Below are 54,899 nucleotides of genomic sequence, written 5' to 3'. Positions count from 1 at the left end.
CGCCGCGCGCACCGTCGCCTGCGGCAACTGCACGACCAGAGCAGCAACCCGGAACTGCGCGCCACGGTCGCCCTGACCCTCGCGGCGCACACCGAGCCTGCCGCGGCTCGCACGCTGCTGGACGAGGCCCTGCGTGACCTGAGCCCGCTGGGTGATCACGTCCTGCTGCCTGAACTGCACGAGCAGCTGTGCACGCTGCACGAGGAACTCGGTGATCCCGCGCGGGCGCTGCACCACCTGCGCGAGACGCTGGCGTACATCCGCCGCACGCACCTCGCCGAACGACGGCAGAACTTCCAGACCTTCGAGATCCTGACCCGCATCCAGTCGCTGCAGGATCAGGCCCGCGCGGAGCGGCAGCGGAACACCGAACTGCAGGCGCACCTGCAGGAACTCCGCGCGCTGAACGCCCGCATCCGCGAACTGAGCCGCACCGACCACCTGACCCGCCTGGCCAACCGCGAGCACCTCTTCACCGAGGGGCAACGCCTCGCGCAGACCGCCACCAGTCACACGCCCCTGAGTGCCGCGCTGATCGACATCGACCATTTCAAGATCGTGAACGACACCTGGGGTCATCAGACGGGGGATCTGGTGCTGCAGCGCGTGGCCCGCATGATCCTCGACGTGGCGCGGCCCGGTGACATCGCGGCGCGCTACGGCGGCGAGGAGTTCGTGCTGCTGCGCGCCGCGCCCGCCGGGGACCTGAGTGCCAGCTGCCACGACCTGCAGCAACTGATCCGCCTGCACCCCTGGGGCAGCGTCGCGCCGGGCATGCAGATCACCCTGAGTATCGGCGTGGCCGAGGCCACCAGCGGCGAGTTCGACCGGCTGCTGGGCGACGCCGACCGCCGCCTGTACGACGCCAAACGCGCCGGACGCAACCGCACGCACGACCACGACTGATACGGATTCCGTCTGATACGTGGCGGGTCTGGCGCTATTCGCCCTGTTCGGATTCTTCCAGGGTGATGCCCAGCAGCCCGTCCACGTTCAGCAGGATGACCTGCTGGCCGTTGCTGCGCACGAGGTCCGACTGTTGCAGGCGGCGCATGACGCGCGACACGGTCTCCCGGCTGGACGAGATGCGGGCCATGATGTCCTGCGTGCTCAGGGGCAGCACCTCGGGGTTGGGCACCCCGGCGCGGACGCGCTGCTGGTACAGGTTCGTGAAGACGTGACTCAGGGCCGCCTCGGTGTTCAGGCCGAAGGCGATCAGTTCGTCGTTCAGGAACGTGACGCGCTGCACGAGCATCGCGCTGAGGTTCCACAGGACGTCCGGGTGGCGGCGCAGGATCTGCTGGAAGTGCGTGCGGTACAGCATCAGGGTCGTGACGTCGCTCAGCGCGCGGACCGTGGCGCTGCGTTCCCCGCCGCCCAGCACGGCGGTCTCGCCGACGACCGCCGGGGCGTACACGTCGCCCATGACGCGTTCGCGGCTGCCCAGGCTGACGCGGGACACCCGGACGACACCGCGCGTGATCAGGTGCAGGGCCTCGCCCTCGGCGTCCTGTTCCAGGATCACCTGCCCGGCCCGGAAGTGCCGTTCGGTGGTCACCTGCGACGCTTCCTGAAGCGCTTCCTGCGGCACATCCTGAAAGAGAGGTAGGCGTTTCAGATCATCCAGCCGCGACATTTCCCGCACATCCTAGCCTGACTCGGCACGCGTGAACAGTCACCGGGCGGGAAGCACCGCAGAACGTGAAGATGAGAAACGCGCCGCAGGTCCGGTTTGCGGCGGGGCGTTCCGCTGTAGCATGCGCCGCGTGACCGCCCCGAGTGCCGCCCCGACCGCCGCCCCTGCCCTGGAAGGCCGTGACCTGAAGCAGGCGTTCGGACCGCAGACCGTGCTGCGCGGCGTGAGCCTGACCGTGCAGCGGGGCGAGGTGGTGGCCGTGACCGGCCCGTCCGGCAGCGGCAAGAGCACCCTGCTGCACCTGCTGGGCGGCCTGGACGCCCCGCAGGAGGGCGAGGTGCACTGGGCCGGCGAGCGGGTGGACACCCTGGGCACGCAGGACCGCGCGCGGCGCCGCGCCGGGCAGCTGGGGCTGGTGTTCCAGCATCACTACCTGCTGGAGGACCTGACGGTGCTGGAGAACGTGCTGATCCCGTCGCGCCTGTCGGGCCGGGGCGATCCGGGGAGGGCGCGCGAACTGCTGGCGCGGGTGGGCCTGTCGGGCCGCGAGGACGCGTACCCGGCGGTCCTGAGTGGCGGCGAGCGGCAACGGGTGGCGGTCGCGCGGGCGCTCGCGGCGCACCCGGCGGCGGTGCTGGCGGATGAACCGACCGGCAGCCTGGACCGCGCGAACGCGCAGGCCGTAGCGGAGCTGCTCGTGAACCTCGCGCGGGAGGAGGGGGCGGGCGTACTGCTCGTCACGCACGACGACCGCCTGACCCGTCACGCGGACCGCACGCTGCACCTGCTCGACGGGCAGTTCACCGGCAACGCGCCGGACTTCGACTGATCCGGATTCCGTTTGAGAACGTGAGCGGGTGGGCGTGGAGCCCTGGGGCGTGCCGGTCGCGCCGGGGCGGCACTGGATTCCGGTGTGGCGCCGTCATGTGGAGGACTGCTCTGTTCATGCGCCCTGAAGCTGCGCGTTGCCCTGGACGTCACGTGGCGGGGCGGACGTATAGTGCTTCACGTTGAGGCGGGAAGGCCGGAAGCGCTTCCACGCCGGGAGGACAACCATGAAACTAGGCATGATCGGACTGGGCAAGATGGGCGGCAACATGGTTCTTCGCCTCACCCAGGGTGGCATCGAGGTCACCGGCTACGACCGCAGCGAGGAATCCGTCGCGCAGATCGAACGTCAGGGCGCCCGTGGTGCTCGCAGCATGGACGACCTGATCGCCTCGCTGGGCGAGCCCGGCACGCGCGCCGTGTGGGTCATGGTGCCTGCCGGGAAGATCACCCAGAGCGTCATCGACGACCTCGCCTCGCGCCTCGCGCCCGGCGACATCGTCATCGACGGTGGGAACAGCAACTACAAGGACAGCATCCGCCGCGCCGAGGACCTCGCCGAAAAAGGCATTCACTTCGTGGACGTCGGCACGTCCGGCGGCGTGTGGGGCCTCAAGGAAGGCTACGCCATGATGATCGGCGGCGCCGAGGAGGCCGTCGAGCGCCTGCGGCCCGCCTTCGAGGCGCTCGCGCCCGCCGCGGACCGCGGCTGGGGCCGCATGGGCCCGGCGGGCAGCGGGCACTACGTGAAGATGGTCCACAACGGCATCGAGTACGGCATGATGCAGGCCTACGCCGAGGGCTTCGAGCTGATGAAGGCGCACCAGGACTTCAACCTCGACATGGCGCAGATCGCCGAACTGTGGCGGCACGGCAGCGTCGTGCGTTCCTGGCTGCTCGACCTGACCGCCGAGGCGCTGCAGAACAAGGCCGAGTTCGAGAAGCTCTCGGATTACGTGGCGGACAGTGGCGAGGGCCGCTGGACGATCATCGACTCCATCGAGCTGGGCGTGCCGACCCCCGTGATCACCCTGGCGACGCAGATGCGCTTCCGCAGCCAGCAGGAGGTCAGCTACGCCGGGCAGATGCTCTCGGCGATGCGCCGCGCGTTCGGCGGGCACGCCGTGAAGACCATCGAGTCCCCCCGCCAGGAGGGCCTGGTGCCCGAGGTGGCGCCCGGCGATCACCCCAAGGTGGCCGCGCCGGAGAACATCGGCCAGACCGCCAGCACAGGCGAGGGCAGCGCCGCCGAGCAACTGGGCGAGACCGGCCAGCAGCGCGTGAAGGGTGACGCATGACCCGCAGCACCAAAAAGGACAGTGCCAAGAAAGATCCGGCGAAGAAACCTGCCGCAAAGAAACCGGCAGCCAAGAAGGCCGCCAGCGCCGCCCCCGCGAAGGCAACCCGCGCCCGTGGCGTGAAGGCCAGCGAGGTACAGGAGAACGTGGACCGCAAGGTCGCCGCGCAGGCGGTCGGGGTGGCCGACGCCGCCCCGAAGGCGAAGAAAGCCGCCCCCAAGAAGAGCGCCCCCAGAAGCAGCGCGGGCGCCCCCGGCGAGGACGGCAGCAATCCCTTCCGCGCGCTGATGCGCCGCAACCGCGCGCCGGAACCCGCGACGCTGGTGATCTTCGGCGCGACCGGCGACCTGTCGCGCCGCAAGCTGCTGCCCGCCGTGTTCGGCCTGTGGCAGGACGGCCTGCTGGGCAGTGCGTTCAACATCGTCGGAGTGGGCCGTCAGGAGATGACGGACGAGCAGTTCAAGGACTACGCCATCCAGGCGCTGAAGGACAGCAAGGAAACCGACGCGATCCAGCCGGGCAGCCTGGAGAAGTTCCGGGAACTGCTGTACTACGAGTTCGGGGATTTCGCCGGGGACGAGGTGTACGCCAAGCTGGGCCGTGAACTCGACCGGGCCGAGGAGGCGCACGGTGGACGTAAGAACGCCCTGTTCTACCTCTCGACCCCCCCGAGCCTGTTCGAGCCGATCAGCAACGGTCTGGGCCGCCTGGGCCTGGCCGACGAGTCAGAGGGCTGGCGCCGCCTGGTGATCGAGAAACCCTTCGGGCGGGACCTCGCCTCCGCGCGGGCGCTGAACGACGCGATTCATCACGTGTGGAACGAGTCGCAGGTGTACCGCATCGATCACTACCTGGGCAAGGAGACGGTGCAGAACCTCATGGCGATCCGCTTCGGGAACGCCATCTTCGAGCCGCTGTGGAACCGCGGGTACGTGGATCACGTGCAGATCACGGCCGCCGAGGACCTGGGCCTGGAGGGCCGCGCCGGGTACTACGAGGAGGCGGGCGTGGTGCGCGACATGCTGCAGAACCACCTGATGCAGCTGTTCGCCCTGACCGCCATGGAACCCCCGGCGGCGTTCGACGCGGACGCCATCCGCGACGAGAAGGTGAAGGTGCTGCGCGCCGTGAAGGAGATCCCCAGCGGGCGCGTGCAGGAGGTCGCCGTGCGCGGCCAGTACGGCGCGGGCACCCTCTACGGCGAGAAGGTCCCCGGCTACCGCGACGAGCCCGGCGTGCGCGAGGGCAGCGTGACGCCCACGTACGTGGCACTGAAGCTGGAGGTGGACAACTGGCGCTGGCAGGGCGTGCCGTTCTTCCTGCGCACCGGGAAACGACTGCCGAAGAAGGTCACGGAGATCGCCGTGGTGTTCAAGCGCCCCCCGCTGGGCATCTTCCCCGGCGGCCTGGAACGCAACGTGCTGGCGTTCCGCATCCAGCCGGACGAGGGCGTCAGCCTGAAGTTCAGCTCCAAGACGCCGGGGCAGGAGATGGTGCTGCGCGAGGTCGTCATGGACTTCCGGTACGACGCGTTCGGCGCGCAGCTCGAGAGCCCGTACTCGCGCCTGCTGCTCGACGCGATGGTGGGCGACGCGACCCTCTTCCCGCGCGAGGACGAGGTGGACCTCGCGTGGCAGATCGTCAGCGGGATCCTCAGCGAGTGGGACGCCGACCCGGCCCGCAAGCCGCGCAGGGGCGAGGGGCCGGACTTCCCGAATTACACGTCCGGCACCTGGGGTCCCGACGCGGCCGACGACCTGATGGGCGAGGACCGCCGCTGGCGGCGCCTGTGAACCGGGAGGTGAGTGCGTGACGTACGCGACGGACCTGAAACCGCTGGGGCCGGTGGACACCACCGTCCGCAAGGCCCAGGCGACGCTGGACGAACTGTGGGTGCAGACGAACGTGGAGACGCGCGCCTACACCGGGAACATGATCGCCCTGACCGTGAAGAAGCACCTGGGCCGCGTGCAGGAGGCCCTCGCGGGCCTGGAGGGCCGCTACGCGGGACGGCAGATCATCGGCGTGATGGACGGCACCGACGACCTGACCGTGCACGCCGCGCTCGTCCCGCAGACGGGCGGGCTGTACGTGGAACGCCTGACACTGGAGGCCAGCCCCGAGCAGTTGCAGGGCGCGATCCTGCCGCTGATCCGCCCGGCGACCGTGAACCACGTCTGGTGGGGCGCGGACAGCCGACCCGAGGGCACGCTGCTGGCGGAACTGACCGAGATCGCCGATCAGGTGATCGTGGACAGCCTGACGCTGGACGTCCCGCCGTCGCGGCACTACGCGCTGGCGGACCTGGGCTGGAGCCGCTCGGCGAGCTGGCGTGAGGCGCTGGCGCAGCTGTTCGACTCGCCGGACGCGGCCCGGCAGCTGCCGCGCGTGACGCACCTGACCGTCCGGCACGCCGGGAAGAAGGACCTCCCGGCGCGGCTGTTCGCGGGCTTCATCGCGAGCACGCTGGGCTGGACGGACCTGAGCACCGTGGAGTTCAAGATGGGCCGCTGTGGCCGCGAGAACGGCGACCTGTGCGGCGTCGAACTGCGCGGCGAGGGCGTGACCTTCAGCCTGAAGGCCGAGGGCGGCGACATCGCCCTGGCCGCCTGCCACTGGGACGGCACGCAGCGCGTCAGCGAGGTGCCCGTGCCCAGCATGACGCTGGCGCAGGGACTGGCGCGCGTGATGGCCCGCCCCGAACGCGGCGAGGTCTTCGAACGCGCCTGGACCCTGGCAAAACAGACGCTGTAACCGCCCAGCAGGAGGGGCCGCGCCGCTGGTCTGGTGCGGCCTCTCCCCTTTCCAGTTCGGGCGGCGCGGCATACTGCGCGGCGATGAGCGCCTCGCCCCATGACATGCTTCACGACCTCGCCCTGAGCCTCGGGGCGGACGCGGTCGGGTGGGCTCCGGCGCGGGTGCCGCGCGCGGCGGTGGACGAGTACGCGGGGTGGCTGGCGGCGGGACGGCACGCGGGCATGGGTTACCTGGAGCGGCAACTGCCGGTGCGGGCTGATCCTTCTCAGCGCCTGGAGGGCGTGCAGAGCGTGCTGGTGCTGGGCGTGTCGCACGCGTTCGCGCCGCCGCCCGTGCCGGAGGGGGGCGTGCGGGTGGGCCGCGTGGCGCGCTACGCGTGGACGCCGGACTACCACGACCAGCTGCAGCCGGTGCTGTCGCGGCTGGAGGCGGAGGCGGCGCGGCTGGGCGTGCGGGCGCGCGGGTACGTGGATCACGGGCCCGTCATGGAGCGGCTGTTCGCGTCTGGGGCGTTCCTGGGCTGGCGCGGGAAGTCCGGGATGATGGTCAGCACGGGGCTGGGTGCGTTCGTGACGCTGGCGGTCCTGCTGACCGACCTCCCGCACCCCGGCGGGGCGGAGGCGCACCCGGACCGCTGTGGGCGCTGCGCGCGCTGCGTGACGGCCTGCCCGACCGCCGCGATCGGTCCGGACCGCGCGATCGACGCGCGGCGCTGCGTGTCGTACCTGACCATCGAGCACCGCGGGCCGGTCCCGCACGAGCTGCGGCCTGGGATGGGCGAGTGGCTGTTCGGCTGTGACGTGTGCAGCGAGGTCTGCCCGTGGACCCTGAAGGCGGGGCCCCTGGCGCAGCTGCTGAAACCCGACCCGGAACTGGCGCACCCGGACCTGTCGCGTTTCTTCGGGGTCAGCGAGCGGGAGTTCGAGCGGCAGTGGGCGGGCACGGCGTTCCTGCGCCCCCGGCGCAAGGGCATGGCCCGCAACGCCCTGACGGTCCTGGGGAACACCCGCGCGCCGCAGGGCTGGCCGCTGATCCTGGCCGGTGCACAGGACCCCGCCTGGGAGGTGCGGGAGGCGGCCGCCTGGGCCCTTGGGCAGTGGGGCGAGACCGGGCATCTGACGCCGCTGCTGGACGACCCGCACGAGACGGTGCGGGCGACTGCCGAACAGGCCCTGGACACCACCTCCACACGTCCCTGACCTTCGGACGGCCTTCATCAACCCGCATGCAGGCAGACGCCTCCGCGCGTCCCGGACGCGGCCCGCTACCATGTGGGCGTGCGTTCCGGTGCCCTCCTGCTTCCCTGCCTGCTGCTGACCCTGTCGGCGCCCCCTTCTGCCGCCCAGTCGGTCGCGACGCCTGTCCTGACGCCCACCGTGACGGCCCGTTACCTCCACGACCGCGCGGCGTTCACGCAGGGCCTGCAGTACCTGGGGAGCGGCACGCTGCTGGAAAGCACCGGCGTCGTCGGTCAGTCCGGCGTGCGGCGCGTGGACCTGAAGACCGGGAAGGTCCTCGCGAAGGTCGCCACCCCCATCGCGGGCGCGTTCGGTGAGGGCGTCACGGCCCTGAACGGCGTGGCGTACCACCTCACCTGGGAGGACGGCGTGGCCGTCACCTTCGACGCCGCGACGCTCAAGGAAACGGGCCGCTACCGCTACAGCGGCGAGGGCTGGGGCCTGACCACCGACGGCAAGGCGCTGATCATGAGCAACGGTTCGCCGACGCTGGTGTGGCGCGACCCGAAGACGTTCCGGGTCAAGCGCAGCGTGCAGGTCACGGACGCCGGACAGCCCGTGAAGAACCTGAACGAACTGGAGTACGTGCAGGGCAGCGTGTACGCCAACGTTTGGCTGACCGACCGCATCGCGCGGATCGACCCGCAGACCGGGAAGGTCACCGCCTGGATCGACGTGTCGGCCCTGACCCGCGAGGCCAGCGCCGCCGCCGCGAAGGCCGGGCACGCCCTGACCTTCGACGACGTGCCCAACGGCATCGCGTTCATTCCCGAGCGCGGCACGCTGCTGCTGACCGGCAAACGCTGGCCGACCCTGTTCGAGGTGAAACTGCCCGGTGTGAAGGCCGAGGACCCCGGCACGACCGGCCGCGCCCGCACACGCCGCTGACCTGAACGCAGGAGGGGGCGGCCACTGATCGGCCGCCCCCCTTACCCTGCCCCGTGTTCAGGGCAGCCGCGCCTGCACCGCCTGCCAGATCGCGTCCGACAGGTCGTCGGCCGGGCGGGTGGCGTCCAGCACCAGGAAGCGCGCGGGGGTCTGCTCCGCGAGGTGCAGGAACCCGGCCCGCACGCGGCGGTGGAAGTCGAGGTCCGCCTGTTCCAGCCGGTCGGGCTGCCCGCGCCGCGCGGCGCGTTCCAGACCCACGACCGGGTCGAGGTCGAGCAGCACCGTCAGGTCCGGCGTGAGGCCGTCCGTGGCGGCCAGCGTGATCTCCCGCAGGAGGTTCACGGGCAGCCCGCGCCCCGCCCCCTGGTACGCGAGGCTGGAATCGGCGTAACGGTCGCACACGACCACCTCGCCCCGGTTCAGCGCCGGGCGGATCTCGTTGGCGACCAGCTGCGCGCGGCTCGCGGAGTACAGCAGGAACTCCGGCAGCGGATCGATGGTCAGCGCGGGGTCGAGCAGCACCTCGCGCACCCGCGTGCCCAGGGGCGTCCCGCCGGGCTCGCGGGTCAGGCAGTGCGGCACGCCGTGGGTGTCCAGACGCGCGTCCAGCCGGGCGAGCTGCGTGCTCTTCCCGGCCCCCTCGGGTCCCTCGAAGCTGACGAACAATCCCGGCGGCGGCGTCACAGGCCGGTGGGGTGATGCAGGAACTGCCACGCCAGCCCGAACTCGTCCTCCAGGCGGGCGGCCAGGGCGCGCACGCCGAACACCTCGGTCTCGTAGTGCCCGGCGTAGATCACGTTCACGCCGTACTCGAAGGCGTCATGGAAGTGCTTGTGCTCGGGCTCGCCGGTCAGCAGGGTGTCCAGGCCCATCGCGGCCGCCTCGGCGATGCTGCCCGCGCCACTCCCGCTCAGGACCCCCAGGCGCCGCACCGTCGGCGAGCGCCCGCCCCCGTGCACGAGGCAGATCTCCCCGGTCAGTTTCTGCACGCGGTCAGCGAAGTCCTGCAGGGACTGCTCGAACGGCAACTCGCCGGCAATGCCGATCTTCCCGCCCGCCCACTCGCCGAACGGCTCGGTGTTCTGCAGCGTCAACGCCTGCGCGATCATCGCGTTGTTCCCCACGACCGGATGCGCGTCCAGCGGGATGTGCGACACGTACAGGTTCAGGTCCGCCATCAGCGCCGTGCGGACCCGTTCACGGTGCGGGCCACTCAGGGCCAGCGGATCACCCCAGAACAGCCCGTGGTGCGTGATCAGCAGGTCCGCGCCGCTGTCCGCCGCGTGCTGGATGGTTTTCAGGCTGCTGTCCACCGCGACCGCCACGCGCCGCACCGTGCCGGTGCCCTCGATCTGCAGGCCGTTCAGGCTGGGGTCCTTGAAGGCCCCCACGTTCAGGTACTCGTTCAACCAGCGGACCAGGGTGTCACGCGGCACCTCGCCGCGCGTGGGAGTCAGGGACACATACGACATGACAGGCATTCTAGGCCCGCGCCCCGACCCGCGCAGGGTGCCGTCACACACGCAGAGACGCGCCGCACAACGCAAAAACCCCGACCCGGTGAGGGTCGGAGTTCTCTTGGTGGCGATGCCCGGACTTGAACCGGGGACCTAACGATTATGAGTCGTTCGCTCTAACCAGCTGAGCTACATCGCCTTGAAAAAGCCCCGCGTGCGTGCGGGGCACCTTCTGGTGGAGCTGAGGGGATTCGAACCCCTGACCTTCTGAATGCCATTCAGACGCGCTCCCAACTGCGCCACAGCCCCTTGCTTGCCTTGCTGCCTCTTTTGAGGCTCAGCTATGCTAGCAGCGACCTTCCGGACTGTCAAGACGCGCTGCGCGGCGTGGTCAGCGCGGTGGTCAGCGGGGCTGAAGCTGCTGCGCGGCCAGCTGCACGTACCCCTCGATCAGGTGGATGATCACGGGGTTGTGGGTGTGGACGCCGTGCGCCTCGCCGACGCCGCCCTCGTCGATGAAGTGGGCCACCAGGGCCGCCTCGCCGTCGCGGGCGAGCAGGAACGCACGCTGGCCGGGCGCGGCGATGGCCGGCAGGTTCGTCAGCGGCGTGCGGTACAGGTCCACGCCGCGCGGGCTGAGGCGTTCCAGGCGGTCGGCGAAGCTGGCCTCACCGGCCATGAACAGGCTGCGGCGGGCGTTCAGGGTGAGGTCCTCGCACAGGCTGCGGATGGCGGCCTCGCCGTACAGGTGGTACACGGCTTCCGGGGCCGGGTCGGGGGCGAGGCGGGACAGGTCGCGGTCCAGCGCGCCCAGACGGTCGTCGAAGGCGCGGCGGGCGCGGGCGAGGTACTCGCGGGCGCTCAGCGGCGCGTACTCCAGGGGGTTCTGTCCGACCTTGGCGGCCAGACCGCGGCCCTCGAGGCGTTCGAGCGTCTCGTAGATCTTCGGACGGGGAATACCGGCCTGCCGGGCCACGCGGGCCGGGACGGCGCGGCCCAGGGCCAGCAGGGCGGTGTAGGCACGGGCCTCGTACTCGGTCAGCCCGAGCGCTTGCAGGTGGATCACGGCGCTCATTACGCCTCAGCATACGGGATGCGCCGCCCGGCCACCCCACCCCCGCCCGGCAGGGACCTGCCCGCGCCCACACGAACGGTCCCACCCGGAGGGAATCCAGGCGGGACGCGGGAGTCCGGATTATATGGACTCCGGTTGAATGGCTGACAAAGCCGTTCAACCCGAGCGGATGCGAGCAGGAGTAAAACGGGTTCCGGACGTGGAGTTGACGGATCGGCGGTGTTCCGATCTATCAACGAAACAAACGGAATCCGTATTACTTGTTCTGCGAGAGGCGTTCGAGGACCAGTCGGCTGACGGTCTTCAGGGTTTCGAACACGCCGACGCCCTTGTCGGACACCGCCTCGAAGATCATGAGTTCCTGCTTGGGGTCCACGACCGCGCGGATCATCTCCAGGGGCAGCGCGTCGGGCAGGTCGCGCTTGTTCACCTGCAGCACGATCGGCACGTCGCGGACGTCGATGCCGTGCTCCTGCAGGTTCTCGCGGAGGTTGCGCATGCTCTCGGCGTTGGCACGCAGGCGGTTCGGGGCGCTGTCGGCGACGAACACGATGCCGTCCACGCCGCGCAGGATCAGTTTGCGGCTGGCGTTGTAGAACACCTGCCCCGGCACGGTGTACAGGTGGAAGCGGGTCTTGAAGCCCTGCACGGTGCCCAGGTCCAGCGGCAGGAAGTCAAAGAACAGGGTGCGTTCGTCCTCGGTCGCCAGGGAGACCATCTCGCCGCGCAGGTGGCCGGGCACCTTGGAAAACACGTGCTTGAGGTTGGTGGTCTTGCCGCTCATGCCGGGGCCGTAGTAGACGATCTTGCAGTTGATTTCGCGCGCCGCGAAGTTGATGGTGCTCATGGAACTCCTCTGGTGGTGAAAACGGACGGTGAGGGAAGGTCGGGGGCCGCGTCAGCCCAGCAGGTCGTCGAGGAGCGACGTCGCGCCCGCGCTGAAGTCCTCGCCCAGCTGCACCGGGGGGATGTCCTTGAGTTCGTCGAGGATCGCGGCGATCTGCGTGATGCTCTTCTTGGCGTACACCTTCACCTTGCCCAGCGGGACGCTCGCGTCGAAGATCAGCGTCAGCAGCGAGTCCGTGCCGACCGATTCCACGTACAGCGTGCCGTTCTCACCCTGGTGGATCTGCTCGCTGAAGGTCCGTTCGCCGAGCATGTTCGCCAGCGCGGCGGTCGCGGCGGCGTTGCTGGCGACCAGCGTCGCGACGCTGTCCAGCGCCGGGGGGCGCGGCGCCCACAGGGCTTCCTTGTGCGACAGGACGAAGCCCTTGCGGTCCACGAGCAGACCGTAGCGCACGCCGGTGGTGTCGAGCAGTTCCTGAATGAGGGCGTCGACGCGTTCGAAGGCGTCCCCGTACAGCGCCAGTGAAGGTTCGATCATATGACGGAAGTATAAAAACACATTTCATACAAGCTCGTCACTGAGACTGACCACCGATCATCCACCGATCATGAAGTGCCGGGGCCGGAGCTGACGGGACGCTCACCAGTCTGCCCGCAGCGTGACGCTACACTCCCCGGCGTGAGTCCCCGTCGTCCCCGCCGCGCCGCCCGCCTCCTGACCAGTCTGCTGGGCGCGGCCCTGCTGGGGGCAGCCGCCGCGCGACCCGTCGCGATCGGCGGGGTGGTCCAGGCGGCCGCCGTGAGTACCGTGACCCTGCCCGGCGCCGAGATGCTCCCGGTGTGGACCCTGCCGCGCCTGGGCGTCACCGTCCGCAACGACCCGGCGGACCTGCGGCTGCAACTGGGCACGCGGGAACTGCGCTTCGCGCCCGTGACCGGCTGGCGCGCGGTGGGCTTCACGCTGAGCGGCCCACTGCCCGTCCCGCAGTTGAGCGGCGGAAGTCTGCTCGTGCCACTGTCGGCGCTGGGGGCGCTGGGCGTCCCGGTGCTGGCCGACACGCCGGCCCTGCTGGACTTCGCGGCGCCGACCAGCGTGCCCACCGCGACCCTGCCGCCCTCGCCGGACCTGACGTCCGCGCCGCAACCCACGCTGCAGCCTGCCCCGCAGCCCACGCCGGGACCCTCTCCCCTGCCCGGCCCGCCGCCCAGCCCGACGTTCGCGGTGAACCTCGACACCGTCCGCGTGAGCCGCACCCTGCACCGCACCGTGGAGGTGCAGCGGGTCGTGCTGGAACTCAGCGGCGCCGCCCAGAGCAGCGTCACCCGACTCCAGAACGGCCTGAACGTCACCCTGAGTGGCGTGTCCGTCACGCCCGGCACGCAGACCCTGGAATCCGGCGACACCCTGACCCTCGCGCAGACCGCGCAGGGCGCCAGCGTGAGTCTCACGACCGGCGGCGGGCGCAGCGAGATCTTCACGCTGAACAACCCCGACCGGGTCGTGATCGACACGACCACGTACCTGGACAGCAGCGTGCCGCCACCCGTGGACCCCGACGCCCTGCCCGACGGCGTGACGTACCGGCAGCTGGGCGGCCTGCACCTGCTGAGCTTCGACCCGGCGCGCTTCCAGCCGCGCGTGGTGAGCGCCCCGACCGGGCAGGCCAGCGGCGTCGCGGACCTCGTCAGGCGCGCCGGGGGCGTGGCGGGCGTGAACGGCGGGTACTTCGACCCCGGAACGCACCTGCCGGTCGATCTGGTGGCCGTGGGCGGCCTGATGACCGCCCCCAGCCTGGAAAAACGCGCCACGCTGGGCTTCACCGCGCAGGGCGACACGATCTTCGGGTACCCCCGCCCCCGCTACGTCCTGAGCGGCGCGGGCTTCAGCGTGACCGTGAACAGCGTCCGCGCCAAGGCCGCGCCGGACCTGCTCACGGCGTTCGTCGGGGACGGCCGCACCCGCGTCGGGGCGGACACCCTGACCACCCTGCTCGTGACCCCCGGCACCTCACAGGTACGTTCCGCACTGACCGGCGTGATCACGCCGCCCGAGGGCACCCTCGCCTTCACGTTCGACCCGGCCCGCTTCCCGCAGCTGCCCCGCGCGGCGAACATCCCGCTGACCGTCACGCTGAACTGGCGTGAGGACGGCTGGGACGCCGCGACCGACGCCCTGAGCGCCGGGCCGCTGCTCGTGCAATCGGGCCGCGTCGCGCTGAACCCCGCCCGTGAGGGCTTCAACACCGCCGCGAGCATCTGGCGCCCCACCCGGCAGGTCGCGTTCGGCACGCTCGCCGGGCAGCCCACCATCGCGTTCCTGGAACACGGCAGCCCCGAGGCCTTCGCCGCCGCGCTCGTGAAGGCCGGCGTGCGTGACGCCGTGCGCCTGGACAGTGGCAGCAGCGCCACCACGTACGTCACGGGCGGGTACGCGAACCTCGGCGGGTACCTGAACACCGTCTGGAGTCGCCCCGTCCCGAACGCCATCGTGCTCGTCCCCCGCGCCGACCTGACCCCCGCCGCGCGCCGCTGATACGGGTTCCGTTTGTTTCGCTGACAACCCGGAACGTCACCGGGTTGTCAGCTTCACGTCCGGAACCCGCCCTGCTCCTACTCGCATCCGCTCGGGTTGAAAGTTTTTGCAAATTCAACCGGAGTCCCTCTCATACGGGATTAAATTGACTTGCTTCCAACGTGATTGCCTTCCGTTGTCCCCTCTCCCCCTGTGGGACTCGGAGAGCTGCGCAGCAGAGAGGGAGGGACTCGCAGAGCTGCGCAGCCGAGGAGCGAAGCGACGGAAGGGTGAGGGGGCCACCGGGCGACTCCGAATGTTTTGGAATCACTGGAATCCCGTATCACTGCACGGTGACGCTGAAGGGGGACACGACCGTACTGTCCTTCTTGCCGTTCTCCTTGAGGTTCACGACCAGCTCCCCGGTCACGACCGTGCCGGCTTCGGGCTTCTGCGTGAACTGGAGTTCCAGGCAGCCCTCGGCCTCGGCGCTGTTGAAGAGCTTGCCGAACATCTCCGTCAGTTCGTCAGGGTCGTTCGTCTGCTGGAAGAACCCCCCGGTGCGGGACGTGATGTCCTGCGACACGGCGAAGTCCACCTCGCCGGTCACGTCCAGACCCACGATGTACACCGGGGTGCCGTTCGCGTTCGCGGTCGCCACGACCTCGTCGACGGTCGCTTTGCTGGCGTTGTCCTCCCCGTCGGTCAGGATCAGGATGCGGGTGTTCGTCTTGCCGGTCGCCTCCAGCAGGTCGCTGACGTCCAGGATCGCGTCGTACAGCGGGGTGTTGCCCCCCACGAAGGTCGCGTGGTTCACGGCGGCCGTCATCAGGCCCTGGTTCCCGGTGAAGTCCTGCCACAGGTACGCGGCGCGCAGGCCCTCGCTGGGCAGGGTGGTCGCGTCGAAGGACAGCACCGCGCCCATGTCCTCCTTGCGCATGCGCTTGGCGAAGGCGTGCCCGGCCTGACGGCGCCGCTCGTCCGGGTCGTTCCAGGACATGCTGCCGGTGGAATCCAGGGCCAGCGCGGCCGTCAGGTCCCCGTTCGTCTTGACGTTCCCGCACACCTTCACGTTCGCCTGCCCGGCGCTGAGGTTCCGGACGGACGCCGAATCGATCTGCGCGGTCCCCGTGACGGTCTCGCCACTGACCGGCGTGAAACTGAACTGGTACGTGCCCTGCGCGACCATCCGCGACCCGTTCACGGTGCCGGACGTCGCGGCGGGCGGCAGGGTCGGACCGGACGGGGTCGAGCCCCCACAGGCAGTCAGGATCGCGGCGGTCAGGATCAGGATCGGTGTACGCATGGTGTGAGCCCCTCCGAGGTTGAAGTGCCCTCACGGTAGGCCCATCAGTCCGACTCGACTCTCACCCGGCGGCACATGAAGACGCCCGGTCACGTTCCCGCAGGGCGTCCTCGTAGAAGAGTTTCGTGTGGTGCATGCGGATCAGCCCGGCATCGTACAGCGCGTCGAACTCGGGTTTCGGCACGAAGCGGACCTCCAGCACCTCGTCGGGCAGGGTGGGCGTGAAAGTGGACTCTGGCAGGGCCTCGGCCAGCCACGCATGTCGCAGGACCGGCTCGCCGTCCGGGAAGTGCCCCAGGTACGCCGCGAGGAACTTCAGGAGGCCCGCGCGGACGCCCGCCTCCTCCCAGGCTTCGCGGACCGCCGTGTCCTGGGGGTTCTCGCCGGGTTCGACGGTCCCGCTGGGGATGTGCCACAGCCCGGCCTTCTGGCGCTGCTCCGGCACGCCCTGTTCCCGCACGAGCAGGATGTCGCCCGCCGCGTTCAGGACGACCACGCCCGCCGCGCGGTGCTCCACGGGGGTGTGCAACTCCGGGCCGAACTGCATCAGCCCTCCCGCCTCACACAGACTCCGATTGAAAGGTTTGCAAAAACTTTCAATCCGAGCAGAGCGAGTGGGAGAAAAACGGGTTCCGGGCGTGGAGTCAATAACCCGGCGTCCTTCCGGGTTGTTGACGAAACAAACGGAATCCGTATCACGCCCAGCCCAGCCGCTCGCGCAGGGCCGTGATCTGAGCCACGTGGTGCCGCCCGTGCCACGCGTACATGGCGAGCAGAGTGTCCACGCTGTACGTGCGGCCCTGCGCCGGGTGCGTCCACGGGCGCGCCCAGTCGTCCCCCTGCGGGTCCAGGGACGCCAGCAGCATCCCCAGCCGCGAGTGCAGCGCGTCCAGCAGGTTCAGGCTCACCTCGGGCACCAGCTCGTGGTCCGCCAGGGTCGCCCAGCGGTCCTCCTCGTACGGCTTGATGACCGGGTTGTCCTCGGTCAGGGCCAGCTTCAGGCGGACGAACGCGTTCATGTGACTTTCCGCCACGTGATGCACGACCTGCCGCACCGTCCAGCCCCCCTCGCGGTACGGGGTGCCCAGTTGCGCCTCCGACAGGCCCTGCACCGCGTCGAACAGGTCCGCGGGCAGCGCGAAGACGTGCCCCAGCGCCTCCACCCGCTCGGTCGGCGTGAGGGTCAGGGGCGTGGGCATCGGCCCGAGCGGGTAGCGCAGGTCCGCCGTCACAGCGCGCCCTCCCCGGCCGCGCGGTCCGCCGCTTCCTGCGGGTCCTCCTTGCGAGTCCAGCGGGTCGCGTCGCGCCGCTCGATCTTCGCCATCATCCGCTCGAAGCCCCGCTCCAGGCTCAGGCCGCGCTCGTTCGCCATGCAGATCGTCACGAACAGCAGGTCCGCGAGTTCCATCTCCAGATCCCCGGCGTCCTCACCCGCCTTGGGCGTCTTCCCGTTCTGATGCGCGATCACGCGGGCGATCTCGCCGGTCTCCTCGGTCAGGCGGGCCAGCATCAACAGCGGCGGGAAGTACCCCTCCTCGAACTGACCGATGAAGGTGTCCACCCGCGCACTCGCTTCCTGAAAGGTGAGGCTCATGCGCGCAGGATAACCGGCCTACCCGCCCCTGCGCCGGGTGGCGGATGCAGCCCCGAGCCCCGGCGACGCACCATGACGGCATGACCCGCACCACGCGCCACCTGCACGCCGGGCCCCCCGTGTGGGACCTGACCCGCCCCGAGGGTCTGGGCGTCACGCCCGACCTGGGGGACGCCAGAGCGCACCTCCCGGCACTGCGGGCGGCCCTGGCGGGCACGCTGGTCGCCGCGGACGGCGCCGACCTGGTGTTCGTCGGGCGCTCGCCCGAACCGCTGCGGGCGTACCTGCTGGGGCTGCTCTCGGGCGTGCCCGCCCTTCAGCGCGTGGCGACGCTGAACGTGTCCCTGCTGCGCGCCACGCTGACCCCGGCGCAGGCGCGCACGCTGCGGCCCCTGCTGGCCGGGGCGGGCCTGCACCCGCGCACCCTGGTCCGCGAGGACCGCCGCGCGGCCCTGGTGGACGTGGTCGCCTCCGGCGGGACGTTCGCGGAACTGCACCGCACCCTGCGCGACTGGGCCGCCGAGGACGGACTGGGCCGCGCGTGCATGACCCGCCGCGTGAGCGCCGTGGGCCTGCTGCGCGCCGCGTACGCCCGCCCCGGCGCGTGGCGCTGGACCGCCCAGCCGGACCTGCACGCCGTGCACACCCGGAGTGTGCTGACCGACCCGGCCCTGTGGCAGTGGCTGGCCGAGGAAGGCGTGAAGGTCGCCCCCCGCTGGCCCACCCAGGACTGGCCGCACCCGCGCGAGCACCTGCCCGAGCGGACCAACGACACGCGCGCCGCACTGGCGCAGAACCGCGCGCTGCTGCTGCTCGGCGAGGAACGGACCGAACGCGACCACCTGACCGCCGCCCTGATCGAAGCGGGCGGCCTGAACAGCGCCGCTGTCCGCACCCTCATCCGGCACTGGCGCACCGGCCCCCGGACGGCACGCCGCGACCGCGCCGCCCACCGCCCCCGACCCAACTGAAAGGCGGGAGAAGCCCCGCAGGCTCCCCCCGACCCTCGACACGTCCGGTCAGCGGATGTACAGGTACGTTTCCTGCACGTCGCGATCCTCGACGGCGTACGGCTGCAGGTACGCGGTGCTCGTGGCGTTCCAGCGGCCGTCGTCGAACGTGCCGCGCAGCACCAGGTCACTGGTGGGCCGCACGCGGGTGAAGATCGCACGGACGCGCTGCAGGCCGCGCGGCGCCCCCACGGTGTACACCTGATTGTCCTGCGCGCGGGGGAACACGGTCGTCCCGGCGGGCACGTACGCGTTGCGCACGATGGTGCTCGCCTCGCCGCCCTGCAGGGCGATCAGCGTGACGTACCCGGCCGAGCGGGTGCTGACCACGAAGCGCACCGATTCGCCCACCGCGTACGTGCTGCCCTCGCCCCGGTCCGGACGGAACGACGTGATCAAATTGCTGCCCGACCCCTGCAGGCCCAAGTTGGGGCGGACGGTGACGGAGCAGGCGCTGAGGCCCAGGGCCAGGGTGCCGAGCAGAATCGCATTGCGCATGCCCTCACCCTATGACGCGAAACTGACCGGCAGCTGAGTGCCGTCCTCACGAAGTGGCGCCCCCCGCCGGGCGTAGGATGCAGCATGCGTCCCACACGCCCGCTGCCGCTGCTCCTGCTGGCCCTGCTCGGCGCGTCGCTCGCGCTGCCCGCCCGGCCCGCCCAGGACGGACCGTACACCACCAACCGCTTCTTCGCGGACCTGAGCGGCGGACAGGTGACGCGCGTCACGCTGAACAGCGCCGGACTGGCGAACGTCACCCTGAGCGACGCGGGCGGCCTGCGCGTCCGCTCGCTGGTCGTCCCGCCGGACGGCGCCACCCTGAAACGCATCCGCGCCGCCAGCGTCCCCCTGACCGTCACCGGCGGCGGCAGCACCCTGGGCTGGCTGGGGCAACTGCTGCCCCTGGTGCTGACCGGCCTGATCCTCGTGGTGCTGTGGCGGTCCATGCGCGGCGCGCAGGGCGGCGCCAACCCCACGAACTTCGGGCGGTCACGGGCGGCGGTGATCAGCGAAGGGCAGATCAAACTCACCTTCGGCGACGTCGCCGGCTGCGACGAGGCCAAAGCCGACCTTCAGGAAGTCGTCGACTTCCTCCGCCACCCCGACCGCTACCACCAGCTCGGCGCCCGCATCCCCCACGGTGTGCTCCTCGTCGGCCCCCCAGGCAGCGGCAAGACCCTCCTCGCCAAAGCCGTCGCTGGCGAGGCCCGCGTACCTTACTTCAGCATCAGCGGCTCAGACTTCGTCGAGATGTTCGTCGGCGTCGGCGCCGCCCGCGTCCGCGACCTCTTCGAACAGGCCCGCAAGAACGCCCCCTGCATCGTCTTCATCGACGAGATCGACGCCGTCGGTAGAAAACGCGGCGTCAACATGCAGGGCGGCAACGACGAACGCGAACAGACTTTAAATCAGCTCCTCGTCGAGATGGACGGCTTCGGCAGCGGGCAGGAGGTCATCATCCTGGCCGCCACCAACCGCCCCGACGTCCTCGACGCCGCGCTGCTACGCCCGGGACGCTTCGACCGGCAGGTCGTCGTGGACGCCCCCGACGTGCGGGGCCGCGAGATGATCCTGCGCATCCACGCGCGCAAGAAACCCCTGGACACCAGCGTGGACCTGAGCGTGATCGCCCGGCGCACCGCCGGGATGGTCGGCGCGGACCTCGAAAACCTGCTGAACGAGGCCGCCCTGCTCGCCGCACGGTCCGGGCGGACACGCATCACGATGCGGGATGTCGATGAAGCGCGGGACCGGGTGCTGATGGGCCCGGAGCGGCGCAGCATGGTCGTCCGCGAAGCCGACCGCAAGGTCACCGCCTACCACGAAGTCGGCCACGCCCTCGCCGCCCAGCTCCTCCCGCACGCCAACCGCGTCGCGAAACTCACCGTCGTCCCACGCGGCCGCGCCGCCGGCTACATGATGCCCGACGCCGACGACCGCCTCCACATCACCCGCCCCGCCCTCGAAGACATGATCGCCGTCGCCCTCGCCGGACGCGCCGCCGAAGACATCATCTTCCACGAAATCACCACCGGCGCACAAAACGACTTCCAGCAGGCCACCACCATCGCCCGCCGCATGGTCACCGAATGGGGCATGAGCGACCACATCGGCAAAATCGCCCACGCCACCGACCAGGGCACCTACCTCGGCGGCGGCCCCCAACTCCTCCCCATGAGCGAACACACCGCCGCCCAGATCGACCACGAAATCAAAACCCTCATCGACGCCGCCTACACCCGCGCCACCACACTCATCGGCGAACACCTGGGCCGCGTCCACGAGATCGTCAGCGTCCTCCTCACCCGCGAAACCCTCACCGGAGAGGAATTCGCCGCGCTCCTCAACGGCGAAACGCTCGAACCGCTGCCACCCGCAGCGCCCAGCACGCCGCCCAGCCTCGCGGGGTGAGGTCGTAACAAGCCTGTTCGGCAGTGACGTCGTTGGGCTGCGCCTGCGGCGGGCCTCCCCACCCCCCAGCCCCCTACCCCAGGGGGGCAGGGGGAGCGGTCGCTGCGCTCGGCAGGTATTTCTCTGGCGTTTCTGATGGGCAACTGGCGGGTTCGGCCACGTATGGGGCTGCATGCCTCCGAACTCGCCGCGTGCGCCCCGCACGCTGCGCGCACGACGGGCTCGTCTGCCACGACAGTTATGGGGCCAGCCAACTTGGTGCGTGCCGGAAGGTTCTACTTTTTTCAGCTTCTGCCAAAGCGGTCTTTTGAAAGTCGATCAGCGGGTCGCTTCAGGTTGCCCTGCCCCTGACCGCAGACCACCACCGGCCGTCGTGCGCGAAGCGCGCGGGCCTGCGAGGGGGGCGGCAGGATGGCGTCGAAGCCGGACCCGTCACCGCCCATCACAATCACGCCGCACGAGTAAAAACTCTTGCCCAGTGCAACGTAAGCCCCCCCTGCCCCTCTGGGGTAGGGGGCTGGGGGGTGGGGAGGCCCGCCGCCAGGCGCCCCACTCCCAACTTCATTTACCCGAAGTACCCGAGCAGATCAATCAGCGTGCGCGCGTAATCGTTGGGTTTCAGCCCGCGTTTGTCGAGTTTCACGCTGGGCGGGAACGTGACGACTTCGGTCTTGTAGGGGAAGGCGCGTAGGCCGTGGGCGTCGTAGTCGAGGCTTTTGTAGGCGAAGGTGATCTGGATCTGGGTCATGGTTTCGCCGATGCTGAGGACGCGGCGGGCGGCGGCAGTGAGGCGGAGTTTGGCGAGGTCGATGAAGTTCTGCACTTCGGGGGTGGGGGGGCCGTATTTTTTGCGGAGGTCGCGTTCGACGCGGCTGATGGCCTGGAGGGTGCGGCTGTCGCTGAGGCGTCCGTAGGTGGCGATGCGGGCTTCCTCGTCGTTCTCGAAATATTCAGGGGACAGGCGGGCGTCGATGGGGAGGTCGATGCTGATGGTGGCGGGCGCTTCGATCTTTTCGCCTTTGAGTTTGGCGACGGCTTCGGCGAGGAGTTCGGTGTACACGTCGATGCTGACGGCCTGGACGTGGCCGTGTTGTTCTTCGCCGAGGATGTTGCCGACGCCGCGGATTTCCATGTCTTTCTCGGCGAGGAGGTGGCCTGAGCCGAGGTCCTGGAGGTCGGCGATGGCCCAGAGGCGCCTCTGGGCGTTCTCGGTCATGCGTGGGGGGTAGAACAGGTACGCGTAGGCGGTCTGGGCGCGGCGGCCGACGCGTCCGCGCAGCTGGTAGAGCTGGGCGAGGCCCAGGCGGTCGCTGCGTTCGATCAGGATGGTGTTCGCTTCGGGGATGTCCAGGCCGGTTTCGACGATGGTGGTGGCGAGCAGCACGTCGAAGGCGCCCTGCTCGAAGCCGAGCATGATTTCTTCGAGTTCTTCCTCGTTCATGCGGCCGTGGGCGACGCCGATGCGGGCTTCGGGGACGAGGTTACGCAGGTACAGGCTGCGCGCGCCGATGCTGGCGATGCGGTCGTGGATGTAGAAGACCTTGCCGCCGCGTTCGATCTCGCTGAGGATCGCGTCGCGGACGGTGATGGGATCGAACGGGGCGAGGACCGTCTGGATGGGTTTGCGGCCCTTGGGTGGGGTCTGGATGGAGCTCATGTCGCGCAGGCCGACCATGCTCATGTAGAGGGTGCGGGGGATGGGTGTGGCGGACAGGGCGAGGGTGTCGACGGCGCGGGCGTCCTCGGGGATGTCGAGTTTGCCGTCCTTGGGGACTTCCGGGAGGCCGCGGAGGGCGCGGAGTTTTTCCTTCTGGCCGACGCCGAAGCGGTGTTCCTCGTCGACGATGATCAGGCCCAGGTCGCGGAATTGCACGTCGCCGCTCAGGAGGCGGTGCGTGCCGATCAGGATGTCCACCTTGCCGGCGGCGGCGTCCGCGAGGATGCTGCGCGCCTGCTGCGGCGTCGTGAAGCGCGACAGGCCCTCCACCCGCACCGGCATGCCCTTGAAGCGTTCCACAAATGTGCTGGTGTGCTGCTCGGCCAGCAGCGTGGTGGGCACGAGGACCGCGACCTGCTTGCCGTGCCCGACGACGCGGTGCGCGGCGCGCAGGGCCACCTCGGTCTTCCCGAAGCCCACGTCGCCCGAGATCAGGCGGTCGGCGGGGTTGGCTTTCTCCAGGTCGCGCATGGTTTCTTTCAGGGCGGTTTTCTGGTCGGCGGTCAGTTCGAAACTGAAGTTCTTCTCGATCTGGTCGTCCCAGTCGGGTTGCGCGGGGAAGGCGTTGCCGGGCGTGACCTGCCGCGCGGCGTACTGCACCAGAAGTTTCGCGGCGACGGCCTCGGCGTTCTTGCGGGCCTTCTCCTTGGCTTTCGCCCAGTCCTTCTTGTCGAAGGAACTTAAGCTGGGTGGGTCGTCGGTGGTGCCGGGGTGGCGGCGCAGGACCGGGAGTTGCTCGATGGGCACGCTCAGGCGCGCGCCGCCGCGGTACGTGAGGTTCAGGTAGTCGCGCGTGACGCCCAGCACCTTGCGGGTCTCCAGGCCCTCGAACTGCCCGATGCCGTGCTCGGGGTGGATCAAGTAGTCCCCGACGTGCAGGCCCAGCGCGTCCGTGACGGGCTTGCCGCTGAGGCGTTTACCCCGCAGGGCGCTGCCGCCCTGGAAGCCGTAGATGAGGTCCTCGGTCAGGACGACGGTCTTATGTTCGGGGATGACGAAGCCGCCCTCCCCTGCCGCGCGCAGGAAGCCCAGGCCACCCTCGGGCACGCGGGGGATCTTCAGCCAGGGGATCTCGTGGGTGTTCAGCAGCTTGTCAGCGAGGTACGCGGCAGTGCGGTCGTGCCGCACGAGGATCATCACGCGGTAGTTCGCCTCGCGCCACTCGTTCACGTCTCGTTCCAGGTCGCTCAGGCGCGCCCGGTAGAACGGGAGGGTGGTCAGGCCGGTATCCAGGTCCGGCAGGTCCAGCGGGGTGCGGCCGAAGCTCGTCACCTCACGCCCGGCCAGTTTCGGCCAGAAGGTGTCGATCAGGACGCCCAGCGCCGAGGCGTAGAACTCCGGCGAGTCCAGGAACACCCGGCCCGGCAGCAGATCCAGGCGGGTGGCGTCCCACTTCACCTCCGTCAGGTAGTCGGCGGTGGGTTCCAGCGTGAAGCTCTGCGCCTTCTCGCCCGTCAGCGCGCCGGGCTTCAGGAAGCGCAGGGTGTCCAGTTCGTCCCCGAAGAACTCCGCGCGGACCCACAGTCCCTCCTCGGCCTCGGCAGGCAGACCCGACCCGGCCGACAGGCGCAGTTCCAGCGTGTCGCCCTGAATCTCGAAACCCGGCTCTTCTCCCCTTTCATAGCCGAGGCGTTCCAGGCGCGAGAGCAGCACCTCACGCGGGTAGCTGGCCCCCACCTTTAGGGTCAGGGCGTGGTCCTCCGGGCGGGACGGGAACAGGTCCAGCGCGGTGTTCACGTCCAGCACCACGTGCTCGTGCCGGGCGTCCCAGTCGCGCAGGCCGGGGTTCACGCTGACCGGCGCGCCCAGCACCCCGGCCGTGGCGTAACTGCCCAGCCGGTCGGGGGTGGTCAGCAGCACGGCCGGGCCGGGGAACGCCGCGAACAGCGCCGCGCGCGCCACCTGCGGGAGCAGCAGCAGGTTTCCGGGCGGGGCGGCGGGCAGCAGTTTCGACAGGTTCGGCGCAGCAACAGTCACCGGAAGAGTTTACGCGCCCCCACGAGACAACACCGAGAGCGAAAAGACTTACCGAAGGGCGGTCAGCGTCCGGTGGTCTTGCAGCCGGTCAGGAGGGTTTTCGTGGTGGTGGTGCTGTTCCCGGTGAAGGTGCTGAGTTCCGCCGTGCCCTGGTGTTCCCACCATTGCAGGCCGCCGCGCGCTCCGGCGGGGCCGCTGAGGCTGGCGTAGCGGGCGCCGCTGGCGCTGATGGCCTGCGCCAGTCCGTGCCGCTGGCCCTTCCAGTCGAGCATGGCGAACATGGGCTGGTCGCCGAACTGCACGTAGTACACCTTGAGGTTCTGCCCGCCGGCGCAGGCGTACTGGTACACGCGGTAGTTGACCTGCACGGGGGGTGTGGCGGCGTGCGCGGTGCCGAGGATCAGGGTGGCGAGGGTCAGGGTCAGTCGGTTCATGGTGTTCACGGTAGCCAGCGGGCATGAACGCTTCACGAGCGTGCGATGACAGGGCCCGGTGTAGGCTCGCCGCATGACCATGATTTCCCGGCGGCCCCCACCTGCCGCGCGTCGTCTCCTGATCGGCCTGGGAGTGGGGTTGGTGGCCGGGCTGCTCACCCCGGCCACCTGGCCGCCGGAGGCACGCCTCCTGCTGGGCTGGGTGGCGTTCACGCTGACGGTCATGGCGCAGTTGTGGCCTCTGATGATGACGGCTGGGCCTGCACGGACGCGGGAGCTGGCGACGCGGGAGGACGACAGCCGGGCGGTGGCGGGCACGTTGACGACGTCGGCGGCGCTGGTGAGTCTGATCGGGGTGATGTTCCTGCTGTCCGACGCGCACGACGCCAGGGGCACTCGCGAGGTGCTGCTGACGCTGCTGGCGGTGGGGACGGTGGCGGGCAGCTGGCTGCTGGTGCAGACCGAGTACGCGCTGCATTACGCGCGGCTGTACTACCGCGACGGGCGCGGCATCCTGTTCCCGCACGGGGACGGGAATCTGGAGGAGCCGACGTACTGGGATTTCGCGTACCTGAGCGTCACGATCGGCATGACGTATCAGGTGAGCGACACGAACCTGAACACCCGCGCGATGCGGCGCCTGCTGCTGGGGCACGCACTGCTGTCATTCGTGTTCGGCACGGTGATCATCGCGGTGACGATCAACGGCGTGGCGGGCCTGATCCAGTAGCCGGGGCGTACAGTCGGTGCATGTGGCCAGTCCTGCTCAGCGGTCTGCTCGTCGCGGCTCCTCTGTCCGTCACCCGGACGCCGGTCCTGCTGGAGGGTGCCCGTTCGGCGGCCACCGTTCCGGCGGAGGGGGGTGGGGTGATCGTGCGGATCGACAGTGAACTGGACGTGCTCCTGTCGGGCGACCGTGGGCAGGTGACGCGGGTGGTGCTGGCGTTCAACACGCAGAGTCCGTCGTATCCGTACGCGCTGCCGGACCTGGGCAGTCGCCTGGGCCGACTGGCGCGCGAGTACGCCACGCGTTGTTTCGGGTTGGCCGCCGGGGACCGGAAGGTGCTGGGCGAGCGGATCTGGCAGGCGCTGAGGAACCCGGACACGGACTTCCCGGAGGTCTGGTCGTACGGTCCGCTGACCGTCGAGCTCTCGGCGCTGGTCGAGGGTGGGTACTCCCGCACGCTGGGGGATTCCGGGGTGGTAGACGTTCCGCCGGACGTGAGTGTGCGCGTGGTTCTGGAACGGCCAGCGGCACCCGGCTGGGTGCCCGGGTGCCGCTGGCCCTGAATCGGGTTTACCCGAGTCGTTCGGTGGCGCGGGCGGCGAGGACGTCCACGAGGTGCGCGCGGTACTCGGCGCTGGCGAAGCGGTCGCCGAGCAGGTCGCCCGCGTCGACCAGTCCGGTGGGGACGGCCTGGGAGCCGTTCACGGCGTCTTCCAGTTTGTTCAGGCGGTGGGCTTTCTCGGCGGCGCCGGTGTACGCGGCGCGGACCCTCCCGTCGGCGTGCCGGACGACGGCGACGCCCACGACGGCGTAGTGGCTGGCAGGGTGGCGGAACTTCTCGTACGCGCTCGCCTGCGTGGTCGCGGGGACGCGGATGTGGGTCAGGAGTTCGCCGGGCTGCACGGCGCTCTCGAACATGCCCTGGAACATGTCGTCGGCGTGGACGGTGCGTTCACCGTCGGGGCCGCGGATGACGAACTCCACGCCCAGCGCCAGGGCGGCGGCGGGGTAGTCGGCGCTGGGGTCGGCGTGCGCCAGACTGCCGCCGATGGTGCCGCGGTTGCGGACCATCGGGTCGCCGACCCAGCCCGCCACCTCAGGGAACAGGGGGAGGTCGCTGCGCAGCACGTCCGCGTGGGTGGTCATCGCGCCCACCACGAACCAGTCGCCGTCACGGGTGATGCCCTTCATCTCCTGGATACCCCAGATGTCCAGCAGGGCCGGCGGTTGCGCCAGACGGAGTTTCATGGCGGGCAGCAGGCTGTGCCCCCCCGCGATCACTTTCAGGTCCGGGTTCCCGGCCAGGGCGGCGATGGCCTGATCGACACTCTCGGCCTTCTGATACTCGAAATTGGCTGGATACATGAATCCCTCCGGGATGGGGTTGATGGTTGAAAGGTGACCGTTGATGGAGAAGGGACGGTCTATCGACCATCAACCTTCACCCATCAACGTTTCAGTCGTCGGCGGCCTGGGGCTGGCTGGCCCGCGCGTCTTTCAGGGCGCGCCAGACCTTCTCGGCGGTGTAGGGCATGTCGAGGTGCGCGATGCCCGCCTCGTGCCACAGGGCGTCCATGACGGCGTTGGCGACGGCGGCGGTGCTGGCGATGGTTCCGGCCTCGCCGATGCCCTTGACGCCCAGGGGGTTGTGGGGGCTGGGGGTGACGGTGTGGCCGTGCTGGATGAACGGCAGGTCGTCCGCGCGGGGCATGGCGTACTCCATGTACGTTCCGGCGAGCAGGTTGCCGTCCTCGTCGTACGCGGCTTCTTCCAGCAGTGCCTGGCCCATGCCCTGGGCGACGCCGCCGTGCACCTGTCCCTCGGCGATCAGGGGGTTGATGAGGGGGCCGCAGTCGTCCACGCTGCCGTAGTCGCGCAGTTTCACGTGCCCGGTGTCCGTGTCGATTTCCACGACGGCGATGTGCGTCCCGAAGGGGTACACGAAGTTCTTCGGGTCGTAGAACGCGGTCGCTTCCAGGCCGGGTTCCAGGTCGGCCGGGTAGTTGTGCGCGAGGTGGGCCATCAGGGCGATGTCGAAGAAGGTCTTGCTCTTGTCGGGAGCGCCCTTGATGCGGAAGGTGCCGCCCTCGTGCTCGATGTCGTCCTCGCTGGCTTCCAGCAGGTGCGCGGCGATCTTCTTCATCTTCGTGGTGATCTTTTGCAGGGCCATCTTCAGGGCGCTGCCGCCCACCGCGGCCGAGCGGCTGCCGTAGGTGCCCCAGCCGTAGGGCATGCGGCCGGTGTCCCCGTGGATGAGTTCGATGTCCTCGATGGGAATCTGGAGTTCGTCGGCGGCGATCTGCGGGAACGCCGTCTCGTGGCCCTGCCCGTGGCTGTGGCTGCCGGTGTACAGTTCGACCTTCCCGGTGGGGTGCACGCGCACGAGGCTGGATTCCCACTGTCCGGCCTGCGCGCCGAGCATGCCGACCAGGGCGCTGGGGGCCAGTCCGCAGGCTTCCAGGAAGGAGATCAGGCCCACGCCGAGGATCTTCTTCCCGCCTTTCATGCGGGCCTGTTCCTCGCGCAGGGCCGAGTAGTTCATCATCTGCATGGCCTGATCCAGCGCCGGTTCGTAGTCGCCGCTGTCGTACACGAGCGCCACGGGCGTCTGGTAGGGGAACTCGTCGGGGCCGATGAAGTTCTTGCGGCGCAGTTCGGCGGGGTCCATGTTCAGTTCGTGGGCGGCCATGTCCACGATCCGCTCGATGAGGTACGTGGCCTCCGGGCGGCCCGCGCCGCGGTACGCGTCGACGGGAACGGTGTTCGTCATGACGCCCGTGACCTTGGCGTGAATGGCGGGCATCTTGTACACGCCGTTGAGCAGCGTGCCGTACAGGTACGTGGGCACGGCGGGTGCGAACAGCGTCTGGTACGCGCCGAGGTTCGCCAGGGTGTTCACGCGGAAGCCGAGGATCATGCCGTCGTCACTGACGGCCAGTTCGGCTTCGGTGTCGTGGTCGCGGCCCTGCGCGTCGCTGACGAACGCCTCGCTGCGCCGCGCGGTCCACTTGACGGGGCGGCCGATCAGGCGCGCGGCGAGCAGCACGATGACCTCTTCCTGGTACTGGAAGATCTTCGTGCCGAAGCCGCCGCCCACGTCGGGGCTGATCACGCGCAGTTTGTGTTCGGGGATGCTCATCACGAACGCCGCGATGATCAGGCGGTGAATGTGGGGGTTCTGGCTGGTGGTGTACAGCAGGTAGTCGCCGCCCGCCGGGGTGAACTGCGCGAGGCTGCTGCGCGGCTCGATGGGGTTGGCGACCAGCCGGTGGTTGCGGAGCTTCACGCTGACCTTGCGGGCCGCGCCGTTGAAGGCCTCGTTCGTGGCGGCCTCGTCCCCGATCTCCCAGCGGAAGGCGACGTTGCCCGGCACGTCGTCGTGTACGAGGGGCGCGCCGTCGGCGACGGCGGCGTGGGTGGTCGCCACGGCAGGAAGGGCCTCGTAGTCGACTTCCAGCGCGGCGGCGGCGTCCTCGGCCTGCGCGCGCGTCTCGGCGATCACGACCGCCACGATGTCCCCGACGTGGTTCGCTTCCGTCAGGGCGATGGCGGGGTGGGCGGGGGTCTTGAGTTCCGGCAGCAGCCACCCGACCGGGATGCTGCCCAGGCCCGCGTCCGCGACGTCCTGACCGGTCAGCACGCGGATCACACCCGGCATGTCCTTCACGGAGTCGGTGTTGATGCCCGTGATCTTCGCGTGCGCGTAGGGGCTGCGGACCATCGCGGCGTGCACCATGCCGTGCAGGACCATGTCGTCGGTGTAGTTGCCGGTGCCCGTGATGAAGCGCGGGTCTTCCTTGCGCTTGAGGGCCTGTCCGAAGTACTTCTCGGTCCGGGTGTCGCTCATGGGGTGATGCCTCCCTGGGAGTGCGCTGTGGGCTCTGAGCCGTGTGCTATGAGCTGTGGGCTGTGAGGAAGCGGCGCGTGGGCTCAGAGCTCAGAGCTCAGGGCTCAGAGCTCATCGCCCCCGGCCTCAATCGTCGGCGGCCTGACTGGAGCCCTGCATGGCACTCGCGGCGTGTTGCACGGCCTTGACGATGTTGTGGTACCCGGTGCAGCGGCAGTAGTTGCCTTCGAGGTGGTGGCGGATCTGGTCCTCGGTGGGGTTGGGGGTGTGCTTCAGGAGTTCGGCGGAGCTCATGATCATGCCGGGCGTGCAGAAGCCGCACTGCAGGCCGTGTTCCTCCCAGAAGCCGGTCTGGAGGGGGTGCAGGTCGCCGGGCGTGCCGATGCCCTCGATGGTGGTGACGTCCATGCCCTGGGCCTGCACGGCGAGGACGGTGCAGCTCTTGACGGCGTCGCCGTTCAGGTGGACGGTGCACGCGCCGCACTGGCTGGTGTCGCAGCCGACGTGCGTGCCGGTCAGGCCGAGGTCCTCGCGGAGGAAGTGAACGAGGAGCGTTCTGGGCTCCACGTCACGGGTGTAGGTCTTGCCGTTCACTTGCAGGGTGACGTTCATGCGTGCCTCCCACGGGCTGGGGTGGAGTGCGCTGGTTCAGGGGTGAACCGCCGAGTTGTCTGACCTTCACCATCTAAACACACCAAGGTTGGAATCAGGTGCGGACTCCCGGAGGTGCTAGCGTGGGGGCATCAGAATGCAGTGGGGTCCGCCGGGGCCGGGCGGGACCGTTTCGGAGAGTCGGGCCGTTTCGAGGGGCCGTGTGGAGGTTCGGGGCGTGATGAATGACCGCTTGTCGCTGGAACGTCAGCAGCTGATCCGCGCGTGGGGCGGCTTCGTGCACCGCCGCGCGCCGGAGGTCCGGCCTGACGTCCCTGGGGCTGACCTTGCTGGGCCTGACACGGCTGGGCCTGACACGACCGGGCCGACCGTGACCCCGGAGGTCGCGGCGTCCTGGGCGCGTTCGGCGCTGACGGTGTCGCCGGAACGGGTGTGCGCGCCGGTCCTGAGCGAAACGGACGTGCGGCACGCGTGGCGGGAGAGTGCGCTGGAGTACGGCATGCGCGGCCTGATTCCGGAACTGACCCGCCTGGCGGAGGACGCGGACCTGATCGTCGCGGTGGGGGACGTGGACGGCACGCTGCTGTGGACGCAGGGCAGTGAACGCATGACGGCCCTGGCGCGGCGCGTGAACTTCGTGCCGGGCGGACAGTGGGGCGAGGGCACCGTCGGCACGAACGCGCTGGCACTGTCCCTGCGGACGCGGCGGCCCGTGCGGGTGTTCAGCGCGGAGCACTACGTGCAGACCGTGCACGACTGGGTGTGTTACTCCAGTCCGATCCGCGATCCGGGGTCGGGGGCGCTGCTGGGCGTGCTGGACCTCAGCAGCACCTGGGAGCACAGCACGCCGCTGGGCCTGGCGAGCGCGCGGCACTACGCGGCGCAGATCGAACAGGCGATCGGGGGCCGCCCGCACGGCGCGGCGGACGCACTGAGCCTGTCGTTCTGCGGGTCGCCGCGCGTGACGCTGGGGGGGAGGCGGCTGCACCTCACGCCCCGGCAGCATGAACTGCTGGGCGTGCTGGCCCTGAATCCGGGCGGGCTGAGCCTGGACGCGCTGCACGCGCACGTGTACGGGGATCAGCCGGTCAGCCTGAGCACCCTGAAGTCCGAGGTGAGTACGCTGCGGGCGCTGCTGGGCGGGCAGATCGCGTCCCGCCCGTACCGGCTGAGCGTGCCCGTCACGCTGGACGCGCAGCGCATCGAGGAACACCTGCTGGCCGGGCGGGCCGCGCAGGCGGCGGAGCTGTTCGACGGGCCGCTGCTCCCGAACTCGGCGTCGCCGCTGCTGACGTACTGGCGGGAGTACCTGGGCGCGGCGGTGCAGGCGGCGGTGTGCCGCAGTGGCGACCCGGACCTGCTGTGGCGCTACGCGTCCCGTTTCGACGACCCGGAGTGCCTGGACGTGCTGGACGACCTGCTGCCCGCCGGGGACCCGCGCCGCCCGGTCGTGCGGGCGCGCCGCGCCGCGCTGGACGCCTTCTGATCAGACGCCTTCTGATCAGGCGTCGCGTAGGGTGAGGGGCACGCGATGCCCTCCCCTGCCCCATTGCCTGATGCTGGCCCTATGACCGATCCTGCGCCGCCCGCCCTGCCGCCTGCGGCGCGCCTGTCCCCGACGGCGGCGCTGATCCTGCTGGCGTGCAGCGTGGTGCTGGGCATGAGTCCGTGGTTCAGTGCGGCGGCCGCGCTGCCGCAACTGCGGGAGGGCTGGGGCCTGAACGCGTTCCAGGGGTCGTGGCTGACGCTGGCGGTGCAGCTGGGGTTCGTGGTGGGCGCGGTGCTGAGTGCGCTGCTGAATCTGGCGGACCGGGTGCAGCCGCGCGTGCTGATCGCGCTGGGGGCGCTGCTGGCGGCGGGGGCGAACGCGGCGCTGCTGCTCAGTCCGGGCCTGTGGGGGGCGCTGCTGGCCCGCGCGGGGGTGGGGGCAGCGCTGGCGCTGGTGTACCCTCCGGCGCTGCGGGCCATGAGTGCGTATTTCACGCGGGGGCGGGGGCTGGCGCTGGGGGTCATGGTGGGCGCGCTGACGCTGGGGTCGGCCAGTCCGCATCTGGTGAATGGGCTGGGCGGCGCGGACTGGCGGGTGGTGGTGGGCGTGACGAGCGCCCTGGCGGCGCTGGGTGGGCTGCTGGCGCTGCCGGTCGGGCCAGGACCGTTCGCGGGGGCCGCCCCGGCGTTCCGGCCGGCGCAGGCGTGGCGGGTGCTGTCGGCGCGTGGTCCGGCGCTGGCGACGCTGGGGTACCTGGGGCACATGTGGGAGCTGTACGCCATGTGGACGTGGTTCGCGCTGTTCTTCAGCGGGGTGCTGACCGGGGCGGGGCAGCCGGACGCGGTGCGGGGCGCGGCGCTGGCGACGTTCGGCGTGGTCGGGGTGGGCGCGCTGGGCTGCGTGGTGGGGGGCGTGCTGGGGGACCGCTGGGGCCGCACGCGCCTGACGGAGCTGTCCATGTGGCTGTCGGGCGGCGCGGCGCTGGTCCTGGCGGGGCTGCTGCTGTGGGGGTCGCCGCCCCCGGGGGTGGTGCTGGCGCTGAGTGTGTTCTGGGGGTTCTGGATCATCGCGGACAGCGCGCAGTTCAGCACGGTCATGAGTGAGATCGCCGAGCCGGGCTACGCGGGTACGGCGATGACGGCGCAGCTGGCGCTGGGGTTCACGTTGACGGCGGTGACGATCGCGCTGGTGCCGCTGCTGCTGCCGCGGCTGGGGTGGGGGGGTTGTTCGCGCTGTGGGCGGTGGGGCCGCTGCTGGGGGCGCTGGCGATGCGGGCGCTGCGCGGGTCGCCGGACGCGGCGCGGATCGCGGGGGGCCGTGGGTGAGGGGGGCGGGCTGACGTCCCGGTTCCCTGACCGGGCGGAGATGAACGGTCTCGCTAGATGAGACGGCACTGTGTGGGCGCGTTCAGGTGTATTTGGTGTAACATGTACACTGTTGCCGTGTGGAGGTCCCCGACCCCCAGCGGTGTTTGCGTGCCGGTGGGAGCCCTCCCAGCCGACTCGTGAATTCGTTCACAGGAGAAAGAGAAATGAAGACCCTCATCCTTGGTGCTGGTTACTCCGGCCTTGCTGTCGCCACCAAAATGAAGCCCGCCCCGGGCCTCGAAGCCCTGATGGTGGAGCAGAACGCCTACCACACCTTCGAAACCCGCCTCCACGAAGCGGCGGCCCACAACACCCCCGTCACCCTGCCCCTGGCGCCCCTGCTGCGCGGCACCGGCGTGAACCTCGAACAGGCGCAGGTCGAAGCCGTCAACCTGGACGACAAGGAAGTCAAACTCAAGGACGGCCGCGTCCTCACGTACGACACCCTGGTCGTCGGCCTGGGCAGCGTCACGAACTTCTACCGCATCCCCGGCCTGGCCGAGAACGCCTCTGAACTCAAGCAGCTCAGCGACGCCGACGAGATCTTCAACTTCGTCAACCGCGCCTACACCACCGAGTACCAGGGCAACCGCGACATCGTCGTGGGCGGCGCGGGCCTCACCGGCGTGGAACTCGTCACCGAACTCGCCCAGCGCGCCCAGCTCCTGACCAAGGAACGCGGCCTGCCCCCCTTCAACATCTACCTCGTGGAAGCCGGACCCAAGATCCTCCCGATCCTGGACGACGCCCTGCGCGCCAAGGCCCAGAAGACCCTCGAGGAATACGGCATTCACATCCTCGTCGGGCACCGCATCACGCAGGCCACCGCCGACACCGTCACCGTGCAGACCGCCGACGGCCAGCAGAAGACCATCAGCGCCGGGAAGATCATCTGGACCGGCGGCATCCAGGCGCGCGACATCGTCAGCGGCAGCAAACTGGAAAAAGGCCCCGGCGGCCGCATCGCCGTGGACGACAAACTGCGCGCCAAGGGCTACCCCGAAGTGTTCGTGATCGGCGACATGGGCCTCGCGCTGAACCAGGAAGGCAAACCCGTGCCCACCACCGCCCAGCACGCCGGGCAGCAGGGCCGCCTGACCGGGAAGAACATCATGCGTCTCGTGCGCGGCGAGGAACCCGAAGCGTACGAACCCACCACCCTGGGCGAGTTCGTCAGCCTGGGCGGCCTGATGGCCGTCGGCTGGATGAAACTCCCCTGGAACCAGAAGCTCGCCATCACCGGCGGCATCGCGCACGTCATGAAACGCGCGAGCGAATGGCGCTGGCGCATCAGCATCGACTGAACCCCGCCCCGTCCGAGAAGACCCCCGAGCCCCACGCGGCGCCGGGGGTCTTCCGCGCTGTAGGCCCTCTGGCCTATCCACCGCACCTGCGGTCTCCGGCTGTTTCCCTGGCCTCTACACTCGGGTCATGCGCCTTCCCCTCCTGCTGATCCTGGCCCTGCCCGCCGCGCTGGCCTCCTGCAGCGGCATGTTCGAGAAACACAACGCCGACCGCGCCGAGCAACTGAAGATCGACAACGCCCTGTACTTCCGCACGCAGTGCATCCAGGCACTGGAACGCGCCCGCGCCACCGCCACGCCCCAGCAGCTGCCCGCCGGACTGAACGGCCAGCCCTGCACGTCCCCGCTGCTGGGCGACTACTCGCTCAGCCAGGAGATGGGCGACACGATCAAGAGCAGCGTCATCACCCTGGACCCGGAACGCCTGAGCGACTACACCATCACCGTGACCAGCCTGAACGGCAAGACGTTCAGCTACGTGGACCGCGGCGACGCCGAAGCGGCCGCCGAGCAGGACGGCACCTACACCGAAACGGCCCCCGACGTCGTCAGCGAGGACACCGACACCAGCACCCTGAACGTCGACCAGCAGACGCCCTGACCCTCGATTCGCTCCTGGCCCTAGCTCACCGACCCCGGTGCTGGGGCTTTCCTGTGGCCAGACTACATAGGCAGACTGAGCTTGACAACCAGCTAACCAAGACAGACTATGTAGGCAGACATAGCTATGCAGGGGCCGCAACCACGCGGGACGCCACGCGGCCGACGCCCCACCCCGGAGCACCCATGAACCCAGACCTGCTGCGCGGCAACCTCGACCTGATCCTCCTGACCCTCCTCGAACAGCAACCCCTGTACGGCTTCGCGATCATCCAGGCCGCCCGCGACCGCACCGGCGGGTACTTCGACTTCAAGGAAGGCAGCCTCTACCCCGCCCTGCACCGCCTGGAAGCCGAAGGACTGCTCGCCGCGCAGCACGGCGAAACGGGCCGCAACGGCAAACCCCGCAAGTACTACGCCATCACCGACCGGGGCCGCGACACCCTGAACGCCAAACGGCAGGAATTCGCCGCCTTCACCGGCGCCGTGAACCAGCTCGGCGGGACCGGCGCGTGACCACCGCCGCCCACACCACCCCCCGCGCCCTGACCGCGTACCTGACCCGCGCCACCTGGGGCCTCCCAGAAGCGCGCCGCCAGGAACTCTGGGACGAACTCGAAGAACACATCCTGACACGCGCCGACCACCTGATCCTCAGCGGCCTCACCCCCACTCAGGCCACCGCCCAGGCCATCCGTGAACTCGGGCCACCCACCCGCGTGACCCTGGGCATGGCACAGGTGTACACCATGCCAAAACTCATCCTGACCGCCGCAACCCTCGCCCTCGGCATCAGCGCCGGACTGTACGCCCTGGCAGGGGGCAGCCAATCGCTGATTCTCCCCGTACAGACTGAACGACCCGTGAAACCCACCTGCGTGCGAGGCACTGTTCCCGAACATGTCAGCATTGTCAGCGCACGGGACGGCGTGACCTGCTTCACCTACACCGGCCCCACTGTCCCCGGCGCTTACCTGTCATTCTCGTCCCTGCGCAGCGCCGTCACCGCTGCCGGAGGGCAGGTCACCCAACTGGACGGCAGCGGCGTGCGGGTCAAGCTACCCGCCAGTCAATTCAAGCTGCCCAGCAGTTTCACCGCGCAGAACGAACGCTACTTCCTGGCCGCCGCCGTCGCCAGTGAAATCATGGCCGTCTACCCAGACGCTCACCTCAGCGGGTTCGCGCAGCCCACCATCCAGTTCGGAGGTCAGCGTCTGACCTTCGGACAGCGCACACAGACCATCGGGACGGCGTTCTATGGCGGCCTGAGCCTGGAACTGCTGAGCAGTCTTCTATCCCCCCCATCCGGCGCCACCGAATTCACCCTGCGAAGCAGCGGGCAGGAAACCGGTCCCCACCAGCACCGTGTACTGACCACGCTGCCAGCCGGTGAAGTGGTGATGCTGGTGCGCCGCGGGGCCGGAAGCAACTACACGTTCAGTGTGCAGCCCGTCGCGACAGACCGGGCGATCACTCTGTCTTCCAGTGCCTCCCGCCTGCGCTTCGTGACGGACCCCGCCCAGCTCGGACCAGACCCTGTCAATGGTCACCAGACAGCCCTGCTGGTGCGCCTGAGTAACATTCCCCTGAACGACCTGCAGTCCGGCATCTTCGTGCCCGCCCAGGCGACGTCCGACGCCCGTTAGGTCTGATCCTCTGCGCCGCGCCCGGTCCATTCTTCCAGGAGGTACTGGAGTCTGGTCTGGGCGTTGTCCTGGCTGCCGTACACGCTGCGGATGAGGTCTCCGCCGGGCGCGAAGGCGAGCCAGTGGGGGGTGCCTTCGGTGTGCCAGTCGCGGGCGAGGGTGCCGGTGAGGTCGAGGGCGACGGGGAACGGGAGTTTCGCGTAGTCCTGCGCGAATTTTTTCAGGGTGGGTTCCACGTCCTCTCTGGGGAGTGTTCGGTGGCCGTGGCTGGTGTGCACGGCGAGGAGGTGAACGGCGTCGCCGAACTCGGCGTGCAGGCGTTTCAGGAACGGGATGCCGCGTGAGACGCAGCCGGGGCATTCAAGGTTGAAGGTCATGACGAGGCCGGGCCGCGTCCACGCCTGTGGTGGGGGGAGGGGGTCGCCGTGGACGAAGTCGGTGGGGGCGGGCCATTCCATGCAGGCAGGGTACGGCGCGCCGCGCGGGGTTCTATGCTGGTGGGGTGAAGCGTTTCGTGATGATTGCGGCGGTCCTCGGTTCGGCCCTGGTGAGCGTGTCGCAGGCGGCGACGGTGGCCGAGGTGAAGAAGAAGGGCGTGCTGGTGCTGGGCACGGACCCGACGTTCGCGCCGTTCGAGTTCAAGGGCCCGGACGGGCAGATTCAGGGCTTCGATATCGATATCGCGCGGGCGGTGGCGAAGGACCTGGGCGTGCGGCTGGAGATCCGCGCGGTGGGGTTCGGGGCGCTGATGCCGCAGGCGGTCACGTCGGGCCGGGTGGACATGGCCATGAGTGGCATCACGATCACGCCGGAGCGGGCGAAGGTGGTGTCGTTCAGCCAGCCTTACTTCCGGTCGGCGCAGGTGTTCATCGTGCGGGCCGGGAATCCCGGGAAGTTCGCGTGGCCCGCGAGCGTGAAGGGGAAGGTGATCGGCGTGCAGGGGAACACGACGGGGCAGTTCGTGGCGAACGACCTGCTGAAACCGAAGGGCGCGACGTTGAAGGTGTATGACGATTTCGCGGCGGGACTGGCGGACGTGCGGGCCGGGCGGATCGCGGCGCTGGTGGGCGACGCGCCGACGGTGGATGACCTGAAAAAGCGCCTGCCGGGGCAGTTCGAGCAGGCCGGGAAGGACCTGGCGGCCGAGGATTACGGCATGGTGTTCAGGAAGGGTAGTGATCTCGCGGCGGCGGCAAATAAGACGCTGGCGCGCCTGAAAGCCAGCGGGGAGTACCAGAAGCTGCTGAACAGGTGGATCGTGCAGAAGTAACGGCGTCAGCGGGGGCCGGAGGGGAGGTGGGGTGTCCACCGGACCTCCGGCCCCTGCTGTGTTGGGTGGTGTTACGGGGTGAGGCTGAGGACAGCGAGGCTGCCGAGGATCAGGGCGAGGCCTGCCCAGCCGGTGGGGGTCAGGCGGGCGCCGTCGATGCGCCTGCTGAGCAGGGCGGTCGTGACGATACCCAGGCCGCCCCAGAGGGCGTAGGCGACGGCGACCGGCAGGTCCCGCGCGGCGAGGCCGATCAGGCTGAAGGCGGCCAGGACGGTCAGGACGGCACCCACGAAGGAAGCGGGCCGGGCGAGGCCGTCGCTGCGTTTCAGGAGGAGGTTCGCCAGGACGTCCAGCAGGGCGGCCCCGAGGATCAGGAGGGCGGTGGTGGCCGTCATGCGGGCTGCCCGCCGGTGGGTGCGGGGTGGGCCGGTTGGGCTGCCGTGGTCTGCGCGTCTGCCGTGGGCTGTGCGTCCGTGGTGGGCTGCCCGGTGGTGGGGTGCCGGGTGCCTCGGCTCAGGAGGGCGCTGCCGAGCAGCAGGCCGCCCAGTGCGAGCAGGTGCGTGGGGGGCAGGTGTTCGCCCAGCAGGGTGGCGCCCAGGACGGTGAGGCTCAGGAGGCCCAGCGCTTCCCAGGTGGCGAAGGCCACGGCGACCGGGATCTGCCGGAACGCGCGGGAGAGCAGGTAGAACGCGCCGGTCAGCTGGGCGTACGTGAGTAGCGTGTGCGTCAGCGGCTGGTCGTGCAGGTGTTTCAGGCTGAGGGTGCCGCTGACCTCCAGGGCAATCGCGGTCAGGAGGTACAGCCAGGCGCGCATGGGTGGATCACCTTCCGTGGGGCGGGCGTGGGGGTGGTCGGGGCCGCCCCGGGCTTCTGCCGTTCAGCGTACCGGGTCGTGTGGTGGGGATGGAGTCAGGGTGCACGTTTCGTGAAGGGGGGACGCGGGCGGGGCGGGTTCTGTCCTATGGTGTGGCGGTGATGGTGTCCGCGTGAGGGTGTTCAGAGGTCGCGTGCCCGGTGGGGGCCGCCAGTGACCGAGGTTCTGGAGGGGTTCCGGACGGTGCTGTCCGGGGAGTACCCGCGGCTGCTGCTGTCGGGTCTGGGCCTGACGCTGGCGGTCAGCGTGTGTGCGCTGCTGGTGTCGGTGCTGGTGGGCACGGCGCTGGGGGCCGCGCGGGTGCTGCGCGTGCCGGTGCTGGGACGGCTGGGGGACGCGTACGTGACGGTGGTGCGGGGCATTCCGCTGATCGTGCTGCTGTCGGTGGTGTACTACGGCCTGCCGACGCTGGGTGTGACCCTGCCGGATTTTCCAGCGGCGGTGCTGGCACTGGGGTTGTACTCGGCGGCGTACACGAGTGAGATCGTGCGCGGTGGGATCAGCAGTGTTCCGGCGGGGCAGGCGGAGGCGGCGCGGAGTCTGGGTCTCAGCCGGGGGCAGGCGCTGCGGTTCGTGGTGTTGCCGCAGGCGTGGCGGGTGGCGCTGCCCGCGCTGGGGAACGAGTTCATCAGCCTGATCCTGGGCAGCAGTCTGGCGAGCGCGGTGACGCTGCAGGAGCTGTTCAGTCAGGGGAGGTACATCACGAACGCCACGTACCGGCAGTTCGAGGTGTACGCGGTGCTGGCGCTGGTGTACTTCGGGCTGACGTTCGTGCTGTCGCGGGTGGTGCGCGGGCTGGAGGCGCGCCTGAGTCGGGGCGTGACGTTGCCGGAGCGGCGCGTGATCTGATACGGACTCGGGTTGAAAGGTTTGCAAAACCTTTCAACCCGAGCGGAGCGAGGAGGAGAGAAACGGGTTCCGGACGTGGAGCTGGCAATCCGGTGAAGTTCCGGATTGTCAACGAAACAAACGGAATCCGTATGAGCGCGGGCTGAGCGAAGTGAGGCGGCGTGGGCCGCCTTTTTTCTTATGTCCGTAGGGGTTGTGGCCTGCTGAGGGGCTGGGGTGGTGTCGGTGATCTGGCGTGCCGTTCCTGGGTGAGGTGGCGCATTGCCCCCTACGCCCATTCTGCTATTTGCGAAATATGTGACATTGTTCTATAATTTACATAGTCGTCAGGGCACCCCTGACCGAACCTGAACTCCCGATTCAATCCACGCTCCATCCGAACCCTTCACCCCAGCCACGCCTGAGGTGAACGGCGTTCCACACCCACTGGCGGCCCAAAACGGGTGACCTCCCGCTTCGCTGGCCGCGCCACCTCCACCACCCTCAGTCGGCCCAGACCATCCGGCACCCCACGGACACCGGACAGGCCGCGGCTGGAGCATCGTTATGTTTTCAGCGTATTTTTTGATCTGGATCTTCCACCTGTTCAGTGACACCGCACCTGTGCCGAACTCGCCATTCCTGGCAGGTGACGACGAGCGGCCCCGGACGTGAGACCAAGCCGCTAAGCTCTCGCTGTGCCCGATGCCCTCATCCCGCTCCGTCAACTGCTGCTCCGTGACGACGCAGAGGGAACGCTGTATCACCTGATCCAGGCGGCACAGCACGCCCACAGAGCGGCAGACGTTCTCCCGATCATCGCGGCCCTGCCGGAGGTGCCACAGGACTGGATCAGCAGCGAGCTGGGCGGCCTCGCCCTGGCCTGGCTGTACTTCCGGGGCGCACGACACCAGGACCTTGACCACCTGCTGGATGTCAGACCCTCCGGGCAGCTTCTGCCGTTCCGGGCGCACCTTCACCTGATACACCGGCGCAGCGAACTAGCCCTGAGCATCGCGCGGTTCAGCGTCCTGCAGGCACCCGATGGCCCCACCCGTTCGCTGACCCTCACGCAGCTGGCGGGCGCAGCCGCCATGCTCGATCACCCCCACTGGAAGGACCTGTACCAGCAGCAGATTGCTCAGGCGCTTCCCCACTACCGGGGGATGGCCCGCGTTCAGTTCGCCTTCGACCTGCAACACCATCAGGAAGTGGGCGAGGCGACCACCGAACTGACGCGAGCGCTGGGTGACCTGCGGCACGACCCGACGTCCTCCACTTACATTTACCGGTCACTCGTATCTATCGCTCTCGATACCAGTCAACCGGGCGCAGCGCTGACTGCCCTGCGAAAGGCGGAAGCAATCGCTCAGGACGGCCTGCTCGCCTCAGAACTGTTCCTGCAGCGGGCACTGCTGACCCTGAACCTGACTCAGTATCCCGTCGCCATCCAGACAGCGAGCTCAGCCCGTGAACACATCTCTGCTCCCGATCGGCTGGCCTCAACGCTGGTCACGGGATCGAAGGCCCTGGCCCTCATGGGGCAGACGTTCGAAGCCGTTCTGATGGCGCAGGAGGCGGCCGCTCTGCACCGGGTGCTGGACTCGGGTCGGCACGCGATCCTCAATCACCTGGCGCTGGCGTACCTGCACGCGGGGGATCTGCCGCGCGCCCAGGAGGCCCTGAGCCGCGCGGACAGTTACTCGCAGCATGCGGGGACCCTCTCGTGGCTGGCCCGTGCGGAGTGCGCCCGGCAGGCGGGGGGCGAGCCGCTGCCGCCGGGTGACGGCATCCGCGCGCAGCTGGCGACGCTGCGGTGGTCGTGGGTGCGCGCGTACCTGCCCGCGCTGCTGGAGGAGTACGGGGTGGTGACGTTCGCGCCGCCGGAGTGGACGGTGCGGGTCAGTCTGGCCGGGCCGGTGCGGGTGTGGATGTCCGGGGACGAGTTGCCGCTGCGCTCCACGCGGCCCGAGGCGGGCCTGCTGGCGCTGCTGGTGACGGCGGGCGGGCAGGTGTCGCGCGAGCGGGCGCTGGACGCGCTGGACCTGCCGGGGAAGACGCCGACCGCGCGGCGCAAGGCGCTGAGTGCGGCGGTGGCGGCGCTGCGCGAGCTGCTGGGCTGGCCGGGGGCGCTGACGGTGGACGGGGGCGTGCTGCGCCTGTCGGACGCGCCGCGCTGGGAGGAACCATCCATGCCGGGGCGGGGGCGGGATGATTTCTTCTGCGAGGGCCGCTTCGACCCGTGGGTGCTGGAGTGGCGGGAGGAGCGGGCGCTGGCTGGAATGCCGGATTGAGCACCTGTTGATCCGGCATTCTCAGAAACGTGGACGTTTCGCGGACACCCTCTCCGCAGACTGGACGCATGACCCCCGACGAGCAGCCCGAGCGAGCCCAGAGTCCCGTCCAGCGCCTGTTCCTCCTGGCCCGCCTGCTGCGCGCCCGGCCGCACACCGTCGCGGAACTCGCGGCGGCCACCGGGCAGACCCTGGCGGTCACGGCGCGCGACCTGCGCGAACTGCAGAGCCTGGAACCCGAGCTGCGCGTCCTGCCCGGCCCGCCCCAGGGGTACGTGATCGGCACGCCGGACCTGGGCGGCGCGGCGCGACTGACGCTGCTGCGCGGTCTGGACGCCCTCGCGGCGCGCGGCAGCGAACCGGCGGCCAGCCTCGCCCCGCTGCGCGCCGCGCTTGCCGCGCCGCTGCCCGCACACGTCCGCGCGGCCCTGCCCACCACGGGCACGGCTCGCCCCGCCGCCTCCGACCTCGCGCTGAACGCCGTGACGCAGGCGTGGCTGGCCTGCCGCCCCATCCGCTTCCAGGAATGGCAGCCCGGACAGCGGCGTGCCGCGCGGCTGCACCCCCTGCGGATCGAGGCGCACCCGGTCAGCGGTGACCTGCTCGTCGTGGGCCGCGACCCCGACCACGCGGGCGAGGTCCGCACGTACCGCCTGGGCCGCATGCTGCACGTCACGCCCGAGGATGGCACCTTCACCCCCGACCTCCTCGACCCGGCGCAGACACCCGCGCTGCCGTGCACGCCACTCCCGGTGAGAGCTGAGCGCAGCATGACGGTCACCCTGCGCTTCACGGGCGAGGCGACATTCCGCGTGCTCGAAGGCGGGCACGCCTGCTTGGGCGAGCCGAGCATCAACCCGGACGGCAGCGTGGACGCGCCCCTGCTCGTTCCGCACGACGCCGGAGGCGTGCCCCGCAGCGTCCTCCCGTGGCTGCTGTCCTGGGGGCCGCAGGTGCAGGTGCTCGGCCCGGACGGGGTGCGCGCCGAGTGGCTGCGCCTGACGCGCGAGGCCGCCGCGGTCGCCGCGCAGACCCCCACCCGCTTCGTCCGGCACGGCGCGGCGTGATGGGCAGAGCAGGCGGCCTCTTCCCCGCTGTCCGCTATTCGCCCTGCGCGTCGGCCCAGGCGGTCACGGCGGCACTCTGGTACGCGGCCAGTCCGGGACGCGTCCGGTCGATATTCCGCGTGAAGCGCTCGTCGGTGACCCACATCTGCGCCAGGCCGCACATCATCTGCGGTGAGGCGTCGTAGTACGCCCCGCTGATGTGCGCGCGGTGCCGCGCCGCGACCGCCTGCGCCCGGCCGTCCGTGGCAGGCACACCCGCGTCCATCAGCTCCACGTATTCAGCGGTGATGCCGTCCATCTCCGCGCGGATGCGCGCCCAGTCCGCCCTGCTGTACCGGGCGGTGCGCGCGGCACTCTGGCGGTAGGCGTCCGTGTCGCCCCAGCGTTCACGGGCCTCGTCCTCGTACTGCGCCGGGTCGAATCCGTCGAACACGGCCTTCACGTCCTCGTTCGTCATGGTGGTCTCCTCTGCCCCGTCCTCCAGGGCGTCCAGGCGGGCCTGCACCTCGCGCAGCGTGTGCTCGGCGCGGCGCAGGTCCGCGCGCAGCCGCCCGGCGTGGGCACGCAGCGCCTCGCGTTCCAGGTCCGGCGGGGCGTCCAGCACCCCCGCCACCTCCGCGAGCGGCACGCCCAGCGCCCGCCACGTCAGCACCCGCCGCAGCCGCGCCAGATCACCCGGCGTGTACAGGCGGTAATTGCCTTCGCTGCGCTCGGCGGGGCGCAGCAGCCCGATCTCGTCGTAGTGGTGCAGGGTGCGCACGCTGACGCCCGTCAGGGCCGCGACCTCCCCCACCGTCCAGCGCTTCGCCTCCAGGGTGGAACCTCCTGAGGGGCAGCGTAGGCCCTCCCGCCGCGTGAGGGTCAAGCGGGTGGCAGACTGAACCATGCGCCTGATCGCCGCTGCACCGCTCACCCCGCGCTGGGAGCCGCTCGCGCAGCGCGGGGTCGGGCCGGGCGAGGTGCGCGTCCAGACCCGCCTGAGTGCCCTGAGTGTCGCCTCGGAAATGAGCATGCTGAGGGACGGACCGTTTCCATCGGCCCTGGGGTATCAGACGCTGGGGACGGTCACGGAGGCCGGGCCGGGCGTGACGCTGCCGGTGGGCGCGCGGGTCGTGACGACGCTGGGACACGCGGCGTGGGGTGTGCATGGCGCGGCGCGGGTCATTCCCGTGCCGGACGACGTGCCGGACCGGGCGGCGCTGAGCGTGATCCTGGCCGAGGAGACCGCCAAGGGCCTGCGCCGCGTGCGCCCAGGACCGCACGAGCGGGTGCTGGTGGCCGGGGCGGGCCTGCTGGGGCTGCTGAGCGTGTTCAACCTGACCCGCGCGGGCCAAGACGTGAGCGTGATTGAGCCGCGTGCCGACCGGCAGGCCCTCGCCCGGCAGTTCGGCGCGCGTGAGGTGTACGCGCCAGCAGAAGCGCCGCGGGACGCCTTCGACGTGGGCGTGGAATGCAGCGCCGCCCCCGCCGGGTTCTCGGCACTGCTGGGGGCACTGAAATCGCGTGGGCGCTGCGTGGTGCTCTCGGACGGCAACTGGGGCGCGCTGACGCTGTCGCCAGACTTCCACCGCAAGGAACTGAGCGTCGTGGCGTCCAGTGACGGCGAGGACTACGCCGCGCACGCCCGCTGGTGGTGGCGGCACGTCAGTCCGGTGCTGGAGGCGCTGTACCCGGTGACGGTGGCGGCCGCCGATCTTCCGGACCTGTACGCCCGCCTGAGCAGGCCGGACCGGCCTGTGAGTGCACTGGTGGAGTGGATTCCGTAGCACGTGCAGGGCGCGCATCGGCCGGCGCCGACCCGGTAGGCTGCGCGACATGACGGGTCAGGGGCGGGGGTTCGACTGGGGGACGTTCGGGCGGGGCTTCCGGGTGATGGTGCCGCTGTGGGCGGGCGTGGTGCCGTTCGCGGTGGCGTACGCGGTGACGGCCCGCGCGGGCGGCCTGAGCGTGTGGGAGACGTGCCTGATGAGCGTGACGGTGTTCGCCGGGGCGAGTCAGTTCGCGGCGGCCGGGCAGTTCGTGGGTGGGGGCGTGCCGGGGGTGGCGGCGGCGCTGGCACTGGTGGGGACGACGTTCGTGCTGAACGCCCGGCACGTGCTGTACGGCCTGAGCCTGTCGCGGCAGCTGTCGCTGAGTCGGTGGCAGCGTGCCGTGGCGGCGCAGTTCCTGACGGACGAGGCGTACGGCATGGTGCTGGTCGCCGGGCCGCGCGATCCTGGGGGGCTGAGCGTGGGCTTCCTGCTGGGCGCGGAACTGAGCCTGTTCGCGGCGTGGAACGCGGCGACGCTGCTGGGCGCCCTGGCGGGCGCCGCGCTGCCCGACCCGGACGCGCTGGGCGTGGGGGTGATCTTTCCGCTGGCGTTCCTGGGGTTGCTGGTGCCGCTGCTGGTGGGCCGCGTGGCGGTGCTGGTGGCGGTCCTGTCGGGTCTGGGCGCGTGGGGGCTGGGGCGGGTGCTGCCGGGCGGACTGGTCGTGCTGCTGGTCGGGGTGGGTGGGGCGCTGCTGGGCGCGCTGATCAGCACGCGGCGGGCGGAGGTCCGCGCGTGAGCGGCTGGCTGGTCACCCTGCTCATGTGGGGCGTGACGTACGCGGCGCGATTCGTGGGGCTCAGTCTGGGTGGGCTGAACCTGCCGCCGTTCTGGCTGGCGTTCCTGCGCTTCGTGCCGGTCAGCGTGTTCGCGGCGCTGATCGTCCCGGACGTGCTGGGCAGCCCCGAGTGGGCCCGGCGGCTGATCGGGGCCGTCGTGGGGGGCGCGCTGCTGTGGCGCACCCGGAACCTCGCGCTGGGCATCCTGGGGGGCTTCGCGGCGTACTGGGCGGCGCGCATGCTGGGCGCGTAGCGGCCTGTGACGGCGGCTGCGGCGCGTGGGGGTGGGGGCGCGCTATGCTGGGCGGCGCATGACGGGTCAGGTGGGCAGGGTCAAGATGATCGACGGGAAGTACGAGGTGCTGCGCGAGGTGTCCGTGCAGGGCCCGGTCACGCTGTCCGAGGTCCGCGCCGCAGAGGGCGTCACGCGGCAGGTCGCGTGGTTCAACGTGGCGACACCCGCCGACCGGCAGGCTTTCCACGCGTACCGCACGGCGCTGCGCGCCCTGAGCCCGGCGGGCCTGACGGACGTGGTCGCGCGGCCCGGCGCGTTCTACGCGGTGTGGCAGCCCGTGACGGGTCAGCCGCTGGAATCGGCGCTGGCGCACAAGGGCGTCCCGCAGGACCTCGTGGAGAACGTGAACGCACTGGCCGCCTCGCTGGCCGGACACGGGTACGCGCTGGAGGACGCGCAGGTCCTCGTGGAAGGGCACGAGCCGCGCGTCGCGTACCTGACGCCCCTGCTGGCGCCCCGCAGCCCCGAGGACGTCGCGGCGCGGAACGCGGCGACGCTGGCGCCACTGAAGGGTGCGCGCGTGAAGCGCCGCCGCGAGCCGGGCGCGTGGCTGACGTTCGTGCCGGGCCTGCTGCTGCTGGGCGGCGCCGGGTACGTGGGCGCGCAGGCGGTGCAGATCTACCTGAACCCGCCGGTGCGGGCCGTGAGCAGCGTCGTCGGGCAGCCCGCGAAGGACGCGGCGCGGCAACTGACCAGCGAGGGGTTCCGGGTCGAGTACGCGACCGGGCAGGCGGCGGGGCGCGCGGTCGGGTCTATCATCCGTCAGGACCCGGCGGCCAGCACCAACCTGCCGGTGGGGCGCCTCGTGACGCTGACCGTGAACAACCCCCCGGCGATCGAGGTGCCCCGCCTGGAGGAGATGACGCCCGATCAGGCGCGCGACGCGCTCAAGGGCAGCGCCATGACCGTCGGGAAGATCGTGAAGGTGGACGGCACCCTGACCGGCACGCCCGAGGGCCGCGTGGTCGCGCAGCTGCCCGAGCCGGGGTCCACGGCGCAGCAGGGGCAGTCGGTGCAGTTGATGGTCAGCACCGGCATCGTGGGCAAGCAGACCTGGCTGCCTCCCCTGAAGGGCTTCCAGTACGAGGACGCCCTGAAGTACGTCCGCACGGCGGGTCTGGTCGTCACCAAGGTGACCCAGCAGCCCAGCGACCTGAAGGAAGGCACGGTGCTGGATCAGACGCCGGCCGCGTACGCGAAGGTCACGGCGGGCAGTCCGGTCACGCTGACGGTCGCCGCGCCGCGCTACAGCGCGCCCAGCCGCCCGGCGGGCAGCCTGCCGCTGCCGCCGCCCGTCACGCCGCCCGAACCGGAACCCACGCCAGTGCCCGAGCCGGTCACGCCGTCCGTGCAGGAGCAGGGTCAGGCGGGCGGCACCGAGATTCCGGCCGTGCCGCAGGAGCAGACGCCCGCCCCGGCGGCCCGCAGCGTGAGTCTGCGCTACACCTTCCCGACGGACCTGCCGGAGGGCACGTACACGCTCGCGGTCCGGGACGACGGCGGCGAGCGGCCGCTGGACCTGAACGCGGACGCCGCCACGCTGGCCGGGAAGCAGATCAGCACGACGGCCAGCGTCACCGGGGACGCGGTGTTCGTCATCCGCCGCGACGGGCAGGATTTCGCGCTCGTGACGCCCTGACCGGGGTGTGCGGTGGCCGCCTGGGTTGACCCACAGCGCCCGCACGCCTCTCACCGATCCGCTCCATTCGATTCAGAGGCACCGGGGGAGTTCCGCTCGACCTCTGCCCCCTGCTGTGAGGACACCCATGATCTACCTGGATTACGCGGCGACGCACCCCATGACCCCGGAGGCCCTCGCGGCGTACGCGCGGGCGGCGGCGCTGCCGGGCAACCCGGCCAGCGTGCACGCGGCGGGACAGGCGGCCCGCGAGTGCCTGGAGGAGGGCCGCGCGCGGGTGGCGGCGGCGTTCGGGGTGGACCCGCGCACGCTGATCGCGAACGGCGGCGGCACCGAGGGGGACAATCACGTCCTGCTGGGCACCGCGCGCGCGTGGCTGGACGCGCACGGGCGGCCCGGGCACCTGATCACCACGCCCACCGAGCACTCGGCGGTGCTGGCCCCCGCGCGGGCACTGGCGGCGCAGGGCTGGGCGGTGACGTTCCTGACTCCGGACCGGTTCGGGCGGTACGACCCGGCGGAACTCGCGGGTGCGCTGCGGGACGACACGGCGCTGGTGTCCATCCATCACGCGAACAACGAGGTCGGCGCCGTGCAGGACACCCCGGCACTGGCGGCCCTGGCGGCGGCGCGGGGCGTGCCGTACCACACGGACGCCGTGCAGGCGCCCGGCGTGCTCCCGGTGGACCTGACCGGCTGGGGCGTGACCTTCGCGACGTTCAGCGCGCACAAGTGGGGCGGCCCGCGCGGCGTAGGTTTCCTGTACGTCCGTCGCGGCGCCGAGCTGCCCCCGGTGACGCTGGGCGGCGGGCAGGAGGGCGGGGTGCGCCCCGGCACGCAGGACACCGCGGGGGTGTACGCGGCGGGCGTGGCCCTGACGCACGCGGCGGCGGCGCAGGGCGCGACCCTGGCGCACCTGCACGCCCTGCGCGAGCAGTTCATGCGGGAGGTCGCGGGCATTCCGGACCTGGGCGTGAATCACGCGCCGGACAGCAGCCCGAAGGTCGTGAACGTCACGGTGGGCGGCGCGGACGGCGAGGCGCTGCTGATGAACCTCGACATGCTGGGCGTCGCCGCGAGTGCCGGGAGTGCGTGCAGCGCGGGCACCATGCAGCCCAGTCACGTCCTGACCGCCCTGGGCCTGGACGAGGCGCAGGCCCGCGCGTCCCTGCGTTTCAGTTTCGGCGCGGCCACCACGCCCGCCGAGGTCAGCGCGGCGGCCCAGGCCCTCACGCAGGCCGCCAACTGGAGCCGCGCCTAGACGGATCGAAACGCACAGAGAGGTCGTGGAAACACCTCCACGGCCTCTGTGCATCGATGGTGTGGCTCCTCTCTATCAACCGTCACCCATCAACCCTCTCCCCCGTCAGCTGGTTTCGTTCGTGCCGGGGTCGCGGGTCAGGGTGGGTTTCACGGGGGCGTGCTCGCGGTCCTGCGTGTCGCGGGTGTCGCGGGTGGTGTCCTCGCGGGTGAGTTTGATCTCGATGGGCGCGCCGCCGAAGTTCAGGCTGCGCTGCGGGAAGGGAATCTCGATCCCGGCCTCGTCCATGGCGATCTTGATGCGGCGGTTGAATTCCCGGCCGATGGCGTACTGGCTCTTGGGTTGCACCTTGAACAGGGCGCGCAGCGTGACGCCGTCCGGGGCGAGTTGCGTGACGCCCTGCTGTTCGGGCTTTTCAAGGAAGAAGTGCTTCCACTCGTCGGCCTCGTAGATCTCGGTGCTGACCTGTTCGAGGACGCGCAGGGCGTCGTCGATGTTCGCGGCGTACGTGACGTCCACCTGCGCGACGACCCTGGACCAGTCCTTGCTGCTGACGCTGACGGTCTGAATCTGTCCGTTCGGGACGATGTGCACGGTGCCGTCCAGGGCGCGCAGGGCGGTGACGCGCAGGTTCACGCGTTCCACGCCGCCGGACAGCTGCCCGGAGTTCACGGTGATGACGTCCCCGACGCCGTACTGGTCTTCCAGCAGGATGAAGAAGCCGTTGAAGACGTCCTTGATGAGGCTCTGCGCGCCGAACCCCACGGCGAGGCCCAGGACGGACACCCCGGCCAGGAGGCTGGTGGCGTTCACGCCGAGCGCCTGGAGGCCCGCGATGACGCTCAGGATGACGACCACGACCCGCAGGGTGCTTTCCACGACGCCCTTGAGGGTCTGCACGCGGACGCTGCGGCGGTTGAATTCCTCGTCCGCGACGATGCGGTGGGCGAGTGCGCCGATGAGATTCCAGGCGATCAGGGCCATGGCGATCACCACGACGAGCTGCCCGGCGCTGTGGCGGAAGCCGTCCATGATGTCGCGGCCCAGGCTGAACAGCACCGGGACGCTGGGCAGGTACGCGACGGCGGTGGCGACGGCCAGCCAGCCGACGATCACGACCAGCGCCCACAGCCAGTTCAGGGCGGGGCGCAGGCGGGCGGGGACGTGCGGTTCGAGCGCTCTGATCAGCAGCCGCCCGAAGCGGTAGATGGCGTACGCGGCGACGGCGGTCAGCGCGAGGCCGACCCACACCTGGGGTTTGACGATCTGCACGGTGAGTTCCTGCAACATGACCCACACCTTCTCATGAGTGCGTGAGCGTGCCAAGAGTCACCCACCAGAGATGAACCCGCCCGGCGGGTCTTCCGGGCGGGCAGGGGCGGTGAACGTCAGCCGGAGGACTGTTCCGTGAACGCGGCCTCCAGCCGGGGGACGAGGTTCGCCTCGTGCGCGCGGGCGGCGCGCAGCAGGGCGTTCTTCACGGCGCGGGCGTCGGCGCTGCCGTGCCCGATGAACGCCAGGCCGCGCACGCCGATCAGGATGCTCGCGCCGTACGTGCTGGGGTCCATCCGCTCGGCGAGGCCGCGCAGGGCGCCGCGCACCATCAGGCCGCCCAGTTTGCTCTTGAGGCTGCTCTGCAGGGCTTCCTTGACCCAGCCGAACAGGACCTTGGCCTCACCCTCGGCGAGCTTCAGGACGACGTTCCCGGTGAAGCCATCGGTGACGACGATGTCGGTGGTGTTGCGGAAGATGTCGCGGCCCTCCACGTTCCCGTGGAAGTTCACGCCCCGCCCGTGCAGGTCGCGCAGCAGGCCGTGCGCCTCGAGGACCAGGGCACTGCCCTTGTGGTCCTCCTCACCGATGGACAGCAGGCCAACGGTGGGGTTGTCGCGGTCCTCGACGACCTTCAGGTACACGCTCGCCAGCCGCGCCCACTGCGCGTAGTACGTGGCCTTCACGTCGGCGTTCGCCCCGGCGTCCAGCAGGGTGGTGAAGCCGCCCTTGGCGGGCAGGTGCGTGAGGATCGCGGGCCGCTCGACGCCCTTGATGCGGCCCAGCGTGAGCAGCGCGGACGCCATGGTCGCGCCGCTGTGCCCCATGCTCACGACCGCCGACGCGCGGCCTTCTTTGACGAGGCGCGACGCGACGTTGATGCTGGCCTGCGTGCGGCTGCGCACGTCGCTGGCGTGCTCGTCCATGCCGATCACGTCGGTCGCCTCGACGACCTCGATGGGCAGACTCGCGCTGCCCGCGTGCCGACCGAGTTCCGCGTGGAGTTTCACGCGGTCCCCCACCAGGATCACGGGTACGCCCGCGCGGGCGGCCTGCACCGCCCCCTCGACGTTCGGTGCGGCGCCGTGATCGCCGCCCATGGCGTCCAGCGCGACCGGGAGGCTCATCAGCGGTCGTCGCCGTCGAGCGCGGCGGACGTATAGAAGGGACGGCTCTCCTGCCCGCGCTGCTCGCTGGGCAGGCGGTACCCGGGGCGTTCGACGTGCTCGCGGATGTCCTTGAAGTCCACGTACTGGTCGGCGGCGTTGCGCAGCTCGTAGCTGGTCATCTCGGCGATGCTGGCCACCACGACGCGCTTGCCGCGCGCGCGCAGCACCTCGACCGGGCGTTCGAAGTCCCCGTCGCCGGTCAGCAGCACCGCCGTGTCGTACTGGTCGCTGGTCGTCAGGAGGTCCGTGACGATCTCGATGTCCAGGCTGGCGCGGCGGTAAGTGTCGCCGCTGTCGTCGGTCGCCTCGCGCAGCGGGCGGGTGCGCACGGTGTAGCCCATGTACGTCAGGGCGTCCGTGAAGCGCTTCTGCTTGTCGTCAATGGGGGTGGGGACGGCGGTGTAGTAGAAGGCGTTGTACAGGCGGCCCGGAGCGGCGAAGTGCTCCAGGATCTTGCGGTGGTCGAAGTTCCACCCGAGTCGTTTGGCTGCCGCGTACACGTTCGCGCCGTCAATAAAGAGTGCAATGCGTTCCATCTGTGATCTCCTGGGGCCGCGCCTGCCATGGGGCGGGCGGCGGCGGACGCCCGGCGTCCCCTGGGGGGCCTGAGCGTTCGCGGCTCAGGATACCTGACGGACCGTCACGTGGGGAACGGCGCCCCGCCCGGCCCGCGCAGCGCGGGCACCCCGGCCTCCGGCCGCGACGGACCCTGAAGGGCGTTCCACACGTCGGCCCGCAGTCGCGCGAGATCCACCCCCGCGTACCCGGCGGGCAGCCCGTCCAGGTACCGCAGGGCCTTGTCGTAGTTCCGGTGCGTCAGGCTGCCGTGCGCCCAGCGTTTATGCAGCGCCGCCGCGAGCAGGATCAGCGCCTGCAGGAACGCCCGGTCGTCCCCGCGCGCCGTCAGCCACGGCCGCTCCCACGCCTCGTGCGCCTCCCACCACTCGCCGCGTGCGAACAGCGCCGCGCCGCGCCGGAAATCCACCGACCCACTGACCGTCATGCCCGGCAGGGTACTCCGTCCCGGCCCGCAGAACGCCAACTGCGACCCACCTCACCACGGTTAAACAACCGGTGAGGGAACACCCACCCCCGGCATATCCCCACCCTGCCCCCCAGGGGTATAGTCGAAGGCATGAAGCCTGTGGAACTCACGGACAGCAACTTTAACGCCGAGATCAGCGAGGGCCTGACCCTGGTGGACTTCTGGGCCCCCTGGTGCGGCCCCTGCCGCATCATCGCCCCGGTCATCGAGGAACTCGCCGGGCAGTACGAGGGCAAGGTCAAGATCGCGAAACTGAACGTCGACGAGAACCCCGTCACGCAGGGCCAGTACCGCGTCATGAGCATCCCCACCCTGATCCTCTTCAAGGACGGCCAGCCCGTCGAAGGCGTCGTCGGCGCCCAGCCCAAACGCGCCTTCGAAGCGCTGCTCGACAAGTACAGCAACGCGACCGCCAGCGCCTGAACGGCAACGGTGACGCGCCCCGGTCAGTGACCTGGGGCGCGTTTCGTCGTTGCCTGGGTAGTGGGAAGTAGGGAGTGGGGAGTGGACTGAAGGGCATCAGCGGACCGGCCCGCGTGTTCGCCACATGGGGGGTCCGCCGCGTGCCCGGCCAAAGCGACCGACCCACTCCCCACACCCCACTCCCGTCAGGCGTCAGCCTGACCCCACGGCAGTTCCGCCGCGTGCCCGCCCATGGCGGCCGACCCACTGCCCACAACCCACTCCCCACTTCCCTCCCCCGTTCACATCCGCACGATGTCCGGTGGCGTCCAGGCGTGCAGGGCCTCGCTGAGGAGCACCTCGCCGTCGGGCCAGTCGCCGTGTCCACTGGCGACGTTGATGTGCCCGGCCTCGCCCGCCGAGATGAATTCGGCGTCCCAGGCTTCCGCGAACGCCTGGGCCCGCTCGAAACTGGCGAACGGGTCGTTCTCGCTGGCGACGACCAGGGCCGGGAACGGCAGGGGCTGCATGGGGACGGGGGCCATGTCGGCCACGGTCGGGTACTCCTCGAACGCCCGGTCCGCGTCGGTGGGGCCGACGAGCATGGCGCCCTTCACGCGCGGGTGCCCGCCGGTCAGGCGCGCCCAGTGGACGATGTTCAGCACGCCGCACGAGTGCCCGATCAGGACCAGATCGCCCGGCGTCGCGTCGATGACCTCCTGAAGGCGCGCCGACCACGTCTCGGGCGTGGGCCGCTCTGGGTCGTCCTGCCGGACGCGCGCCGCGCCGAACTTCCCGGTCCAGAGACTCTGCCAGTGCTCCGGCCCGCTATCCCCCAGGCCCGGCACGATCACGATGGTCGGCGTCATGGGGTCCAGGCTAGCGCCTGAAGGAAGTGGGGAGTGGGTTGTGGGGAGTGGGTCGGTCGCCTTGGGCGGGCACGCGACGGACACCCCATGTGGCGAACACGCGGGCTGGTCCGCTGATGGCCTTCACCCCACTCCCCACTGCCCACTTCCCACAGCCCCCCTCACCCTTCGAGGAGTTCCACCTGTCGTCCGTCGGGGTCCTGCACGAAGGCCATGTCGCGTCCGCCGGGGCTGGGTTGGAGGTCGCGGGTGACGGTCACGCCGCTTTCTTTCAGGGTGGGGAGGAGGTCGCGGAGGCCGGTGACGTGCAGGGCGATGTGTTCGGCCCAGTGGGGGTGCGGGGCGGGGGTCTCGCCGGTGATCTGGAAGAACTGGAGGAGGCCTTCTCCGAGGCGCAGGACGGCGCGGCGGTGCCCTTCGGTGGTGGTGATGTTCTTGTCGGTGGTGGCGCCGAGGCGTTCGTAGAAGGCGACGGTCGCGGCGATGTCGCGGGTCAGGAAGGAGACGTGCTTGAGCATGCGTGCAGGGTATACGCTGCCGGGCGTGACGGGAGCACCGTGGAACTTGTCGGGTCGGGGCGTGGTCGCCGTGTACGGCGGGCCTGAGGCGGGGGCGTTGATGCTGGTGCGTTACGCGCAGTCCGGCGTGGGGCCGTACGACGAGCTGCTGTGGGTGTCGCTGTCGGGCGCGCCGCAGGTGACGCGGATCGTGGTGAGCACGCAGGACAGTGTGGAGTGGGGCCGCCGGAACTGGGCGATTCCCAAGTCACGGGCGGACTTCGCGTGGGAGGGCGTGCCGGGGCGCGACAGCGGTTTCCAGTTCCATCGAAGGGCCAACCTCACGCCCTTCAATTCCACTTCCAACCGCTGGTGTTGTCAGGTGCTCACTCCGCTCGGTTCAGTGGTATTAAGCAAGACCCTTGATACCACTGAACTCTGCTGTGAGCAGGTGCGGGTCACGCAGGACGGGCGGCTGCTCGCGCACCTGAGCGTGCGGTCGTGGGGGCCGTCGCTGCCCGTGACGACGGCGGTGGTGCCTGCCGCGTGGCGGACGCTGGTCCAGCCGCCCCTGCCGGAGGCCGGGGAACGGGCGGCGCTGCTGACGACGGTCTCGGCGTCCGGTCGGGTGCGGCCCGCGCGGCTGAGCGTGATCGGCGGGAACTTCCACCCGGCGCTGCTGGAGCGGCGACCGCTGCTGACGGTGGCGGTGCCGGACTTCCGGATGGTGTTCCCCGTGCCGCGCGTGTGGCCTGCCTGACCGGTCGTTCGGGGTCATGCGCCCCGCGCGGCGGGTGAGATAGTTCAGCGCGTGCGCCCCCACCCCACCTGCCCCGCGCAGTGGGCCTGCGGGCACCCTCTCCCCCACTCCTCTCTGACTTCGGCGCCCCGCGCGCCCCGGTGATCCCATGAGCGAACAACCCGAATCGAACGCCCAACCCGCCGCCCCCACT

General features: G+C 70.2%; 55 protein-coding genes and 2 tRNA genes (1 of these 57 only partly in view). 29 read left to right on the top strand and 28 right to left on the bottom strand.

What is annotated here, in order from left to right:
- Positions 1-906, top strand: partial view of a GGDEF domain-containing protein gene (locus EXW95_RS16675; protein WP_174368395.1) — the 3' portion only. The gene continues 651 nt to the left of window position 1, outside the view; 906 of the gene's 1,557 nt are visible here — the last part of the coding sequence; its start codon lies off the left edge, out of view; the stop codon is at positions 904-906.
- A gap of 34 nt (positions 907-940) precedes the next feature.
- On the opposite strand, the gene EXW95_RS16670 is transcribed toward EXW95_RS16675, so the two are convergent.
- Positions 941-1,636, bottom strand: coding sequence for a Crp/Fnr family transcriptional regulator (locus EXW95_RS16670; protein WP_174368394.1), 696 nt, complete (start codon positions 1,634-1,636; stop codon positions 941-943).
- A 121-nt stretch (positions 1,637-1,757) separates the two neighbouring features.
- Here EXW95_RS16670 and EXW95_RS16665 point away from each other — a divergent pair, with 121 nt between their 5' ends.
- The 6 genes from EXW95_RS16665 (at position 1,758) to EXW95_RS16640 (ending at position 8,645) form a co-directional block, all read left to right on the top strand.
- On the top strand, positions 1,758-2,465 hold the full coding sequence (locus tag EXW95_RS16665; RefSeq protein WP_174368393.1) for an ABC transporter ATP-binding protein: 708 nt from the start codon (positions 1,758-1,760) through the stop codon (positions 2,463-2,465).
- A 226-nt stretch (positions 2,466-2,691) separates the two neighbouring features.
- On the top strand, positions 2,692-3,762 hold the full coding sequence (gene gnd, locus EXW95_RS16660; RefSeq protein WP_174368392.1) for a phosphogluconate dehydrogenase (NAD(+)-dependent, decarboxylating): 1,071 nt from the start codon (positions 2,692-2,694) through the stop codon (positions 3,760-3,762).
- Positions 3,759-5,555, top strand: a complete 1,797-nt coding sequence (gene zwf / locus EXW95_RS16655; RefSeq protein ID WP_174368391.1) for a glucose-6-phosphate dehydrogenase — start codon at positions 3,759-3,761, stop codon at positions 5,553-5,555. The genes gnd and zwf overlap by 4 nt, the downstream gene beginning before the upstream one ends.
- Positions 5,556-5,571: 16 nt before the next feature.
- A complete protein-coding gene (locus tag EXW95_RS16650; protein WP_174368390.1) occupies positions 5,572-6,516 on the top strand; it encodes a glucose-6-phosphate dehydrogenase assembly protein OpcA in 945 nt (314 codons plus the stop codon).
- Between the two features lie 83 nt (positions 6,517-6,599).
- Entirely contained in the window at positions 6,600-7,718 is a 1,119-nt protein-coding gene (gene queG, locus EXW95_RS16645) for a tRNA epoxyqueuosine(34) reductase QueG (protein ID WP_174368389.1), read from the top strand.
- A gap of 78 nt (positions 7,719-7,796) precedes the next feature.
- Complete coding sequence (locus EXW95_RS16640) at positions 7,797-8,645, top strand: glutaminyl-peptide cyclotransferase (protein WP_174368388.1); 849 nt, start codon at positions 7,797-7,799, stop codon at positions 8,643-8,645.
- A gap of 57 nt (positions 8,646-8,702) precedes the next feature.
- On the opposite strand, the gene tmk is transcribed toward EXW95_RS16640, so the two are convergent.
- From tmk to EXW95_RS16605, 7 genes are all read right to left on the bottom strand, one after another.
- The gene (tmk, locus tag EXW95_RS16635) at positions 8,703-9,329 is read right to left on the bottom strand and encodes a dTMP kinase (RefSeq protein ID WP_174368387.1); all 627 of its coding nucleotides are present in this window, start codon (positions 9,327-9,329) and stop codon (positions 8,703-8,705) included.
- Positions 9,326-10,117, bottom strand: coding sequence for a Nif3-like dinuclear metal center hexameric protein (locus EXW95_RS16630; protein ID WP_058976201.1), 792 nt, complete (start codon positions 10,115-10,117; stop codon positions 9,326-9,328). Before EXW95_RS16630 ends, tmk begins: the two co-directional genes overlap by 4 nt.
- A 107-nt stretch (positions 10,118-10,224) precedes the next feature.
- Positions 10,225-10,301 (bottom strand) — tRNA-Met (locus EXW95_RS16625).
- A 34-nt stretch (positions 10,302-10,335) separates the two neighbouring features.
- Positions 10,336-10,411: transfer RNA gene (locus EXW95_RS16620), tRNA-Ala, on the bottom strand.
- A gap of 94 nt (positions 10,412-10,505) precedes the next feature.
- The gene (locus tag EXW95_RS16615) at positions 10,506-11,177 is read right to left on the bottom strand and encodes a TrmB family transcriptional regulator (protein WP_046842813.1); all 672 of its coding nucleotides are present in this window, start codon (positions 11,175-11,177) and stop codon (positions 10,506-10,508) included.
- A 256-nt stretch (positions 11,178-11,433) separates the two neighbouring features.
- Positions 11,434-12,024, bottom strand: a complete 591-nt coding sequence (locus EXW95_RS16610) for an ATP/GTP-binding protein (RefSeq protein ID WP_174368386.1) — start codon at positions 12,022-12,024, stop codon at positions 11,434-11,436.
- Positions 12,025-12,075: 51 nt separating this feature from the next.
- A complete protein-coding gene (locus EXW95_RS16605; RefSeq protein ID WP_174368385.1) occupies positions 12,076-12,561 on the bottom strand; it encodes a roadblock/LC7 domain-containing protein in 486 nt (161 codons plus the stop codon).
- Between the two features lie 291 nt (positions 12,562-12,852).
- Between EXW95_RS16605 and EXW95_RS16600 the strand changes: the two genes are divergently transcribed.
- A complete protein-coding gene (locus EXW95_RS16600) occupies positions 12,853-14,556 on the top strand; it encodes a phosphodiester glycosidase family protein (RefSeq protein WP_174369034.1) in 1,704 nt (567 codons plus the stop codon).
- Positions 14,557-14,878: 322 nt separating this feature from the next.
- On the opposite strand, the gene EXW95_RS16595 is transcribed toward EXW95_RS16600, so the two are convergent.
- From EXW95_RS16595 to EXW95_RS16580, 4 genes are all read right to left on the bottom strand, one after another.
- The gene (locus EXW95_RS16595) at positions 14,879-15,841 is read right to left on the bottom strand and encodes a VWA domain-containing protein (protein ID WP_174368384.1); all 963 of its coding nucleotides are present in this window, start codon (positions 15,839-15,841) and stop codon (positions 14,879-14,881) included.
- 61 nt (positions 15,842-15,902) lie between these two features.
- Positions 15,903-16,388, bottom strand: coding sequence for a Nudix hydrolase (locus EXW95_RS16590; RefSeq protein WP_174368383.1), 486 nt, complete (start codon positions 16,386-16,388; stop codon positions 15,903-15,905).
- Between the two features lie 148 nt (positions 16,389-16,536).
- Positions 16,537-17,073, bottom strand: coding sequence for a YfiT family bacillithiol transferase (locus tag EXW95_RS16585; protein WP_174368382.1), 537 nt, complete (start codon positions 17,071-17,073; stop codon positions 16,537-16,539).
- Positions 17,070-17,435, bottom strand: a complete 366-nt coding sequence (locus EXW95_RS16580) for a nucleotide pyrophosphohydrolase (RefSeq protein WP_174368381.1) — start codon at positions 17,433-17,435, stop codon at positions 17,070-17,072. The genes EXW95_RS16585 and EXW95_RS16580 overlap by 4 nt, the downstream gene beginning before the upstream one ends.
- Before the next feature lie 80 nt (positions 17,436-17,515).
- On the opposite strand from EXW95_RS16580, the gene EXW95_RS16575 reads away from it, so the two are divergent.
- A complete protein-coding gene (locus EXW95_RS16575; protein WP_174368380.1) occupies positions 17,516-18,406 on the top strand; it encodes a hypothetical protein in 891 nt (296 codons plus the stop codon).
- Between the two features lie 48 nt (positions 18,407-18,454).
- On the opposite strand, the gene EXW95_RS16570 is transcribed toward EXW95_RS16575, so the two are convergent.
- Positions 18,455-18,943: a DUF4384 domain-containing protein gene (locus EXW95_RS16570; protein WP_174368379.1), complete on the bottom strand. Its 489-nt coding sequence runs from the start codon at positions 18,941-18,943 to the stop codon at positions 18,455-18,457.
- 84 nt (positions 18,944-19,027) lie between these two features.
- On the opposite strand from EXW95_RS16570, the gene ftsH reads away from it, so the two are divergent.
- On the top strand, positions 19,028-20,857 hold the full coding sequence (ftsH, locus tag EXW95_RS16565; RefSeq protein ID WP_174368378.1) for an ATP-dependent zinc metalloprotease FtsH: 1,830 nt from the start codon (positions 19,028-19,030) through the stop codon (positions 20,855-20,857).
- 565 nt (positions 20,858-21,422) lie between these two features.
- On the opposite strand, the gene EXW95_RS16560 is transcribed toward ftsH, so the two are convergent.
- Positions 21,423-24,551 (bottom strand): transcription-repair coupling factor, encoded by a 3,129-nt coding sequence (locus EXW95_RS16560; RefSeq protein ID WP_174368377.1) that lies wholly within the window; start codon positions 24,549-24,551, stop codon positions 21,423-21,425.
- A gap of 62 nt (positions 24,552-24,613) precedes the next feature.
- Positions 24,614-24,985 carry an MliC family protein gene (locus EXW95_RS16555; RefSeq protein WP_174368376.1) on the bottom strand — a complete coding sequence of 124 codons (372 nt, stop codon included), beginning with the start codon at positions 24,983-24,985 and terminating at the stop codon, positions 24,614-24,616.
- A 73-nt stretch (positions 24,986-25,058) separates the two neighbouring features.
- On the opposite strand from EXW95_RS16555, the gene EXW95_RS16550 reads away from it, so the two are divergent.
- Both EXW95_RS16550 and EXW95_RS16545 read left to right on the top strand, forming a co-directional pair.
- Positions 25,059-25,715: a DUF1345 domain-containing protein gene (locus EXW95_RS16550; protein ID WP_174368375.1), complete on the top strand. Its 657-nt coding sequence runs from the start codon at positions 25,059-25,061 to the stop codon at positions 25,713-25,715.
- Positions 25,716-25,735: 20 nt separating this feature from the next.
- On the top strand, positions 25,736-26,275 hold the full coding sequence (locus EXW95_RS16545; protein ID WP_174368374.1) for a hypothetical protein: 540 nt from the start codon (positions 25,736-25,738) through the stop codon (positions 26,273-26,275).
- A 7-nt stretch (positions 26,276-26,282) separates the two neighbouring features.
- On the opposite strand, the gene EXW95_RS16540 is transcribed toward EXW95_RS16545, so the two are convergent.
- The 3 genes from EXW95_RS16540 to EXW95_RS16530 all read right to left on the bottom strand — a co-directional run bounded on the left by EXW95_RS16540 (position 26,283) and on the right by EXW95_RS16530 (position 30,171).
- Complete coding sequence (locus EXW95_RS16540; RefSeq protein ID WP_174368373.1) at positions 26,283-27,077, bottom strand: xanthine dehydrogenase family protein subunit M; 795 nt, start codon at positions 27,075-27,077, stop codon at positions 26,283-26,285.
- Between the two features lie 91 nt (positions 27,078-27,168).
- Positions 27,169-29,559, bottom strand: a complete 2,391-nt coding sequence (locus EXW95_RS16535; protein WP_174368372.1) for a xanthine dehydrogenase family protein molybdopterin-binding subunit — start codon at positions 29,557-29,559, stop codon at positions 27,169-27,171.
- Positions 29,560-29,685: 126 nt separating this feature from the next.
- The gene (locus tag EXW95_RS16530; protein WP_174368371.1) at positions 29,686-30,171 is read right to left on the bottom strand and encodes a (2Fe-2S)-binding protein; all 486 of its coding nucleotides are present in this window, start codon (positions 30,169-30,171) and stop codon (positions 29,686-29,688) included.
- 220 nt (positions 30,172-30,391) lie between these two features.
- Between EXW95_RS16530 and EXW95_RS16525 the strand changes: the two genes are divergently transcribed.
- The 6 genes from EXW95_RS16525 (at position 30,392) to EXW95_RS16500 (ending at position 36,577) form a co-directional block, all read left to right on the top strand.
- On the top strand, positions 30,392-31,657 hold the full coding sequence (locus tag EXW95_RS16525) for a GAF domain-containing protein (protein ID WP_174368370.1): 1,266 nt from the start codon (positions 30,392-30,394) through the stop codon (positions 31,655-31,657).
- An 81-nt stretch (positions 31,658-31,738) separates the two neighbouring features.
- A complete protein-coding gene (locus EXW95_RS16520; protein ID WP_254605659.1) occupies positions 31,739-33,046 on the top strand; it encodes an MFS transporter in 1,308 nt (435 codons plus the stop codon).
- A gap of 145 nt (positions 33,047-33,191) precedes the next feature.
- Complete coding sequence (locus tag EXW95_RS16515; RefSeq protein WP_174368369.1) at positions 33,192-34,331, top strand: NAD(P)/FAD-dependent oxidoreductase; 1,140 nt, start codon at positions 33,192-33,194, stop codon at positions 34,329-34,331.
- Between the two features lie 127 nt (positions 34,332-34,458).
- Positions 34,459-34,932: a hypothetical protein gene (locus EXW95_RS16510; RefSeq protein WP_174368368.1), complete on the top strand. Its 474-nt coding sequence runs from the start codon at positions 34,459-34,461 to the stop codon at positions 34,930-34,932.
- A 185-nt stretch (positions 34,933-35,117) separates the two neighbouring features.
- Complete coding sequence (locus EXW95_RS16505) at positions 35,118-35,447, top strand: PadR family transcriptional regulator (RefSeq protein WP_119672495.1); 330 nt, start codon at positions 35,118-35,120, stop codon at positions 35,445-35,447.
- A complete protein-coding gene (locus tag EXW95_RS16500; RefSeq protein WP_174368367.1) occupies positions 35,444-36,577 on the top strand; it encodes a permease prefix domain 1-containing protein in 1,134 nt (377 codons plus the stop codon). The genes EXW95_RS16505 and EXW95_RS16500 overlap by 4 nt, the downstream gene beginning before the upstream one ends.
- Here the strand turns inward: EXW95_RS16500 and EXW95_RS16495 are convergent.
- The gene (locus tag EXW95_RS16495; protein ID WP_174368366.1) at positions 36,574-37,035 is read right to left on the bottom strand and encodes a TlpA family protein disulfide reductase; all 462 of its coding nucleotides are present in this window, start codon (positions 37,033-37,035) and stop codon (positions 36,574-36,576) included. The genes EXW95_RS16500 and EXW95_RS16495 overlap by 4 nt on opposite strands.
- A gap of 44 nt (positions 37,036-37,079) precedes the next feature.
- On the opposite strand from EXW95_RS16495, the gene EXW95_RS16490 reads away from it, so the two are divergent.
- Positions 37,080-37,847: an ABC transporter substrate-binding protein gene (locus EXW95_RS16490; protein ID WP_371810127.1), complete on the top strand. Its 768-nt coding sequence runs from the start codon at positions 37,080-37,082 to the stop codon at positions 37,845-37,847.
- A 71-nt stretch (positions 37,848-37,918) separates the two neighbouring features.
- Here EXW95_RS16490 and EXW95_RS16485 read toward each other — a convergent pair whose 3' ends face one another.
- Entirely contained in the window at positions 37,919-38,242 is a 324-nt protein-coding gene (locus tag EXW95_RS16485) for a multidrug efflux SMR transporter (RefSeq protein ID WP_174368365.1), read from the bottom strand.
- On the bottom strand, positions 38,239-38,661 hold the full coding sequence (locus EXW95_RS16480) for a multidrug efflux SMR transporter (protein ID WP_174368364.1): 423 nt from the start codon (positions 38,659-38,661) through the stop codon (positions 38,239-38,241). The genes EXW95_RS16485 and EXW95_RS16480 overlap by 4 nt, the downstream gene beginning before the upstream one ends.
- Positions 38,662-38,874: 213 nt before the next feature.
- On the opposite strand from EXW95_RS16480, the gene EXW95_RS16475 reads away from it, so the two are divergent.
- From EXW95_RS16475 to EXW95_RS16465, 3 genes are all read left to right on the top strand, one after another.
- Entirely contained in the window at positions 38,875-39,570 is a 696-nt protein-coding gene (locus EXW95_RS16475) for an amino acid ABC transporter permease (RefSeq protein WP_174368363.1), read from the top strand.
- Between the two features lie 677 nt (positions 39,571-40,247).
- Positions 40,248-41,843, top strand: coding sequence for a tetratricopeptide repeat protein (locus tag EXW95_RS16470; protein ID WP_174368362.1), 1,596 nt, complete (start codon positions 40,248-40,250; stop codon positions 41,841-41,843).
- Positions 41,844-41,911: 68 nt separating this feature from the next.
- Positions 41,912-42,910 (top strand): YafY family protein, encoded by a 999-nt coding sequence (locus tag EXW95_RS16465; RefSeq protein ID WP_174368361.1) that lies wholly within the window; start codon positions 41,912-41,914, stop codon positions 42,908-42,910.
- Positions 42,911-42,944: 34 nt separating this feature from the next.
- Here EXW95_RS16465 and EXW95_RS16460 read toward each other — a convergent pair whose 3' ends face one another.
- Complete coding sequence (locus tag EXW95_RS16460; RefSeq protein ID WP_174368360.1) at positions 42,945-43,796, bottom strand: MerR family transcriptional regulator; 852 nt, start codon at positions 43,794-43,796, stop codon at positions 42,945-42,947.
- Between EXW95_RS16460 and EXW95_RS16455 the strand changes: the two genes are divergently transcribed.
- The 5 genes from EXW95_RS16455 to EXW95_RS16435 all read left to right on the top strand — a co-directional run bounded on the left by EXW95_RS16455 (position 43,795) and on the right by EXW95_RS16435 (position 48,692).
- Positions 43,795-44,676: a zinc-binding alcohol dehydrogenase gene (locus tag EXW95_RS16455; RefSeq protein WP_174368359.1), complete on the top strand. Its 882-nt coding sequence runs from the start codon at positions 43,795-43,797 to the stop codon at positions 44,674-44,676. The two genes, EXW95_RS16460 and EXW95_RS16455, sit on opposite strands and share 2 nt — an antisense overlap.
- Before the next feature lie 49 nt (positions 44,677-44,725).
- Positions 44,726-45,457, top strand: coding sequence for an AzlC family ABC transporter permease (locus EXW95_RS16450; RefSeq protein ID WP_174368358.1), 732 nt, complete (start codon positions 44,726-44,728; stop codon positions 45,455-45,457).
- Positions 45,454-45,750, top strand: coding sequence for an AzlD domain-containing protein (locus tag EXW95_RS16445; protein ID WP_174368357.1), 297 nt, complete (start codon positions 45,454-45,456; stop codon positions 45,748-45,750). Before EXW95_RS16450 ends, EXW95_RS16445 begins: the two co-directional genes overlap by 4 nt.
- A 58-nt stretch (positions 45,751-45,808) precedes the next feature.
- Positions 45,809-47,431, top strand: a complete 1,623-nt coding sequence (locus tag EXW95_RS16440) for a PASTA domain-containing protein (RefSeq protein WP_174368356.1) — start codon at positions 45,809-45,811, stop codon at positions 47,429-47,431.
- Positions 47,432-47,558: 127 nt separating this feature from the next.
- Complete coding sequence (locus EXW95_RS16435) at positions 47,559-48,692, top strand: cysteine desulfurase family protein (RefSeq protein ID WP_174368355.1); 1,134 nt, start codon at positions 47,559-47,561, stop codon at positions 48,690-48,692.
- 105 nt (positions 48,693-48,797) lie between these two features.
- Here the strand turns inward: EXW95_RS16435 and EXW95_RS16430 are convergent, their stop codons facing one another.
- From EXW95_RS16430 to EXW95_RS16415, 4 genes are all read right to left on the bottom strand, one after another.
- Positions 48,798-49,982, bottom strand: coding sequence for a mechanosensitive ion channel family protein (locus tag EXW95_RS16430; protein WP_174368354.1), 1,185 nt, complete (start codon positions 49,980-49,982; stop codon positions 48,798-48,800).
- Between the two features lie 98 nt (positions 49,983-50,080).
- On the bottom strand, positions 50,081-51,091 hold the full coding sequence (plsX, locus tag EXW95_RS16425; protein ID WP_174368353.1) for a phosphate acyltransferase PlsX: 1,011 nt from the start codon (positions 51,089-51,091) through the stop codon (positions 50,081-50,083).
- Positions 51,091-51,669: an NYN domain-containing protein gene (locus EXW95_RS16420; RefSeq protein ID WP_174368352.1), complete on the bottom strand. Its 579-nt coding sequence runs from the start codon at positions 51,667-51,669 to the stop codon at positions 51,091-51,093. The genes plsX and EXW95_RS16420 overlap by 1 nt, the downstream gene beginning before the upstream one ends.
- 104 nt (positions 51,670-51,773) lie before the next feature.
- Positions 51,774-52,136 (bottom strand): DUF309 domain-containing protein, encoded by a 363-nt coding sequence (locus EXW95_RS16415; RefSeq protein ID WP_174368351.1) that lies wholly within the window; start codon positions 52,134-52,136, stop codon positions 51,774-51,776.
- Between the two features lie 132 nt (positions 52,137-52,268).
- On the opposite strand from EXW95_RS16415, the gene trxA reads away from it, so the two are divergent.
- Positions 52,269-52,601, top strand: coding sequence for a thioredoxin (gene trxA, locus EXW95_RS16410; RefSeq protein WP_160979311.1), 333 nt, complete (start codon positions 52,269-52,271; stop codon positions 52,599-52,601).
- A gap of 281 nt (positions 52,602-52,882) precedes the next feature.
- Here trxA and EXW95_RS16405 read toward each other — a convergent pair whose 3' ends face one another.
- Positions 52,883-53,449, bottom strand: a complete 567-nt coding sequence (locus EXW95_RS16405; protein WP_174368350.1) for an alpha/beta hydrolase — start codon at positions 53,447-53,449, stop codon at positions 52,883-52,885.
- 161 nt (positions 53,450-53,610) lie between these two features.
- Positions 53,611-53,967, bottom strand: a complete 357-nt coding sequence (locus tag EXW95_RS16400; protein ID WP_174368349.1) for a VOC family protein — start codon at positions 53,965-53,967, stop codon at positions 53,611-53,613.
- Between the two features lie 25 nt (positions 53,968-53,992).
- Here EXW95_RS16400 and EXW95_RS16395 point away from each other — a divergent pair, with 25 nt between their 5' ends.
- Positions 53,993-54,706 (top strand): hypothetical protein, encoded by a 714-nt coding sequence (locus tag EXW95_RS16395; protein ID WP_174368348.1) that lies wholly within the window; start codon positions 53,993-53,995, stop codon positions 54,704-54,706.
- The last annotated feature ends 193 nt before the right edge of the window (positions 54,707-54,899 follow it).

It is taken from the genome of Deinococcus sp. JMULE3, assembly GCF_013337115.1.
Classification (GTDB): domain Bacteria; phylum Deinococcota; class Deinococci; order Deinococcales; family Deinococcaceae; genus Deinococcus.
The sequence above is the reverse complement of the archived record's forward strand: the minus strand, read 5'-3'. Positions and strand labels throughout refer to the sequence as shown.

Coding starts and splice junctions, on each gene's coding strand:
- EXW95_RS16670 (WP_174368394.1), bottom strand. CDS start 1,636: ATGTCGCGGCTGGATGATCTGAAACGCCTACCTCTCTTTCAGGATGTG.
- EXW95_RS16665 (WP_174368393.1), top strand. CDS start 1,758: ATGCGCCGCGTGACCGCCCCGAGTGCCGCCCCGACCGCCGCCCCTGCC.
- gnd (WP_174368392.1), top strand. CDS start 2,692: ATGAAACTAGGCATGATCGGACTGGGCAAGATGGGCGGCAACATGGTT.
- zwf (WP_174368391.1), top strand. CDS start 3,759: ATGACCCGCAGCACCAAAAAGGACAGTGCCAAGAAAGATCCGGCGAAG.
- queG (WP_174368389.1), top strand. CDS start 6,600: ATGAGCGCCTCGCCCCATGACATGCTTCACGACCTCGCCCTGAGCCTC.
- EXW95_RS16630 (WP_058976201.1), bottom strand. CDS start 10,117: ATGTCGTATGTGTCCCTGACTCCCACGCGCGGCGAGGTGCCGCGTGAC.
- EXW95_RS16615 (WP_046842813.1), bottom strand. CDS start 11,177: ATGAGCGCCGTGATCCACCTGCAAGCGCTCGGGCTGACCGAGTACGAG.
- EXW95_RS16610 (WP_174368386.1), bottom strand. CDS start 12,024: ATGAGCACCATCAACTTCGCGGCGCGCGAAATCAACTGCAAGATCGTC.
- EXW95_RS16605 (WP_174368385.1), bottom strand. CDS start 12,561: ATGATCGAACCTTCACTGGCGCTGTACGGGGACGCCTTCGAACGCGTC.
- EXW95_RS16600 (WP_174369034.1), top strand. CDS start 12,853: ATGCTCCCGGTGTGGACCCTGCCGCGCCTGGGCGTCACCGTCCGCAAC.
- EXW95_RS16595 (WP_174368384.1), bottom strand. CDS start 15,841: ATGCGTACACCGATCCTGATCCTGACCGCCGCGATCCTGACTGCCTGT.
- EXW95_RS16590 (WP_174368383.1), bottom strand. CDS start 16,388: ATGCAGTTCGGCCCGGAGTTGCACACCCCCGTGGAGCACCGCGCGGCG.
- EXW95_RS16580 (WP_174368381.1), bottom strand. CDS start 17,435: ATGAGCCTCACCTTTCAGGAAGCGAGTGCGCGGGTGGACACCTTCATC.
- EXW95_RS16575 (WP_174368380.1), top strand. CDS start 17,516: ATGACCCGCACCACGCGCCACCTGCACGCCGGGCCCCCCGTGTGGGAC.
- EXW95_RS16570 (WP_174368379.1), bottom strand. CDS start 18,943: ATGCGCAATGCGATTCTGCTCGGCACCCTGGCCCTGGGCCTCAGCGCC.
- ftsH (WP_174368378.1), top strand. CDS start 19,028: ATGCGTCCCACACGCCCGCTGCCGCTGCTCCTGCTGGCCCTGCTCGGC.
- EXW95_RS16555 (WP_174368376.1), bottom strand. CDS start 24,985: ATGAACCGACTGACCCTGACCCTCGCCACCCTGATCCTCGGCACCGCG.
- EXW95_RS16550 (WP_174368375.1), top strand. CDS start 25,059: ATGACCATGATTTCCCGGCGGCCCCCACCTGCCGCGCGTCGTCTCCTG.
- EXW95_RS16545 (WP_174368374.1), top strand. CDS start 25,736: ATGTGGCCAGTCCTGCTCAGCGGTCTGCTCGTCGCGGCTCCTCTGTCC.
- EXW95_RS16540 (WP_174368373.1), bottom strand. CDS start 27,077: ATGTATCCAGCCAATTTCGAGTATCAGAAGGCCGAGAGTGTCGATCAG.
- EXW95_RS16535 (WP_174368372.1), bottom strand. CDS start 29,559: ATGAGCGACACCCGGACCGAGAAGTACTTCGGACAGGCCCTCAAGCGC.
- EXW95_RS16530 (WP_174368371.1), bottom strand. CDS start 30,171: ATGAACGTCACCCTGCAAGTGAACGGCAAGACCTACACCCGTGACGTG.
- EXW95_RS16525 (WP_174368370.1), top strand. CDS start 30,392: ATGAATGACCGCTTGTCGCTGGAACGTCAGCAGCTGATCCGCGCGTGG.
- EXW95_RS16520 (WP_254605659.1), top strand. CDS start 31,739: ATGACCGATCCTGCGCCGCCCGCCCTGCCGCCTGCGGCGCGCCTGTCC.
- EXW95_RS16515 (WP_174368369.1), top strand. CDS start 33,192: ATGAAGACCCTCATCCTTGGTGCTGGTTACTCCGGCCTTGCTGTCGCC.
- EXW95_RS16510 (WP_174368368.1), top strand. CDS start 34,459: ATGCGCCTTCCCCTCCTGCTGATCCTGGCCCTGCCCGCCGCGCTGGCC.
- EXW95_RS16505 (WP_119672495.1), top strand. CDS start 35,118: ATGAACCCAGACCTGCTGCGCGGCAACCTCGACCTGATCCTCCTGACC.
- EXW95_RS16495 (WP_174368366.1), bottom strand. CDS start 37,035: ATGGAATGGCCCGCCCCCACCGACTTCGTCCACGGCGACCCCCTCCCC.
- EXW95_RS16485 (WP_174368365.1), bottom strand. CDS start 38,242: ATGACGGCCACCACCGCCCTCCTGATCCTCGGGGCCGCCCTGCTGGAC.
- EXW95_RS16480 (WP_174368364.1), bottom strand. CDS start 38,661: ATGCGCGCCTGGCTGTACCTCCTGACCGCGATTGCCCTGGAGGTCAGC.
- EXW95_RS16465 (WP_174368361.1), top strand. CDS start 41,912: ATGACCCCCGACGAGCAGCCCGAGCGAGCCCAGAGTCCCGTCCAGCGC.
- EXW95_RS16455 (WP_174368359.1), top strand. CDS start 43,795: ATGCGCCTGATCGCCGCTGCACCGCTCACCCCGCGCTGGGAGCCGCTC.
- EXW95_RS16460 (WP_174368360.1), bottom strand. CDS start 43,796: ATGGTTCAGTCTGCCACCCGCTTGACCCTCACGCGGCGGGAGGGCCTA.
- EXW95_RS16450 (WP_174368358.1), top strand. CDS start 44,726: ATGACGGGTCAGGGGCGGGGGTTCGACTGGGGGACGTTCGGGCGGGGC.
- EXW95_RS16440 (WP_174368356.1), top strand. CDS start 45,809: ATGACGGGTCAGGTGGGCAGGGTCAAGATGATCGACGGGAAGTACGAG.
- EXW95_RS16435 (WP_174368355.1), top strand. CDS start 47,559: ATGATCTACCTGGATTACGCGGCGACGCACCCCATGACCCCGGAGGCC.
- EXW95_RS16430 (WP_174368354.1), bottom strand. CDS start 49,982: ATGTTGCAGGAACTCACCGTGCAGATCGTCAAACCCCAGGTGTGGGTC.
- plsX (WP_174368353.1), bottom strand. CDS start 51,091: ATGAGCCTCCCGGTCGCGCTGGACGCCATGGGCGGCGATCACGGCGCC.
- EXW95_RS16420 (WP_174368352.1), bottom strand. CDS start 51,669: ATGGAACGCATTGCACTCTTTATTGACGGCGCGAACGTGTACGCGGCA.
- EXW95_RS16415 (WP_174368351.1), bottom strand. CDS start 52,136: ATGACGGTCAGTGGGTCGGTGGATTTCCGGCGCGGCGCGGCGCTGTTC.
- trxA (WP_160979311.1), top strand. CDS start 52,269: ATGAAGCCTGTGGAACTCACGGACAGCAACTTTAACGCCGAGATCAGC.
- EXW95_RS16405 (WP_174368350.1), bottom strand. CDS start 53,449: ATGACGCCGACCATCGTGATCGTGCCGGGCCTGGGGGATAGCGGGCCG.
- EXW95_RS16400 (WP_174368349.1), bottom strand. CDS start 53,967: ATGCTCAAGCACGTCTCCTTCCTGACCCGCGACATCGCCGCGACCGTC.